General features: G+C 41.3%; 56 protein-coding genes and 3 pseudogenes (1 of these 59 running past the window's edge). 31 read left to right on the top strand and 28 right to left on the bottom strand.

The window, feature by feature from the left end; genetic code table 11:
- The 3 genes from V7K61_RS30705 to V7K61_RS30695 all read right to left on the bottom strand — a co-directional run.
- Positions 1 to 825, bottom strand: partial view of an NAD(P)(+) transhydrogenase (Re/Si-specific) subunit beta gene (locus V7K61_RS30705; RefSeq protein ID WP_335059478.1) — the 5' portion only. It extends 582 nt beyond the left edge of the window; the window shows 825 of its 1407 coding nt (coding positions 1–825); its start codon is at positions 823 to 825; its stop codon lies off the left edge, out of view.
- Positions 822 to 1115 carry an NAD(P) transhydrogenase subunit alpha gene (locus tag V7K61_RS30700; RefSeq protein ID WP_109009004.1) on the bottom strand — a complete coding sequence of 98 codons (294 nt, stop codon included), beginning with the start codon at positions 1113 to 1115 and terminating at the stop codon, positions 822 to 824. The genes V7K61_RS30705 and V7K61_RS30700 overlap by 4 nt, the downstream gene beginning before the upstream one ends.
- A gap of 119 nt (positions 1116 to 1234) precedes the next feature.
- Positions 1235 to 2407: a Re/Si-specific NAD(P)(+) transhydrogenase subunit alpha gene (locus V7K61_RS30695; protein WP_334839176.1), complete on the bottom strand. Its 1173-nt coding sequence runs from the start codon at positions 2405 to 2407 to the stop codon at positions 1235 to 1237.
- A gap of 768 nt (positions 2408 to 3175) precedes the next feature.
- On the opposite strand from V7K61_RS30695, the gene V7K61_RS30690 reads away from it, so the two are divergent.
- From V7K61_RS30690 to V7K61_RS30655, 8 genes and pseudogenes are all read left to right on the top strand, one after another.
- A complete protein-coding gene (locus tag V7K61_RS30690; RefSeq protein ID WP_292777794.1) occupies positions 3176 to 3688 on the top strand; it encodes a DUF2808 domain-containing protein in 513 nt (170 codons plus the stop codon).
- A 106-nt stretch (positions 3689 to 3794) separates the two neighbouring features.
- The gene (gene rpmH / locus V7K61_RS30685; protein ID WP_094350876.1) at positions 3795 to 3929 is read left to right on the top strand and encodes a 50S ribosomal protein L34; all 135 of its coding nucleotides are present in this window, start codon (positions 3795 to 3797) and stop codon (positions 3927 to 3929) included.
- A 25-nt stretch (positions 3930 to 3954) separates the two neighbouring features.
- Positions 3955 to 4377, top strand: coding sequence for a ribonuclease P protein component (gene rnpA / locus V7K61_RS30680; protein WP_099102485.1), 423 nt, complete (start codon positions 3955 to 3957; stop codon positions 4375 to 4377).
- On the top strand, positions 4364 to 4756 hold the full coding sequence (locus tag V7K61_RS30675) for a PH domain-containing protein (protein WP_335059476.1): 393 nt from the start codon (positions 4364 to 4366) through the stop codon (positions 4754 to 4756). Before rnpA ends, V7K61_RS30675 begins: the two co-directional genes overlap by 14 nt.
- 202 nt (positions 4757 to 4958) lie before the next feature.
- On the top strand, positions 4959 to 6110 hold the full coding sequence (yidC, locus tag V7K61_RS30670; RefSeq protein ID WP_335059474.1) for a membrane protein insertase YidC: 1152 nt from the start codon (positions 4959 to 4961) through the stop codon (positions 6108 to 6110).
- Positions 6107 to 6634, top strand: coding sequence for a Jag family protein (locus V7K61_RS30665; RefSeq protein WP_335059472.1), 528 nt, complete (start codon positions 6107 to 6109; stop codon positions 6632 to 6634). Before yidC ends, V7K61_RS30665 begins: the two co-directional genes overlap by 4 nt.
- A 154-nt stretch (positions 6635 to 6788) precedes the next feature.
- Positions 6789 to 7307 carry a YceD family protein gene (locus V7K61_RS30660; RefSeq protein WP_335059470.1) on the top strand — a complete coding sequence of 173 codons (519 nt, stop codon included), beginning with the start codon at positions 6789 to 6791 and terminating at the stop codon, positions 7305 to 7307.
- A gap of 145 nt (positions 7308 to 7452) precedes the next feature.
- Positions 7453 to 7584 (top strand): annotated as a pseudogene (locus tag V7K61_RS30655) (IS982 family transposase); the annotation flags it as partial.
- On the opposite strand, the gene V7K61_RS30650 reads toward V7K61_RS30655, so the two are convergent.
- From V7K61_RS30650 to V7K61_RS30640, 3 genes are all read right to left on the bottom strand, one after another.
- Positions 7574 to 8002 carry a putative toxin-antitoxin system toxin component, PIN family gene (locus V7K61_RS30650; protein ID WP_335059466.1) on the bottom strand — a complete coding sequence of 143 codons (429 nt, stop codon included), beginning with the start codon at positions 8000 to 8002 and terminating at the stop codon, positions 7574 to 7576. The pseudogene V7K61_RS30655 and the gene V7K61_RS30650 overlap by 11 nt on opposite strands.
- Complete coding sequence (locus tag V7K61_RS30645; protein ID WP_029637898.1) at positions 8002 to 8223, bottom strand: AbrB/MazE/SpoVT family DNA-binding domain-containing protein; 222 nt, start codon at positions 8221 to 8223, stop codon at positions 8002 to 8004. The genes V7K61_RS30650 and V7K61_RS30645 overlap by 1 nt, the downstream gene beginning before the upstream one ends.
- A gap of 73 nt (positions 8224 to 8296) precedes the next feature.
- The gene (locus V7K61_RS30640; RefSeq protein WP_335059464.1) at positions 8297 to 8440 is read right to left on the bottom strand and encodes a hypothetical protein; all 144 of its coding nucleotides are present in this window, start codon (positions 8438 to 8440) and stop codon (positions 8297 to 8299) included.
- Between the two features lie 240 nt (positions 8441 to 8680).
- Here V7K61_RS30640 and V7K61_RS30635 point away from each other — a divergent pair, with 240 nt between their 5' ends.
- Positions 8681 to 10744: a hypothetical protein gene (locus V7K61_RS30635; protein WP_335059462.1), complete on the top strand. Its 2064-nt coding sequence runs from the start codon at positions 8681 to 8683 to the stop codon at positions 10742 to 10744.
- A gap of 98 nt (positions 10745 to 10842) precedes the next feature.
- Complete coding sequence (locus tag V7K61_RS30630) at positions 10843 to 11580, top strand: type I restriction enzyme HsdR N-terminal domain-containing protein (RefSeq protein WP_335059460.1); 738 nt, start codon at positions 10843 to 10845, stop codon at positions 11578 to 11580.
- Between the two features lie 102 nt (positions 11581 to 11682).
- Here V7K61_RS30630 and V7K61_RS30625 read toward each other — a convergent pair whose 3' ends face one another.
- Complete coding sequence (locus V7K61_RS30625) at positions 11683 to 12051, bottom strand: type II toxin-antitoxin system HicB family antitoxin (RefSeq protein WP_335059458.1); 369 nt, start codon at positions 12049 to 12051, stop codon at positions 11683 to 11685.
- Between the two features lie 296 nt (positions 12052 to 12347).
- On the opposite strand from V7K61_RS30625, the gene V7K61_RS30620 reads away from it, so the two are divergent.
- From V7K61_RS30620 to V7K61_RS30610, 3 genes are all read left to right on the top strand, one after another.
- The gene (locus V7K61_RS30620) at positions 12348 to 13859 is read left to right on the top strand and encodes an AAA family ATPase (RefSeq protein WP_335059457.1); all 1512 of its coding nucleotides are present in this window, start codon (positions 12348 to 12350) and stop codon (positions 13857 to 13859) included.
- Positions 13860 to 14421: 562 nt separating this feature from the next.
- Positions 14422 to 14931 (top strand): SH3 domain-containing protein, encoded by a 510-nt coding sequence (locus V7K61_RS30615; RefSeq protein ID WP_335059455.1) that lies wholly within the window; start codon positions 14422 to 14424, stop codon positions 14929 to 14931.
- A gap of 240 nt (positions 14932 to 15171) precedes the next feature.
- Positions 15172 to 16593 carry a peptidoglycan-binding protein gene (locus V7K61_RS30610; protein ID WP_335059453.1) on the top strand — a complete coding sequence of 474 codons (1422 nt, stop codon included), beginning with the start codon at positions 15172 to 15174 and terminating at the stop codon, positions 16591 to 16593.
- A 146-nt stretch (positions 16594 to 16739) separates the two neighbouring features.
- Here the strand turns inward: V7K61_RS30610 and V7K61_RS30605 are convergent, their stop codons facing one another.
- Positions 16740 to 19766 (bottom strand): SMC family ATPase, encoded by a 3027-nt coding sequence (locus V7K61_RS30605; RefSeq protein ID WP_335059451.1) that lies wholly within the window; start codon positions 19764 to 19766, stop codon positions 16740 to 16742.
- Between the two features lie 356 nt (positions 19767 to 20122).
- On the bottom strand, positions 20123 to 20317 hold the full coding sequence (locus V7K61_RS30600) for a hypothetical protein (protein ID WP_335059449.1): 195 nt from the start codon (positions 20315 to 20317) through the stop codon (positions 20123 to 20125).
- 162 nt (positions 20318 to 20479) lie between these two features.
- On the opposite strand from V7K61_RS30600, the gene V7K61_RS30595 reads away from it, so the two are divergent.
- The 4 genes and pseudogenes from V7K61_RS30595 to V7K61_RS30580 all read left to right on the top strand — a co-directional run bounded on the left by V7K61_RS30595 (position 20480) and on the right by V7K61_RS30580 (position 28046).
- Complete coding sequence (locus V7K61_RS30595; protein ID WP_335059447.1) at positions 20480 to 22972, top strand: NACHT domain-containing NTPase; 2493 nt, start codon at positions 20480 to 20482, stop codon at positions 22970 to 22972.
- A gap of 423 nt (positions 22973 to 23395) precedes the next feature.
- Positions 23396 to 24115: a conjugal transfer protein TrbI gene (locus V7K61_RS30590; protein WP_335059445.1), complete on the top strand. Its 720-nt coding sequence runs from the start codon at positions 23396 to 23398 to the stop codon at positions 24113 to 24115.
- A gap of 1631 nt (positions 24116 to 25746) precedes the next feature.
- Positions 25747 to 26388: pseudogene (locus V7K61_RS30585) on the top strand (S-layer homology domain-containing protein); the annotation flags it as partial.
- 416 nt (positions 26389 to 26804) lie between these two features.
- Positions 26805 to 28046 carry an S-layer homology domain-containing protein gene (locus tag V7K61_RS30580; protein WP_335059444.1) on the top strand — a complete coding sequence of 414 codons (1242 nt, stop codon included), beginning with the start codon at positions 26805 to 26807 and terminating at the stop codon, positions 28044 to 28046.
- Positions 28047 to 28166: 120 nt separating this feature from the next.
- Here V7K61_RS30580 and V7K61_RS30575 read toward each other — a convergent pair whose 3' ends face one another.
- The gene (locus tag V7K61_RS30575) at positions 28167 to 29522 is read right to left on the bottom strand and encodes a GAF domain-containing sensor histidine kinase (protein WP_335059442.1); all 1356 of its coding nucleotides are present in this window, start codon (positions 29520 to 29522) and stop codon (positions 28167 to 28169) included.
- A gap of 287 nt (positions 29523 to 29809) precedes the next feature.
- Between V7K61_RS30575 and V7K61_RS30570 the strand changes: the two genes are divergently transcribed.
- Positions 29810 to 30127 carry a DUF3155 domain-containing protein gene (locus V7K61_RS30570; RefSeq protein WP_041566316.1) on the top strand — a complete coding sequence of 106 codons (318 nt, stop codon included), beginning with the start codon at positions 29810 to 29812 and terminating at the stop codon, positions 30125 to 30127.
- Between the two features lie 451 nt (positions 30128 to 30578).
- Here the strand turns inward: V7K61_RS30570 and V7K61_RS30565 are convergent, their stop codons facing one another.
- Together V7K61_RS30565 and V7K61_RS30560 are read right to left on the bottom strand one after the other, a co-directional pair.
- A complete protein-coding gene (locus V7K61_RS30565; RefSeq protein ID WP_335059440.1) occupies positions 30579 to 31109 on the bottom strand; it encodes a cofactor assembly of complex C subunit B in 531 nt (176 codons plus the stop codon).
- Positions 31110 to 31161: 52 nt separating this feature from the next.
- Positions 31162 to 31509, bottom strand: a complete 348-nt coding sequence (locus V7K61_RS30560; RefSeq protein WP_289798053.1) for a PadR family transcriptional regulator — start codon at positions 31507 to 31509, stop codon at positions 31162 to 31164.
- 670 nt (positions 31510 to 32179) lie between these two features.
- Here V7K61_RS30560 and V7K61_RS30555 point away from each other — a divergent pair.
- The 5 genes from V7K61_RS30555 to rpsN all read left to right on the top strand — a co-directional run bounded on the left by V7K61_RS30555 (position 32180) and on the right by rpsN (position 36911).
- Positions 32180 to 32758 (top strand): DUF3611 family protein, encoded by a 579-nt coding sequence (locus V7K61_RS30555; protein WP_292730500.1) that lies wholly within the window; start codon positions 32180 to 32182, stop codon positions 32756 to 32758.
- A 306-nt stretch (positions 32759 to 33064) separates the two neighbouring features.
- On the top strand, positions 33065 to 34345 hold the full coding sequence (serS, locus tag V7K61_RS30550; protein WP_335059437.1) for a serine--tRNA ligase: 1281 nt from the start codon (positions 33065 to 33067) through the stop codon (positions 34343 to 34345).
- Between the two features lie 212 nt (positions 34346 to 34557).
- A complete protein-coding gene (gene rseP / locus V7K61_RS30545; protein WP_335059435.1) occupies positions 34558 to 35658 on the top strand; it encodes an RIP metalloprotease RseP in 1101 nt (366 codons plus the stop codon).
- Positions 35634 to 36323: an endonuclease III gene (gene nth / locus V7K61_RS30540; protein WP_335059433.1), complete on the top strand. Its 690-nt coding sequence runs from the start codon at positions 35634 to 35636 to the stop codon at positions 36321 to 36323. The genes rseP and nth overlap by 25 nt, the downstream gene beginning before the upstream one ends.
- Before the next feature lie 285 nt (positions 36324 to 36608).
- Positions 36609 to 36911, top strand: a complete 303-nt coding sequence (gene rpsN, locus V7K61_RS30535) for a 30S ribosomal protein S14 (RefSeq protein ID WP_292724399.1) — start codon at positions 36609 to 36611, stop codon at positions 36909 to 36911.
- 77 nt (positions 36912 to 36988) lie between these two features.
- Here the strand turns inward: rpsN and V7K61_RS30530 are convergent, their stop codons facing one another.
- Complete coding sequence (locus V7K61_RS30530) at positions 36989 to 37318, bottom strand: hypothetical protein (RefSeq protein WP_012410384.1); 330 nt, start codon at positions 37316 to 37318, stop codon at positions 36989 to 36991.
- Between the two features lie 102 nt (positions 37319 to 37420).
- Between V7K61_RS30530 and aat the strand changes: the two genes are divergently transcribed.
- Entirely contained in the window at positions 37421 to 37996 is a 576-nt protein-coding gene (gene aat, locus V7K61_RS30525) for a leucyl/phenylalanyl-tRNA--protein transferase (RefSeq protein ID WP_335059431.1), read from the top strand.
- A gap of 77 nt (positions 37997 to 38073) precedes the next feature.
- On the opposite strand, the gene V7K61_RS30520 is transcribed toward aat, so the two are convergent.
- The 5 genes from V7K61_RS30520 to V7K61_RS30500 all read right to left on the bottom strand — a co-directional run bounded on the left by V7K61_RS30520 (position 38074) and on the right by V7K61_RS30500 (position 44116).
- Positions 38074 to 39441, bottom strand: a complete 1368-nt coding sequence (locus tag V7K61_RS30520; protein ID WP_335059429.1) for a diguanylate cyclase domain-containing protein — start codon at positions 39439 to 39441, stop codon at positions 38074 to 38076.
- Positions 39431 to 42094, bottom strand: coding sequence for a hybrid sensor histidine kinase/response regulator (locus V7K61_RS30515; RefSeq protein ID WP_335059427.1), 2664 nt, complete (start codon positions 42092 to 42094; stop codon positions 39431 to 39433). The genes V7K61_RS30520 and V7K61_RS30515 overlap by 11 nt, the downstream gene beginning before the upstream one ends.
- 9 nt (positions 42095 to 42103) lie before the next feature.
- A complete protein-coding gene (locus V7K61_RS30510; protein ID WP_335059425.1) occupies positions 42104 to 43081 on the bottom strand; it encodes an ABC transporter substrate-binding protein in 978 nt (325 codons plus the stop codon).
- Between the two features lie 522 nt (positions 43082 to 43603).
- Entirely contained in the window at positions 43604 to 43846 is a 243-nt protein-coding gene (locus V7K61_RS30505) for a hypothetical protein (RefSeq protein ID WP_335059423.1), read from the bottom strand.
- Entirely contained in the window at positions 43847 to 44116 is a 270-nt protein-coding gene (locus V7K61_RS30500; RefSeq protein WP_335059421.1) for a hypothetical protein, read from the bottom strand.
- A 173-nt stretch (positions 44117 to 44289) separates the two neighbouring features.
- On the opposite strand from V7K61_RS30500, the gene V7K61_RS30495 reads away from it, so the two are divergent.
- The 3 genes from V7K61_RS30495 to V7K61_RS30485 all read left to right on the top strand — a co-directional run bounded on the left by V7K61_RS30495 (position 44290) and on the right by V7K61_RS30485 (position 45615).
- On the top strand, positions 44290 to 44820 hold the full coding sequence (locus tag V7K61_RS30495) for a hypothetical protein (protein ID WP_335059419.1): 531 nt from the start codon (positions 44290 to 44292) through the stop codon (positions 44818 to 44820).
- Between the two features lie 122 nt (positions 44821 to 44942).
- Positions 44943 to 45257: a hypothetical protein gene (locus V7K61_RS30490; RefSeq protein ID WP_335059417.1), complete on the top strand. Its 315-nt coding sequence runs from the start codon at positions 44943 to 44945 to the stop codon at positions 45255 to 45257.
- A complete protein-coding gene (locus V7K61_RS30485; RefSeq protein WP_094350904.1) occupies positions 45247 to 45615 on the top strand; it encodes a pentapeptide repeat-containing protein in 369 nt (122 codons plus the stop codon). The genes V7K61_RS30490 and V7K61_RS30485 overlap by 11 nt, the downstream gene beginning before the upstream one ends.
- Positions 45616 to 45773: 158 nt before the next feature.
- Here V7K61_RS30485 and V7K61_RS30480 read toward each other — a convergent pair whose 3' ends face one another.
- Positions 45774 to 46781, bottom strand: a complete 1008-nt coding sequence (locus V7K61_RS30480; RefSeq protein ID WP_335059415.1) for a LysR substrate-binding domain-containing protein — start codon at positions 46779 to 46781, stop codon at positions 45774 to 45776.
- A 207-nt stretch (positions 46782 to 46988) separates the two neighbouring features.
- Here V7K61_RS30480 and V7K61_RS30475 point away from each other — a divergent pair, with 207 nt between their 5' ends.
- From V7K61_RS30475 to V7K61_RS30465, 3 genes are all read left to right on the top strand, one after another.
- Positions 46989 to 47699, top strand: a complete 711-nt coding sequence (locus V7K61_RS30475) for a cadmium resistance transporter (RefSeq protein WP_335059413.1) — start codon at positions 46989 to 46991, stop codon at positions 47697 to 47699.
- 80 nt (positions 47700 to 47779) lie between these two features.
- Positions 47780 to 48442 (top strand): hypothetical protein, encoded by a 663-nt coding sequence (locus V7K61_RS30470; RefSeq protein WP_335059411.1) that lies wholly within the window; start codon positions 47780 to 47782, stop codon positions 48440 to 48442.
- A 321-nt stretch (positions 48443 to 48763) separates the two neighbouring features.
- On the top strand, positions 48764 to 49192 hold the full coding sequence (locus V7K61_RS30465) for a YidH family protein (RefSeq protein WP_334899589.1): 429 nt from the start codon (positions 48764 to 48766) through the stop codon (positions 49190 to 49192).
- A 133-nt stretch (positions 49193 to 49325) separates the two neighbouring features.
- On the opposite strand, the gene V7K61_RS30460 is transcribed toward V7K61_RS30465, so the two are convergent.
- From V7K61_RS30460 to V7K61_RS30425, 8 genes and pseudogenes are all read right to left on the bottom strand, one after another.
- Positions 49326 to 50048, bottom strand: a complete 723-nt coding sequence (locus tag V7K61_RS30460) for a class I SAM-dependent methyltransferase (RefSeq protein ID WP_335059409.1) — start codon at positions 50046 to 50048, stop codon at positions 49326 to 49328.
- Positions 50049 to 50206: 158 nt separating this feature from the next.
- The gene (locus V7K61_RS30455; RefSeq protein ID WP_334876287.1) at positions 50207 to 50911 is read right to left on the bottom strand and encodes a mobilization protein; all 705 of its coding nucleotides are present in this window, start codon (positions 50909 to 50911) and stop codon (positions 50207 to 50209) included.
- Between the two features lie 259 nt (positions 50912 to 51170).
- Positions 51171 to 51887, bottom strand: a complete 717-nt coding sequence (locus V7K61_RS30450; protein WP_335059407.1) for a pirin family protein — start codon at positions 51885 to 51887, stop codon at positions 51171 to 51173.
- Positions 51888 to 52676: 789 nt separating this feature from the next.
- Positions 52677 to 53249: a DNA starvation/stationary phase protection protein Dps gene (gene dps / locus V7K61_RS30445; protein ID WP_335059405.1), complete on the bottom strand. Its 573-nt coding sequence runs from the start codon at positions 53247 to 53249 to the stop codon at positions 52677 to 52679.
- Positions 53250 to 53349: 100 nt separating this feature from the next.
- Entirely contained in the window at positions 53350 to 54417 is a 1068-nt protein-coding gene (locus V7K61_RS30440; RefSeq protein WP_335059403.1) for an aldo/keto reductase, read from the bottom strand.
- A 128-nt stretch (positions 54418 to 54545) separates the two neighbouring features.
- A complete protein-coding gene (locus V7K61_RS30435; RefSeq protein WP_335059401.1) occupies positions 54546 to 55070 on the bottom strand; it encodes a calcium-binding protein in 525 nt (174 codons plus the stop codon).
- Between the two features lie 461 nt (positions 55071 to 55531).
- Positions 55532 to 55681: pseudogene (locus tag V7K61_RS30430) on the bottom strand (IS4 family transposase); the annotation flags it as partial.
- Between the two features lie 125 nt (positions 55682 to 55806).
- On the bottom strand, positions 55807 to 56700 hold the full coding sequence (locus tag V7K61_RS30425) for a peptidoglycan-binding protein (RefSeq protein ID WP_335059399.1): 894 nt from the start codon (positions 56698 to 56700) through the stop codon (positions 55807 to 55809).
- A 525-nt stretch (positions 56701 to 57225) separates the two neighbouring features.
- On the opposite strand from V7K61_RS30425, the gene V7K61_RS30420 reads away from it, so the two are divergent.
- Positions 57226 to 57417 (top strand): hypothetical protein, encoded by a 192-nt coding sequence (locus V7K61_RS30420; protein WP_335059397.1) that lies wholly within the window; start codon positions 57226 to 57228, stop codon positions 57415 to 57417.
- A gap of 54 nt (positions 57418 to 57471) precedes the next feature.
- On the opposite strand, the gene V7K61_RS30415 is transcribed toward V7K61_RS30420, so the two are convergent.
- Positions 57472 to 57671 (bottom strand): hypothetical protein (locus V7K61_RS30415; RefSeq protein ID WP_335059395.1); only part of this gene is annotated, 200 nt, incomplete at its 5' end.

Below are 57671 nucleotides of genomic sequence, written 5' to 3'. Positions count from 1 at the left end.
ACCAAAAGCGCTGAACAGCACACTGAAGAGAGAGCGGTTCATTGCCTTACACATAATTTCGGTGAGGATTAAGCCAGATGCTCCTACCAAAGCACCAGCGATGATTAACATATTGTTCATCACCACGAATCCAGCAGCCGCCGCTGCCACACCTGACAAGGAGTTCAACAGCGAAATTACCACCGGCATATCGCCGCCACCAATGGGGATGACGAACATCACACCCAGCACTAAGGAAACAGCTACCACTCCCAAGAATATGGGTAAGCTATCTGGTGTAATGATTAAATAGACACTGCCTACCAAATAAGCACCCAGAAGCAACAAGTTAAATGGTTGCTGGAAAGGAAATGTAATCGGGGAACCGCTAATTAAACCTTGCAATTTGGCAAAGGCTAGAAAACTACCTGTGAAGGTAACGCCACCGATTAACACGTCCAACAGCATGGAAATGTTCACATCTATGGGTATGGGTGCGCCAGAATCCAATAATCGCCAGAATTCGGCAACAGCTACTAGTGCAGAAGCCGCACCGCCCAAACCGTTGAGTAAACCCACCATTTGAGGCATTTCGGTCATTTGGACTTTGTAGGCAACGATCGCACCAATTCCCGATCCAATCGCCAAGCCCAACAATATCATTTCGTAGTTCAACACATGCCGATCCAGCATTGTCGCCACAATTGCCAGCAGCATCCCCACAGATGCAATCACATTACCGTTTCGCGCTGTAGCTGGTGAACCCAGCTTTTTCAAACCAAAAATGAATAAGGATGCAGCGACTAAATATGTCAGCTGAATGCCAGTTGGTAAAAAGTCGCTCACGCCTTAATCTCCTTCTTCTTGAACATTTGCAGCATTCTATCTGTGACTAGAAAGCCACCTACAACGTTGACTGTAGCTAGTACTACAGCAATTAAACCAAGAATTACTGACACACTTGTTTCTCTAGCACCTGAGGCCACTATTGCCCCAAGTACCGAAATGCCAGAAATCGCGTTTGAGCCTGACATTAAGGGCGTGTGTAAAGTCGGTGGGATTTTATTGATGACTTCAAAGCCGATAAAAGATGCCAATACAAATACAAACAAAGCAGCAAGTAATGCCTCTGTCATGAAATCAAAACTCCTTGTGTAAATGGGTATGGGACGATTCAATTTTGGATTTTGAATTTTAAATTTTGGATTAAATTTCAATCTAAAATCTAAAATCTAAAATTCTTACTTCCCATTCCCTAATTAACCGCCGGTTGTTGAGTATTCGATGCTTGTAGTGCATCCCGCACTCGTTGATTGCGAATTTCACCTGCATGGGTAACGCAAGCTGCATCAACGATGTCGTCGCTAAAGTCCACCTGCAAAGCTTTGTCTTTAATTAGCAGTTGCATCAACGATGTTACGTTCTTGGCATACAATTGGCTGGCGTGAATTGGCATTGATGATGGGAGATTGATCGGGCCGATAATTGTTACACCGTTCCACACAATATCTTTGCCGGGTTCGGTGCAGGCGCAGTTACCACCCTGATCGGCAGCCAAATCCACAATTACTGAACCTGGTTTCATTTGTGCCACCATTTCTTCTGTAACTAGCCGTGGTGCTTGTCTCCCAGGCACTTGAGCAGTAGTAATCACTACATCAGAATTCTTAACGTGTTCGGCGACAACTTCTTGGGTACGTTGTTTGCTAGCCTCAGAAATTTCCTTGGCGTAACCGCCAGCAGCAACGGTTTCTTCGTCTAATTTGACTTCAACGAATTTTGCCCCTAAGCTTTGCACTTCTTCTTTGACGGCGGGACGGATATCAAAGGCTTCTACCACTGCTCCCAAACGTCTGGCGGTAGCGATCGCTTGCAATCCAGCGACACCAGCACCCATAATAAATACTTTCGCTGGAGCGATCGTACCTGCGGCTGTGGTTAACATTGGGAAGTATTTCGGTAATGCAGCTGCGGCAATTAATACTGCTTTGTAACCTGCTAATGAAGCTTGCGAGGACAAAGCATCCATACTTTGCGCTCTGGTGGTACGGGGGATCATCTCCATACTCAAAGCGGTGACTTTCCGATTTGCCAATTGCTGCGCTACAACAGGATTCCCTAAAGGATTGAGGAAGCTGACTAAAACAGCCCCTTCCTTTAACAAGTCAATTTCTGAGCGTCCATCTTCTCGTTCTTGCGGTGGACTGACTTTCAACAGAATATCTGTTTCGCCCCATAATTTGGCAGTATCGCTGATGATTGTGGCTCCTGCGGCTTCATAGTCAGGATCGCTGAAAAAAGATCGCTCTCCTGCACCTGCTTCTACCCAAACTTCCAAACCTTGTTTTACCAATCGGGCAACGATGTCAGGAATTAATGCCACACGACGTTCACAAACTTCAATTTCTTTAGCAACTGCTATTCTCATGAAATCTCCTGAAGATAAATACTTAATCTCTGCCAAGTAAGTGATTGTCCAGATGATGCGTGTCCCGCACTCATAGTACTTAGGCAGGAACATCAGTCATGAATTTTACTTGTAGATTGAACCTTGAATCTTTCCTCTCCCACTCTTAGCTCTCCAGGCAAAGCGTTACTTTGCCGTTCGCAGATGTCATATTTTCAGATAGTTGCAAACAGGGTTACGTATTGCACATCCTAAATTGATTCCCAAATTTTGCATCTTTATCTTTAGCTTGTTTTCGGGATTGAAAAATTTTGGTATTCCTTTCTTATAGAGTAATATTGACCGAATTTTGAAAGCTTGATAATTTCCCAATCAAATTTTAATGATTACGACTTCGATTCCAATCCAACTTATTTTAATCAATTTAGCCCAACTTAACTGGCGATCGCTGATGACATGGATCAATTTTTATAACAAAATTCTCAAATTTAGATACACTTATACATATTTGGAAACACAATCCAACCCCCAACTGTGTTTATATCTAGTTCAAATTTGACTAACTTAGTAATCAAATCAGGGCTATATAAGGGTAATGAAGTCAATTCAATATCAGTTATTTTTAACACTAAGTAATTTTACTGTTGCCTAAAATTCAGATAGAATGACACTTTTTTTGGAAATTAAACGTCCATTGTCAGGAAGCCAGTAGTAAAGTTTAGTAAAGAATACTAACACACAGTCATTTTTTAGATAACAGATTTATATTTTGGTAGAGGAAGCCCGATTATGCGACGTTTACTTTCTGCTTTAGCCGTGACTAGCTTTTTGGTTACTGGATTACCAGCCTTGACTTTGGCGCAAAGCTTACCTGGATTTACGCTGTTTAGCGGCGTCAAATCCGAAAACCAGCTGCCCTTTAGGTTAGATTTTGGTGGACAAGCTAACGGTTGGGATCGATACATATTAAGGATTCCAGCCAAAAGAATGAAATTGGCAGTTGGTCAATTTGCCATTACCTACCCTGATTATTACAAAGGAACTTTTGACCAGAAAAAAATTGAAGTCCGAGTTAAAGGGAAAGCAGTTCCGCTGTCTGAGGTGAAATGGGACAAAGAAGGTAAACTGATTAATATTTTTCCTCAAGAGCCAGTACCAGCAGGTAGTGCAGTCGAGGTAGTGTTATCTAACGTGAAAAACCCATCCTTCGGCGGAGTTTACTATTTTAACTGTCAAGTGCTCTCCCCTGGCGATGTGCCACTACTGCGCTACATGGGAACATGGATTTTGAGCATTAATTAAGAATAGGGAGTAGGGATATAACCAATCGGCGATTCCCAATTCCCTAAAAAAGTGATAAAATTAGAGATTGTGAGTTTTTATAAAAATCACCTAAGAGGAGAAGAGTATGAAAAGAACACTGGGCGGTACTAGCCGTAAGAGAAAAAGAACCTCTGGTTTTCGCGCCAGGATGCGGACACCAGACGGCAGAAACGTAATTAGCGCCAGAAGAAGAAAGGGCCGTCACCGTCTGGCTGTTTAGGGCATATCAAGCTAAAAGAGCATCTGTGGCTTTGCCCAAAACAAATCGGCTAAAATCCCGAAAGGATTTCCAGGCAGTTTTCCGAGAAGGAATTCGGCGTCATGGCTCTTATTTAACATTGAGAGCCTTAAAGCCCTTATGTTCAACCAAACCTTCTTTGGACACTGCCACTCAAACTACACAAGCAACTGACTCAAAGCTCCTTGCCAGCACGCGGATTGGCATTTCGATTAGCACAAAAGTCAGCAAAAGGGCAGTGGTTCGCAACCGAATTAAACGGCAAATTACTGCTGCTTTATATAACCTGCTGCCAAAATTATCACCAGGATGGCGGCTAGTCTTCATTGTCAAACCTACAGCAGCAGAATCTAAGTGCGTAAGCCCACAATTTCTGCAAGAATTAGAGCAGTTGTTGGCACAAGCTGAGGTGTTCGATGGGAATTCGTGAAGATGTTTATTATGAAGGTGGCCCCCATATTGGGGATTTAATTGTCAACCTGCTGATTGGGCTAACCATTGTCGGGCTACCATTAGCAGTCGGGGCAATTGTCAGGGCATTGTGGCTGCGTTTCCGCATCACCGATCGCCGAATTACTGTGATTGGAGGTTGGCAGGGACGCGATCGCACTGACGTAATTTACTCAGAAATTGTCAAAATCGTCAAAGTTCCCCGTGGCATTGGCTTTTGGGGAGATATGGCGATCACCCTAAAAAACGGCAGTCGTCTCGAATTGCGTGCAATTCCCAACTTTCGCGAAGTCTATGACTACATCAACGAAAGAATTGCTGCGAAAAACCCCGAATATATCGCCGCTGCCAACAAGTGATGAGGGAGCAGAGGAGCGGGGAGCAGGGAGATGAGGGAGATAAACAAAACTCCTAACTCAGCACGGGCTGAACGCCCCGCTACCGCTAACACCACTCAGCACTCAAAATGTGCGGCTATCCGTAGCGAAAGATAGTCGCCGACAAATCATGATTTAGATAAATTAGATTCAGTTTACAGTACCTCAGGTTGAATTCAGAATAATGGATTTTGGTATCGGCTTTCTCTCGAACAACGTGATGCTGCCAATCATAGATTTTTTCTATGGTATAGTGCCTAGCTACGGATTAGCGATCGTTGCTTTGACCTTGATAGTCCGCTTCGCGCTCTATCCCCTGAGTGCTGGCTCAATTCGCAATATGCGGAAAATGCGAATTGTACAACCTCTGATGCAGAAGCGGATGGCAGAAATCAAAGAGCGCTATAAGGATGAACCGCAAAAACAGCAGGAGGAAATGGTCAATGTCCAAAAAGAATTTGGCAACCCCTTGGCAGGCTGTTTTCCATTACTAGTACAAATGCCAGTTTTGTTAGCACTGTTTGCTACTTTGCGGGGTTCACCTTTTGCAAGTGCTAACTACAGCGTTAACCTGCAAATTCTTCCCGCAGAACAAATCGAACAAATTCAACCACAAGCCTTTGCCACTGCTCCTCAAAATATTTACGTTGCAGATGGAGAACACGTTAAAGTAGCTGCCATTCTTCCTAGCGGAAGTAAATTAGCGGTGGGAGAACAAACCAAGATACAGTATCAGACTGTTGAAGGTAAGCCATTTCAGCTACTCTTAGCAGAACACCCAGAAAATAAGCTGATTCCTGATTGGAAAATTACCAAGGGTGAAGATAGGATAAAAATTGATGCCGAGGGCAATGTAGAAGCCTTGCAACCGGGAGATGTCACCATTCAAGGAACAATTCCTGGATTAGCAGCAGAAAAAGGCTTTCTATTTATTGATGCTTTAGGCAGGGTTGGCGCACAAGATCCAGATGGCACAATCCACTGGGATATCGTCGCCATGATCGTCTTCTTTGGGATCAGCCTTTATGTTAGCCAAATGCTTTCTGGGCAAAATTCCAGCGGTGGCAATCCGCAGCAGGATACGGTTAACAAAATCACCCCCGTCATCTTTTCTGGGATGTTCTTGTTTTTCCCCCTACCAGCTGGAGTGCTGATGTATATGGTGATTGGTAATATTTTCCAAACCGCCCAAACTTATCTTCTCTCCCGCGAACCTCTACCAGAAGAACTGCAAAAAATCGTAGAAACCCAGGAGAAAGAAGCAGCAGTCACCGAACAAAAAGCATTACCATTTGAACCAAAAAGTCCTAAGAAAAAGGCAACAGGGGGATCATGAGCGACATTCCGATGCAGCGAGGTCAGCAGTGGTTAAAAAGCCTGCTGGAACTCACTGGAATACCTGCTGAGATTCAGGGTCATTTAGAAACTACCCAATCTCAAGACGGCGATTCTCCAGAACCAGATAACTACTGGTTGACTATTGACCAAACTAATTTGACATCAGAACAAATCCAGGTGTTAATTGGTGCTGATGGTTCTGTGTTAGATGCGATTCAGTATCTAGCAAATTCGGTTCTAAACCTTAGCCAACCCCCGGAAGAACAAGCCTCTTACACCATTGAGTTAAATGGCTACCGGGTCAAAAGAGAAGCCGAAATTCGCGCATTAGCAGAAGCAGCAGCCGATGAAGTGCGCTTTTCTGGTAGAGAAGTGGAAATCAAATCTCTTAGTTCTGCCGAACGGCGTCAAGTTCATACCTTCTTGAAGGAATTTGGAGATTTAGAAACCTTCAGTCGCGGTAAAGAGCCACATCGTCATCTGGTTGTCTGTCCAGCTTCGTTGGAAGGAGTTGGGAGTTAGGAGTTAGGAGTTATGAGTTTGGAGTTAATTGAAAACTCATAACCATATATAATTTCAAAATTTCTCTTGTTCTTAAGGGATAAAATAAAGATTCAGTATCAGTATAATTGCTGGTAATCGAGATAAATTTTAGTGAGGATGTCTCACAAATCCTATGGACGCAATTTATATTCCGCAGCTAACTCAAGCCCCGGAGCGGACAGAGGAAGTTCAGGTTAATGAATTTCTGCCTGGTCTGGAAACTTTGACACCAGTTCGCGGTCACGTGCGCGTGCAGCATCATGGTAATTACTTGCAAGTGTCTAGTCAGGCAGAAACAATTATTACTTGTACCTGCAACCGCTGTTTGCAGCAATACAATCGACGTTTAGGGATTGATACGAAAGAAATCATCTGGTTAGACGAAACTGCAAATCAGGCAAATGACTTGCCCTTAGAAAGGGAAGTAGTTATGGAAGAGTTGCTGGAAAGTTTACCGCCCGATGGTTATTTTTATCCCAACGAATGGCTGTATGAGCAGATGTGGTTGGCAGTACCACAACGGCAACTGTGCAGTAGGAATTGCCCAGGTATTCCCGTAAGTAGTACAGTTGAGAGTTCTGATAGTCCTGAAACTCCAGTTGATAACCGTTGGGCTTCTCTGGAAGCACTGAAAAAACAACTTCCGGGATAATAGCTTATTGCTTATGCCTAAAATTCTGTGATTTCCCGCCCGTGCGTAGTTTACCAACCTAGGCATCGCTTTCGGGGATATTAACTCGACAGAGACAGCATGGGTGGTAAATATATGAGGCTTGTAAGATGCGATCGCAAAGTTTATGTCTACTATTGTATCTCCGCTCAACATTACACAAATATTCTGTGATGTAGATGACTTCTGTAAGCAGTGGGAAAACTTATGGCAACAAATACCACTTTTACAAGGCATCACCGGAAAAATTAGGGTGACTGACCATCAATAACATTTAGAAAATCTTCAGCCGTGATAATCGGGCAAGAAAAATTATCTTTTAGACTGAGTAAATCGCGATCGCCCGTCACGAGATAATCAGCCTCACTGGCCACAGCCAAAAGTAAAAAAGGCACATCAAACGGATCGCGACATTCAGGAATTACAGGCAAGCGGCCGGGCATCGCTACAGCTTCACAAAAGAGTATGTAATCCGATAGTAAATCTTCTTGCTCAGTTGGCGTGAGCTTAAACTTTGGATAAGCCAGCACTCGGATTAACTCAGTTGTTGTCGCTTTAGAAACCAGCGGAGTGAAGAGATCGTCCTGCCATGCCAAACGAAGCCTAGATACTCTGCCCCCAAATATCAGCGCCGAGATGATGATATTAGTATCAATTACCACCCGTGGACAAACCATTACGATTGACGCGCCCAAGCCACCGCATCAGCCACATCCTGCTCACTCAGCCCTAAATCCGCGAGCTTAGATCGAACTGCATCAGCCCGCTGAATTTTTACAGGAGTCAGAATAATTTGCCCCCCCTCCACCTTTACCTCAAAATACTCAGCTTCACCGATTTCACGAGTAATACTTTTAGGCAGCGTTAGTTGATTTTTAGAAGTTAACTTGGCGAGCATGACTTGCCTCCTAGCCTTTGCTATCAAATGTAAGGATTCCTTACTTGAGTATATACATCCTACCTTACTAAATCTAAACCCCAATCATAGAAACAGCTTTTCTGACAAACGTGTAACTACTGACCCAAAGTATTGTAAGTCCGTTGGCGACGCGATGGCGATCGCACTTCATCAATTCCAACTTATCAATTGCGTAGGCGTAGCCCGTCGTAGACATCGCTACAACCCGCATAATGGCGTTGGCTGATTAAACCTGCTTATGCTTGCAGCGTGATGACCACTTGCAGGTACAATCTGCCCAATTAATGCAGGTGGCTGCTTACTCGTTACCAAGTGGTAAAAGGGTTATCGGAGTCAAGTTAGGTGGTGCTGTAACAATAACAATTTTGTTAGTTTTTCTCTCATAGTGGGCATACTGCAAGTATCAAGTAAATAGCATCGAAACAGGGAAAACACTATGTTGACTACACTGCCGCAAGAAGAAATTACATTATTGAAGCAAAATTTAAGACGTGAAATCAGTAAATTATCAGGTGCAGCAGAGAATAATATACCTAAGTATATTTGCATCAATAACCTGAATTTAAAGCTAGAAAGATTAGAAGAAATCGAGAAAATCCTTAGTATAGATAAATATAAAATTGTTTTTATAGGTACTATTGGTAAAGGAAAAACTACAGCCATCTGTCATCTTTTTAACTTAATTAGCAACTTCAACGTTTCCAAGACAAAAAAAGGCAAAACTACAAATGTAATCGAAACTAAAGAGTTACTCTCAACGGGTGCAGGCAGAACGACTATATGTGAAGTAATTATTAAGGCATCTGAAAAAACTTACATAGAGATAGAGCCTTATACAGTTGATGAAATGGAAAATCTTATTTCTGATTTCTGCGATTCTATTGCTAATAAAGATAATATCCAGTCAGACGATAAAATAATCATTTCTACAGAAATTGAGAGAGCTATTAGGAATGTTACAGAGAAAATAATCATTTCCGAAGAAATTGAGAGAGCTATTAGAAATGTTACAGAACTTAAAATAACTTCTAAAACAGTCAATGATGGTGACAAAAAGCTAAGAACTGATCCAGCGAAGGAGTTATTTAATGAATCAGGAGTAGAATTACTGAAAAAGACTGCATTGAATAATGCAAATATAGAAGCTAGAACTACTACTAAAATTGAGTTTGATAACCAGAAAAATGAGCAAGAATGGATAAAAAATACCTTTGCCGCCATCAATAATGTTGAGTTAAAGGAGTTTGCTATTCCAAGGAAAATATATCTTTATCTGAGCGATGATATTTTATCTGGTTCCAACTTGTCTCAGTTCGATTCAGTTGTTGATACGAAAGGACTTGATGAGAACGCAATTCGTAAAGACTTGCAGAAATATATTGATAGCCAGGATACCATCTGTCTCTTTGTAACTACCTTTAATGATGCTCCTGAAGCTAATATTATGAAATTAATAGGTTATCATCTTACATCTAAATCAAAAGACTTTCATCATAGATTTGTAACTTTGGTATTACCTCATAAAAATGAACCTAAAAGGGTGAATGGATGTGATGATGATTATGATATAGGAATTCAAATCAGACAAGACGAAGTTCAAGCGACATTCAAAAATTTAAATTTAGACTTTTTCCAACAAAACATCTTGTTCTATGATTCCTTAAGATACTATCGTGATGATGATGATGTAGTTAAGCTAAATGAAGGCTACGAAGAACACGTACAGGCAGATAAAAATGAATTTATCGAAGCTATAGCGGGTGTAGTAGAACGTAGGCGAAATATTTTATTAGATGAAATCAAGGCTATCAAAGAAAGCTCGGCGAAAATCAAAAATAGTGGTGCTTTAACGGAATCAGAAATCAAGGCAATTGAAAATGCCATCAAGAAGATAAAGGATTTACGGTATTTGAGTAAAAGAATGTCTGGTTTTCTCTTTGAAACTTTTATTGATGAATATGTTAATAAATACTATCGCAAGGTTCATCCAGCATGGAATACTAAACACGCTATCCATAGAAATTTTGGTTACTATGAGCCAAGAGATATAGATATATATTACGATGCGAAAGTTGTTGCTGAGGGAATAGATGAAGATAAAATGCTGAAAAAATTTACCAAAGAAGCAAAACAGGAATTAGAATATATCCTCAATGAGCTTACATCTGCGAATGAATCTTTAAAGACATTTATCCCTGAATTAGTCAAAGAATTTTACGGATTATATGACGAATTTATAGACGAATTAGGCACAGAAGTTGAAGAAGAAGTTACGAGAAAACTAAAACCTCGAAGCGAAGATTCTGATTTTTGGAAGGCTCTAATTGCTGAAAAAGGTAAGGAAAAGAAGAAAGGGGAAAATTATACAGATAATGTATGTCTGATATTTACGCGAGAACTGGAAAAAGAAACAAACTTAAATACATTCTTAAAAAGTAAAGCTGAATATTATTGGGAGAGATTAGTTATTAAAATACTAGGCTTTTTTGGGGAAAAATAGACAATTTATCAATTGCACATTTAATACACAGTTTAGGGCGCAATATAATTGTGTCCCTAAAGCTATTTTATCCACCATTAGTTGCTATCAAAAGATATATGACTGATTTACAACAAGAAATAACCATAAAACTCATCAAATATTCAAAAGATTATCAAGAATATACAAAATGTTTGATTAGGGGAATACAAATTCCAATTAATGCAAGACCAGAGGAGTTAGTTAGACAAATATTTATTCATTTTTTTATTAAAGAAAGTGGGCTGTTTCCAGATATCATTAATATCGAAGTTGAGGTAAATAATCATGATCTGGAAATATCCAAAAAGCAAAAAAATGATAATTTTAAACCACATCAGTCTCCTTTGATAATTGTGGAAATAAAACGAGAAGACGCGAATTTAAAAAATCATTATAATCAGATTGAAAGGTATCTAACAAAAGCTGGTTGCGATATTGGTATTTTATATAATTATCATGAAATTATCGCCTTTACTAGAAAAGATGATAACTTTGAAATTAATCATCTCAAAAGTCTTACAGACATACAGACATTAATTTTAGAAAGCAATAATAAGAATAATGATGATTTATTAGAATTTCAAAAAGCTCAAAACGGAAATTTTGATAGCTTTGCTTCTCTGATTAGCAAATATGGTAAATATACAACTAATAAAGTAGTTTTTAAACTTAAACAACAGCAATCCGAAATAGAAGGATATTTCTTCAATATGCAAGGAAATAAAGTGTACTATGATGTATGTGGTAAGTATTCCCAACAACAGCAAAATTTTGATTACCAATATTTTGAAAAACTAATTTCTATCACGTATTGAGAAATGTCGTTCTCGTAAGCCAGATTCTCATAAGTAAATGGGTGACTCCTGCCACTCATAAACCTACTCTTTGGTTAGTTCCTCAAACTGTGCGATCGCACTTTAGTATTTCTTCGTTGCACGGGGCGTTGCATCCCTGCTATTTATATCTAATTCGCGCTCAGTACGGAGTTCCTGAGCAAGAGTTGCAAACTCATCATCTCCTTCAAACATCCCAATAAAATCTGTCCAAGGATTATTGGCAACTTCTAGCGTCAGTACTTCAATATTTGCCAGTCTTACTCTAACTTGCTCTTGTACAGCCGCGATGCCTTCTCTTGTCAGAGACGCTACGCGAACGGCAACCCCAAAGGGGAACGCATCCGAACGGGTTTCAGCTTCGGCTACACAATCAGGCAACTCTGGCACTGACGCGATAAAATGCCCCTCGGATGCCTGTTCAACCAGAACATGAAGAGACAGCCTATTCAAACTTGTGACTCTTTGAAGATTCATAGACAGCGATACTAGATTCACTTTCCCCATAATTATGCCTTAATCAAAACTCAAATACCTGATGCAAATAGGCATTGAGCCGAGATATGAACGAAAAAGGTAATTCAGAAATGTTTACGTCTAAGTGTATTATAAAAATCTTGATTTTTCGTTAGTCCACGGAGGCGGTCACTGAGCTTGTCGAAGTGTGGACTTTGTTTGTATAGCAGTGAATTCTATTCGCCTAATATTTTGCTGAACAATGAGAGAATAACTAATAACCACAGCTACTTATGAACTTCCGTGAAGAGTTTAAACTGCTGCTACGTGCCCGCTACCCTTTAATTTATATTCCCACATACGAAGAGGAGCGGGTAGAAGCAGCTATCCGGGAAGAAGCCACCAACCAGGGTAATCGCCCAGTCTATACGTGGGATTTTGTCGATGGCTACCAAGGAAACCCCAATGATGTTGGGTTTGGGCGACGTAACCCGTTGCAAGCCTTAGAATTCATCGAAAAATTACCAGCTTCCGCACCTGCTGTATTGATTCTCCGAGATTATCATCGCTTTTTAGATGATGTAGCGATCGCACGCAAACTCCGCAATCTGTCCAGGCTTCTCAAGTCGCAACCAAAAAATATTGTCCTACTGTCGCCGCGCATCGCCATTCCTGACGACTTAACGGAAGTGCTGACAGTTGTCGAGTTTCCCTTACCCGCCGCCCCAGAAATTAAAACTGAGGTAGAACGCTTACTGCAAAGTACTAGTAACTCACTTTCTGGCAAAGTTCTAGATGACTTAGTGCGCTCTTGTCAAGGACTTTCAATGGAAAGGATTCGCCGGGTTTTGGCAAAAGCGATCGCAACCCACGGTGAATTGCAACCAGAAGACGTGGATCTGGTTTTGGAAGAAAAGCGCCAAACTATCCGCCAAACCCAAATCTTGGACTTCTACCCTGCCACTGAGCAAATATCTGATATTGGCGGACTGGATAATTTGAAAGACTGGCTGATTCGTCGGGGAGGCTCATTTACTGATAAGGCGCGACAGTACGGATTACCGCACCCCCGTGGTTTAATGTTGGTGGGTATTCAGGGAACAGGTAAATCGTTAACAGCAAAAGCGATCGCTCATCACTGGCATTTACCGCTGCTACGTTTGGATGTGGGAAGGTTATTTGGTGGTTTGGTGGGTGAATCAGAATCTCGCACTCGTCAAATGATCCAAGTAGCTGAAGCCCTCGCTCCCTGTATTTTGTGGATTGATGAAATAGATAAAGCCTTTGCCGGAGTTGGTAGCAAAGGTGATGCCGGAACAGCTAGCCGTGTGTTTGGTACTTTTATTAATTGGCTAGCCGAAAAAAGCTCACCCGTGTTTGTCGTCGCCACCGCCAACGACATTCAAGCTTTACCGCCAGAAATGCTCCGCAAGGGGCGATTTGACGAAATTTTCTTTGTGGGTTTGCCTACTCAAGAAGAAAGAAAAGCAATTTATGATGTTCATTTATCCCGACTGCGCCCCCATAACTTGAAAAGTTATGACATTGAGAGGCTAGCTTATGAAACGCCTGATTTTTCTGGGGCCGAGATTGAGCAAACTTTAATTGAAGCGATGCATATTGGATTTAGCCAAAATCGCGACTTTGCTACCGACGACATTTTAGAAGCAGCTAGTCAGATCATACCCTTAGCACGAACTGCCGTAGAGCAAATTCAGCAACTCCAAGAATGGGCTGCTGCTGGGAGAGCGCGTTTAGCATCTAAACACAATCCTTTGAGCGAACGCCTCCGGCGCACTACGTGAACCCAAAAAAAATGTAGAGACGTAGCACTCCTACGTCTCTACAAAGGTTTTGGATAACGCATATTTAATTTCACCAGATGTCTATTCAGCATAGCTACAATAATCAGTTAGTCAAAAGTCAATAGTTAATGATGAATTATTATGGACTATTGATTCTTATAAGCTGTTACGCATTTAAGTTGCACATCAACTGGTGAGGTTGTCCTAAGTCAATTGTCCTTTGTCCTTGGTAAACACAAATGACTAATGACTAATGACTAATGACGGTCTACACGAAAAATAGTGCAATATGTAGGCGCGTTAGCTTACTGATGGGTTACTTGCTTTTCTACTCGTAATACCAATTTGAAAAATGATTGCGACAGATGGAAAACTGAAACACTTATCCAATGGATGTTTCACAATCCAAAATCTAAAATCGTTCGACTGAGCGTAGCCGAAGTCTAAAATCCAAAATGGTATAACCCTTGAGAGCCAGTTAAACAGCACTCTCCTCAATGGGGAAAATACGCAGATGACTGGCTCACCTTCACCCTTAACTCTTGATAATTAGGTTTTAATTATGTTGTCTGGCTTAACAAAGTTTATACTGGGGTTTTTCTTGGCGATCGCTGTGCTAATAGGTGGCGGTGGTGCAATTGCACTCTATTTTATGAATCGCACCGGCATAGCTCCTGCTAAACCCATTTATTCCAATGATAGTCCTTCGGTGAAAGCTCAAGCCCCTAAAAAAACTGAGCCTGGAGGAGGTAAGCCCGCTCTTACACCTGGGACATCTACTCAATCGTCTCCAAGCTCAACCTCTACTCCCACAGAATCACCAAAGCCTACCCCATCATCACAACCATTACCAGCAGGAGCTTACCGAGGGCGTGTTAGTTGGGCTGAAGGCTTGAGTTTGCGATCGCAACCAAATCAAGAAGCTGAAAAGATTGGTGGGGTTGGTTTTAATCAAAAAATTATTATTTTGTCAGAAAGCGAGGATAAAGCTTGGCAAAAGATCCGTTTGGAAGGTAGCGAACAAGAAGGTTGGGTGAAAGCAGGTAATACTGAAAAAGTTGATGAACAATAGGTATAAGGCATGGGGCATTAGGAGTGCAGAGTGCTGAGTTAAGAGTTAAGAGTTAGGAGTTTTTACCCCCTTGTCCTCTTGTCTCCCTATCTCCTTCATCCCCCTCATCTCCCTCATCTCCCTCATCTCCCTCATCTCCCTACTCCCCAGGACACTTACTTGTAAAGAATCATACGAAAAGTAATTATTACACATAGTAAGTGGTATACTTTTTTATAGTCATTAACTTGAAAAAAGCAAGTGAAAACAGGGGTAGCTAGCCATTTAATCAAGCTTGCCTCAGTCTACGAGGCATCCGAAAGCATCAAGGTTGTTCCTATCGTAGTTAATTTTAAATTTTTAAATTGGAAAAAGTTATCGACTGGTGCTGCAATGCGTTTTTTGTCTGTGGCTCTAATTACGGGGCTTCTGAATGTTGCTGGAGAAGCTTTAGCACTTCAAAAAATAGGAAGTAATGGGCCTGATGTTAGCAGTAGCCAGAGATGTTTAAAAAAGTTAGGCTATTTTAACGGCCCAGTGACAGGTAAGTTTGCTAGCTTGACTCAAAATGCTACGATCAAATTCCAGCAAGCCAATAGAATATCGGCTGATGGAATTGTGGGTATTAGTACTCAACGAGCCTTGCAACGAGCGTGTCAAAGTAGAAGTTCTAATAGAAATATCGGTAGCACATCGCGAGCGCCAGTTGGTCAATATCCTACTCTTTCTCAAGGTCAAACTGGTGCAGGCGTCACAAGATTACAACAGCGTCTACGGCAGTTAGGCTACTTTAATACTAATCCCACTGGGAATTTTGGACGAATTACTAAAGATGCTGTAATTGCATTCCAGCGAAGTTATCGCATAACTGCTAACGGAATTGTCAATCGACAAACTTGGAACGCACTAATGGGTTCCTCTCCGACTCCAGGAAGATCGAGTCTTTCCACTCAACAAGTCAGAGAACTCCAAGTGCGTTTGCGGCAGCTAGGTTATTTAAATGCTGATGCCACTGGGAATGTTGGCCCAATGACTAGAGAAGCTGTGATTGCATTCCAGCGAAATAATGGACTACCTGTTGATGGCATTGCTAATGCCCAAGTTTTAGACTCAGTGCGTAGAGTCTCCACTGGTGGCATTCAACAACCAGGTAGAAATTATCTCACTGTAGGCGATCGCGGAGAAAATGTCAGATTAGTTCAAGAGCGTTTGGCGCAGTTGGGTTTCTCTAATACTAATCCTGATGGACTTTTCAACGATTACACCAGACAATCTGTGATTGCATTCCAGCAACATTCTCGAATTAACTCTACTGGAAATGTAGATTGGCAAACTTGGGAAGCATTGGGGTTGAATGGTTCAACTGGGGGGAATTATACTGAGAACAATGGTTATGTATTAGCTGACACTAACCGCTATGCCTTACCTCCTGCCAATGACAATGTAGTACCTGTTACCAATGGCAATACATTAGTTGCTAATAATCCTTACAGAGTAATAATTCCAATTTCTAATAATGATACTCTGAGCAAAGTGCAACAATATATACCCAACGCTGTCGCGGAGCAATCCAATTTAGGGGATTATGTGAATGCTGGAGCATTTAGCGATCGCGCCCAAGCAGAAACGCTAACGAAAAAGCTCCGCTCATTAGGTCTGGATGCACGGGTAAAATACAATTGAAGAAGAATACAGAATACAGAATTCAGAATTCAGAATCAATTAGGAGGGAATTTAGCCCATTTATCCGCCAGTCACAAAGAATTCATTCTGTTAGCGGTAGCGGGGCGTTTAGCCCATTCTGGCTCCTGACTCCTGAATTCTTCCTGTTAAATTGACAAGCTCAACTGTGAACCTTCTTGAGTTTTATTGACTTCAATCCTGGCTTGGAAGGCTTCTTTGAGGTGGGGCATGTGAGTGACAGTGAGGATGCAGGCGAAATCGGAGGAGATCGCATTAATCGCGGCAATTAAGCGATCGCATCCTTCAGCATCCTGTGTACCAAAACCTTCATCCACAATCAACAATTGCAACGCCGCCCCCGCCCGTTGCGCTAATAATTTCGCCAAAGCCAAACGAATGGCAAAGTTAATTCTAAATGCTTCCCCACCAGAGTAAGTTTCATAAGCTCGTGTTCCTCTAGAATCGGCGATTAAAATATCTAAGGTGTCTATCAGCTTGGCATTTTTCTTGGTTGATTTAGCACTACGCCCAGCTTTTTGAGTAATAAATTGTACGTGAAACTGATTTCCACTCAACCGCGAAAGTAGTTGATTTGTCTCGGCTTCCAGTTGCGGCAACACATTCTCAATCATCAGTGCTTGGATACCATTTTTACCAAAAGCTTGCGCTAATTCCTGATAAACCCGATATTCCTGCTTGCAAGCTTGTAATTGCTGTTGTTGTTGGTCATACTGAATTTGTAGCGTTTCCAGTTGATGCGCCAGCTGTTCTAAACGCCCCAACTTTGTAATTTGCTCATCAAGTTGCTGTCTACGTATTGCTAACTGCTGCTCTAAAGCTTGAATTTGGACAGATGGGTTAGCTGTTGCTTGTAGTTGCTGAATAATGCTTTCGATTTGTCCGCCGAGTTTTTGCCGCTCCGTTACTCTGTCGCTTCTAGACTCCTCTAACTCTTGTAACCTTGTCTGGAGTTGCGGATACTGCTGCTGGGCTGATAGCAGTTGTTGATACCGCAAATGCCAAGATTGAGCTTTCTTTGCAGCCATACGCAGATTGTTGTGCTGCTCGGAACTGTAGCCAATTTCAGTAATGTGACGCTCAAGAGCCGCGATTTGTTTAGCACATTCAGAATCAATCTGATCCTGCTGGATTCTGGCTTGTAATTGGGCAATTTGGGATTGTAATTCTGGTTTTCGGGCTAATAGTTGCGCTTGTCGCTTAGTTGCATCCTTAATTTGCCCTTGTTTAATTTCTGCCCAGCGCCACCGCTCAACTTCGCTCCGCGCCAGGGCGTGGTCTTGTTCATTATAATTAACTTGTTGCAGATATTGTTCTAGTTGCCGGAGTTCCGCTTGTTTATCGGGAGCGTAATCACCAGCTTGGAGCGATCGCTCTAAATGCTGTTTTTCAGCAGCAATTTGTTGTAACTGTTGTTGCACATCAGTTGTCGCTTCTAACTGGGCTGCCAACTGTCCCCGTTGTTCGCGTAAACCGTCGTAGCCTGCCAATTGTTGGGATATATCACGATATTCCTGCCTAAGTACCTGAATTTCTCGGTCAGATACAGCCATTTGTTCCCGCACTACCCAAAACTGCCCTTGAGTATCCTCCAACTCACTTTGGGTTTTTTCTACCACCCGACTCCAGTGATGTTCATCCAGTGGACGCTCACATAATGGACAAAGTGCTTCAGGATTTTGGAGCATCTGCAATTTCTGCTCTAATTCTCCCAGCAGTTTTTCATAATCCCGTTGATGAGCTTGCAGACGTTCGATAAAATGCCGCCTTTCTTGCCCTTTTTCTTGAACTCGTTGCAGATAAACCCGCTTTTTCTCCAGTTCCTCAATCTGAATTGCCACATCCATCACCGCTTGTTGTAGTTGCGGTTGGCGGCCGTGCTGGCGTTGCAATTGGTTCTCAGTACTTTGGAGTTGTTCGAGTCGCGCTACTAAACCAGCATGAGTGCGATCGAGTTGACTTTGTAAAGTCGCTCGTTGTTGCAACAAGGGAGTCACTTGCATTTGCAATTGATCTAAACGAGCAACATGGTGACGGGCTGCGGTTAGCTGTGACAAAGCAGCTTCAACTTCACCTGATTTAGTCAGAGTTTGTTGAATATCTCGCTCTTGTTGCTGCAAAGCTTCTAGCTGCGCTTGGGCTTGTTGTAGTTGCCGTTCGATTTCGTGAATTTGTTTGGTAAGCTGTTGTTGCTTTTGTTGGCGATTCTGTTGGGCGCGGGTGTGTTCTTCAAATTTGACAGCAAAAGCTTCTTCTTGAGATTGTAAACTTTGATATTGGGCGTATCCAGCTTTAATCTCAGCTTCTTGGTGTAATATTTTTTCTAAATCTGATAGCTGAGAGCCAATAGCTGATTGTTCTTGTTGGAGGCGATCGCAATCTTGGGTAAGATTTTGGTATTGCTGCTTCACAAAATTGAGTTGCTGTTCCCAATTTTGGCGCTGGTGCTGGACAACTTGCAAACTTTGTAACTGAATATTATCAAAAGCTTGTACCTGTTGCAGTTGGTTGAGTTCAGCTTCTAACTCCACTCTTTGCGCTTGGGTAATTTCGCGTTGTTGCAGCTGAATTTTTATCGACTCCAAAGAACGCTCTAACTCTACTGCCCTTGCTTTAAATTGACGAGAAGATTCTTTTGCCCGTTCTTCCAAATCATCATATTGATTGAGTTTCAACAACTCCGCTAAAATTTCTTTGCGTTCTGTGGGACGCTTGAGCATGAATTCATCTGCACGACCTTGACGTAAGTAGGCAGAATTAATAAATGTATCGTAATCAAGCTTGATGTGTTCTAAAATCAAATCTTGGGTTGCTCTTACCCCTTTGCCAGTGAGTGAGCGAAACCCAGATGGTATTTCTATTTGAAATTCAAGGACGCTAGTACCTCCCCGAATTCGGGTACGAATCACCCGATATTTTTGCTGGTTACTTTGGAAAGTAAAATCAACCCGAACTTCTTTTGCACCAGAATAAATGACATCATCTTCAACAGTGGCACGGCTTTCACCCCAAATTGCCCAAGTGATTGCTTCTAAAAGAGAAGATTTACCCGCACCATTGGAACCACAAATACAAGCCGTATGCAAACCGCCAAAATCTAAAGTTGCATCACGGTAACTGAGAAAGTTTTTGAGGATAAGTTGTACTGGGATCATTCAGGCTATAGCGCCACATCTACTTTTAATAATTAACAGTACAGATGCACTGTTTGTTAGTTTAGCTATCTAGATATCAGGTTTCTAGTCTTGAAGACATCAAATTTACAAAAATTTACAATTATTATGAGTGAATTTTTCTTGTTGCATGAAAAAGTTTTACTGTCTTCGGAGAAAAATGAAACTCCCCAGGAGGCTTTTGTTATTTCTTTCTGTTGACTGAGAGGAAAACATTCTTTTTTGATTTGTGAGAATTGAAAGTTACAGATCCCTGACTTCGTAAAACTTGTCCGGGATCTTGTCTCTTACGAATTATTTAGGATTTTTATTGGCTAGTTGCGTAGGCGTAGCCCGTCTTAGACATCGCGATCGCTTGACCTTGACCGAGGTATCAACAATCCAATGTATGTACCGACAGCAAATTTGGTTAAATCTAGAAATGGAGGGCGACTCTTTTCGTCGATAACTGCAAGAGTGAGAGAACCAATCACCATAATCAGCGTTACAATAGCTAGCACTTCATCTCTTAAAGGAAATTTCTTGGATAACATTGATCCACTCCTAAATCGTTTGAATCACTACATCCATACTTTGACAGGTGAGTGTTTGTTCTAGGCTTAAATACAGGTTGGTGATATGAGTGAGTTGTGTATGCGATGAGCATGAATTACCAAATTGGCAGTTAGAATCAGCAAAAGTGTAATGGTTAGCTTATGTTCGGGCGATCGCTTTCCTGTTCTCCAGAAGGTATCCAAAAAGCAAAAAAAGCTTTAATTCGTTATTCCTTAACTCAAAAGGCATTAGCTGAAGAGTTAGAAGTAACTCGCCAGCCGATCGGAAAATTCTTTACAGGTAAAACTGTTGACCGCAATCTTTTTGTCCAGATTTGCGACAGACTAAACCTAGAGTGGGAAGAAATAGTTGCTGAACCAGTTAGTGAAGAAGAGGTCAATCAAGACAACAGCATTGATATTGATGCGATCGTGCAAGAGGTACGGGAAAAGATAAAACCCCTCATTCAAGAGCGCTGCGGCACAATGCGGGTGCTAGATATGACTCAACCCATAGGATTGAATGACATTTACACCAGCGTCAATATATTAGAGAAAATTACTGGGCTACAACGGTTAGAAATTGATGAATTATTGCAACAGTGTACTAGCGAAGATTTTGACCGCTTTGGACTAAACAGAATCACTACAAAACGAGTGCTAGGACTCGAAGCGGTTGAGAAATATCTCAAGCTGATGATTTTAGGAAAGCCAGGAGCAGGTAAAACCACATTTTTGAAGTATTTAGCAATTCAGTGTATAGAGGGTGAGTTTCAAAGTAATCGTGTGCCAATTTTTATCACGCTCAAAGATTTTGCTGAAGCTGCAAATAAACCGGGATTACTAGAATACATTTGTCAGCTATTCTCTAGTTGCAGAATAGTCACTACTCAAGTAAGTGATTTATTTAAGCACGGTAGGGTATTGGTTTTGCTTGATGGACTAGATGAAGTAAGAGAAGAGGACAGCAGCAGAGTTAGACATCAAATTCGGGAAGCTTCTGACAATTTTTATCTATCTGAAGAATTTAAAAAAGACTTACTAAAATACTCTAAAGAATTTAAAAAAGATTTAAGTAAAGACCAAAGCATTCGCAATACGCCATTTTCTGGTGGATTGCTAAAATGGCTATGTAAAAAATTTCCTCAAAAGTTTTATACAAACTATTTTGTAACTACTTGCCGTATTGCAGCGAACGAATATACTTTTGAGAAGTTCACAGAAGTGGAAGTTGCTGATTTTGAGGATAACCAAATTTCCAATTTTGCCAATAACTGGTTTAAAGATAAAGCTGTAAAAACAGAGACTTTTCTCAAACGTCTCGAAGAAAATAACCGCATCAAACAACTTGCTGCAAGTCCACTTCTCCTGACGTTGCTTTGTTTAACATTTGAAGAGTCAGGAGATTTTCCTGCAAATCGTTCTGAGTTATATAAAGAAGGATTGGATGCTTTATTGAAAAAATGGGATGCAAAGCGGGGAATCCAACGTGACCATATTTACAAAAAGCTATCAGTCCAACGCAAAGAAGATTTACTCAGCAAAATGGCTCTGACCACGTTTGAGCGCGGTGACTATTTCTTCAAGCAGAAAGTAGCAGAGCAATACATTACAGAATACATTCGCAATTTACCAGATGCCAATACTGACGAAGAAGCATTGCAACTTGACAGTGAGCAAGTTTTGCGTTCAATTGAACATCATCATGGACTAGTTGTAGCAAGGGCAAAAGGGATTTACTCATTTTCTCACCTGACATTTCATGAGTATTTCACAGCTAGAGAATTTGTGGTTGTGAGACAGTCATCAGAGGAAGCGCTGCAAAATCTTGTTAGCCATATTACTGAGAAACGCTGGCGGGAAGTCTTTTTGCTGGCGGTTGGGATGTCTCCAAGTGCAGATCGGTTATTGCTGTTGATGAAAGAGAAAATTGATTTTATGGTGGCTGACGATCAGAATTTGCAGAAGTTTCTTCTGTGGGTAAGAAAAAAATCTCTTTCCGTTAAGTTTTCTTACAAACCAGCAGCACTAAGGGCCTTTTACCTCTCCTTCTACCTCTCCCTCCCCCTTGACCTCGACATCTCCCGATTCCTCTCCCGATTCCTCTGCCTCGATCTCGACCTCGACCTCGACCTCTCCCGATTCCTTTCCCTCGACCTCGACCTCTCCCGAACCCTCGACCTCTCCTTTGATCTCTCTCGATCCCTCGACCTCTGCCTCTGCCTCTGCCTCGACCTCTCCTTTAATCTCTCCCGAACCCTCGACCTCGACCTCAACCTCTGCCTCTGCCTCTGCCTCTGCCTCTGCCTCGACCTCTCCCGAACCCTCGACCTCGACCCAGAACTCAAGAATTTGCTGCAAAAACTTTGGGAACAACTACCAAACAGACAAAATCGGCAAGAATCTGAGAAATGGTGGTTAGCTAATGGGAAGGCTTGGTGTAAAGAATTAAGAGAAGCAATGATTAAATATCGTAATATAGGTTATGATTGGCAGTTCAGTAAGGAGCAAAAGGAATTGCTTCAGCAGTATTATGATGCCAATAAATTACTGGTAAATTACCTAAATAGTGATTGTTATGTCAGCCGGGAAGTACGACAACAAATAGAAGATACTTTGTTATTACCGATCGCAGAGATTAAACAGCGTCAGTAGCAATTTTAAATACACACATAGCAAATACTAAATCATTCGTTAATAAAGCAAAAATATTCTCCAATTTCTAGCAAATAAATCTATAATGAAACTATAGAGTTCGCAGTCAGCCTATTCGCCTCTATTCAATGGCTGAAGATATGTGGACATAAATAATAAAACAGCATTGTGGAACAAAATAATACTCATTTTGCGTCTTAATGAGTGTCTCGCTTCTAATTTTAGTAACGCACATTAGCACGATACAAATTCTGAACAGCGATGTCTACGACGGTCTACGCCCACGCGATCGCAAAGACTTCCCATCATAATAAGTACTTTTATCTTCGGAATACGTCTATAGACAGGTTTCAAAACAGTCAGAAACAAACTCAGTGAATCCTCGTCATTAAATACATCACATACACAAAGGATAACCCTCTTATGACTCGCCTACATCAATGGAAATATGGAACTGCTGCATTTATGGCAATGGCCGTTACTACAAGCGCCATTAGCCCCCTATTCAGCTTTGCTCCTGCTAATGCTCAATACAACATTGGGCAAAACAGAAATGGACAATACGGAAACGCTACCATTCCTTCTGGAGTTGCTCTTCCAGTCACCTACGAAAAAGAGACAATTACTATTGCTCCTGGGGAAAGTAAATCTCTAACCTTGAGAATAGCCAACGACATTATCGACAGAAATAGAAACGTCTTAATTCCTGCTGGTACTAAAGTACATGGGCGGCTAGAATCTGTTGACTTAGATAGTTATTCAAGAGATACAAGAGATGATGATAATCAAGGAAAAGGTGTAAAGTTTGTCGCTCAAGAATTAGAATTTTCTAACGGTCAGCGTCAGTCGATTAATGCAACTTCTCGGACATACACCACAACTGAAAGAGTTTCACAGAAGCCTAACACAACTCAGGTTTTAACTGACGCAGCTATTGGTGGGGGTGCTGGTCTTTTAGGTTCATTAATTACTGGTAATCGCAGAATTGACGATTTAAAACCTGTTATTGGTGCGGCTGCGGGTGCGGGTGCTAGCGTGCTGTTGCGGAAAAAAGAAGGAAATGCATTTGTCCTCAGACCTGCACAGGATTTAAGGCTTACACTGGATTCTAACTTGAATTTAGTACCAAGATCGCGCTACTAAATTTAACTTCATTCAAGTTGTGAATTTAATCATCCCTTATATGCGATCGCCACTTTAACTAGAGTGTGCGATCGCCTTTATTTTTAACCATAAAAACTTCTATTGAATAGCAACTATTACATCTCTATATCGTCTTAATCAGTATCAATATTTATTGTAATACTTATTTAAAAATTGCCTCTATTGTATTCTGTATCTAAAAGAGTATTCAAAATTATGGAATATCCTGATACTTTTATTAAATAGTAGCGATCGAGGAGCTTTTTCTTGTGGTAATTCAAGGTTTCGGTTTAAGCACATATCTTGCAATTCCCGTAGTATTAAGTCTTTTGGTTCCGGGAGACAATATAAAAGTATCTTTAGTTGAAAACGTCCGTCAAGTATCCACTAATAAGGAAGTTAGCCTATCTAGCCGTGAGCTAATCAGCGCGAATTCAACACCGAAAACATACTATGTTAGTGGTAATGGAAACGACAATAATAGCGGACTTTCTACTTCATCTGCCTTTAAAACAATTCAAAAGGCAGCAGACCTTACCAACCCTGGCGATACAGTATTGATAATGAATGGAGTATACACAAATACAGGCAAAGCTGGGAGTGTAGTAAGTATTAAACGTTCTGGAACTGCAAATGCATGGATTAGGTATAAAGCATATCCTGGGCATTTCCCAAAAATTCAGCACAATACATGGAATGGTATCGCGATTTCACATAAAGCTTCATATATCGAGATCAACGGGCTAGAGGTTATAGGAAACAATGCCAATATCACCCTTGATTATGCGATGAAAGAGAAGACTAACAAAGTAAACCCACTGACAAATGGAAACTGTATAAGCGTTGATGGACGAACTAATGGTCATGTTCATCACATCCGTATTCTGAACAACAAAGTGCATGACTGTGGAGGAGCAGGTATTTCAGCGATTCAAGCAGACTATGTGACAATAGATAATAATGTAGTATTTAATAATGCCTGGTACAGTGTTTATGGTTGCAGTGGCATTTCAATGTTGAATAATTGGAATTCTGACAACAACCAGGGATACAAGATGTTTGTTACCAACAACAAGACCTACAACAATCGTATGTATATCCCTTGGATTGCAGTTGGAAAGATCACAGACGGTAATGGCATTATTATCGATAGTACAAGAAATCAAGACGCCTCAAAATTGGGTGCATATAAAGGACGTACTTTAGTTAAAAACAATCTTGCATTTAATAACGGTGGATCGGGTATTCATGCCTTTTTAAGCGACCATGTTGATATTGTAAATAACACAGCTTTTTTAAATAATCAGAGTCCCGAACTTAATGGTGGGCAAATATTTGCTCATACCTCATCCGATGTCAGAATTTTAAGGAACATTCTCTATGCTTTCCCTGGAAAAAATATTAATAATAACACTAAAAATGAAAACGTTGTTTATGATTACAATATCTATCTCAATAGTTCTAGGATCAGTGTCAAGGGGCCTCACGATATTGTTGCAGACTCAGAGTTTTTAAGTAAGCATCCCACTCTCGAAAAAATCTCTGACGATTGGAAATCACAATTAGATAAACAAAATCCGCCAACGCGAACATCTATAGAGGCTAATTCGGCAGGTTTTGTTTGCGATCCAGTGAATTATCCTTTGCAAGACAAACTCATCCAAGTGGGATGCTCCCCGCTATCTTTAGCTCAAACTGCTTTTTCTGATGTTTTATCTAACTATTGGGCGGCACAATTTATTCAACAATTGTCTCAGCAAGGTGTAATTGCCGGATTTCCTGATGGTAGCTTCCGCCCAGAAGAACCAGTGACACGCGCTCAATTTGCCGCAATGGTTGACAAAGCTTTCCAAAAAGCCCAACAACGGACAGCAATCAATTTTGCTGATGTACCTAGCAACTATTGGGCATCCAGTGCGATTCAGCAAGCTTATACCATTGGTTTCTTATCTGGTTATCCTGGAAATCGCTTTGAACCTAATCAAGCTATCCCCCGCGAACAGGTTTTAGTTGCCCTCGCTAACGGTCTGAAATATAGTCCTAGTGGCAATACCGAAAGCACTCTAAAATACTTCAACGATGCCCCTAACATCGCTAGCTATGCCCGTAGCCCAATCGCAGCCGCAACTGAAAAGCAAATTGTGGTGAATTATCCGAACGTGAAGTTACTGAATCCAACCGCAACTGCCACTCGCGCCCAAGTAGCAGCTTTTATCTACCAAGCATTGGTTAGTTCTAATCAAGCCTCAGCCATTAACTCGCCTTATGTCGTGTTAAAACTTAGCAATTAACTCGCCCTATACAATGGTTGTCGGGTCTACTACTTCAACACCTGTATCAGTCACAATTAGAATCTGTTGATTTAGATAGTTATTTAATAGGCGATCGCTACTTTAACTAGAGTGTGCGATCGCCTTCACTTTTAACCATAAACTTTTCTATTTAGCAGCAACTATTATATCTCTGTATCGTCTCACTGAGTATCTATATTTTTGGAAATTTGCTAATAGATAATAATGTGATTACATTACTTCTATTAGCTAGTTCGTTTGGCATAGACGTTTTAATGATGACTGTATGACTAAAGTAATGGTTTTTACCAAAAGCAGAAAAATTAGGAACCTTATACTTTAGTCAATGTCTAACTAATTAACAGTAAAAAAAATAATTGTACCGGACTAAAAAAATAATGTTTAACTTAAATCGTTGGCAATCTAGAACAGCTGCACTCATGGCTTTGAGCGTTACAGTCGGTACTGTAGCACCTTTCATTACAGCTTCACCATCTTTAGCTCAAACTACTTTTTCTGATGTTTCATCTAACTATTGGGCGGCACAATTTATTCAACAATTGTCACAGCGAGGTGTAATTGCCGGATTTCCTGATGGTAGTTTCCGCCCAGAAGAACCGGTGACACGCGCTCAATTTGCTGCGATGGTCAACAAAGCTTTCCAAAAAGCACAGCAACGGCAGCCAATCAGTTTTGCTGATGTACCTAGCAACTATTGGGCATCCAGTGCGATTCAGCAAGCTTATACCATTGGTTTCTTATCAGGATATCCTGGAAATCGCTTTGAGCCTAATCAAGCTATTCCCCGCGAACAGGTTTTGGTTGCCCTCGCTAACGGTTTGGAATATAGTCCTAGTGGCAATACTGAAAGTACTCTGCAATACTTCAACGATGCCTCTAGCATTGCTAGCTATGCCCGTAGCCCGATCGCAGCAGCAACTGAAAAGAAAATTGTCGTCAACTATCCGAATGTGAACTTCCTGAATCCAACTGCAACCGCCACTCGCGCCCAGGTAGCAGCTTTTATCTATCAAGCATTGGTTAGTTCTAATCAAGCCTCAGCAATTAACTCACCTTATGTTGTGGCTGTCGGATCTACTACTCCAACACCTACATCAGTGACAATTGCCCAAGGGACTGCTATTCCTGTGAAGTATGATAAGGCAGAAAAAATTCTCGTTACAAAGGATGAAACATCGCCCTTGACATTGACAGTATCCCAAAACGTGGTTACGCAAGACGGAACTGTAGTAATTCCTGCTGGTAGTCAAGTTGTTGGTCAACTAAAACCTGCTACAGGCGGTTCTCAATTCGTTGCCGAGAAACTAGTTTTGACCAGTGGTCAAGAGTATCAGCTGAACGCTACTTCTGACGTTATTACCAAAACTGAAACCGTCAAGAAGGGTACTAGTCTTGGTTCAATTATCAAGAATACTGTATTGGGCGCAGGTGCGGCAACTGCGGTATCTGCTGTCACTGGCGATCGCGCCATTGCCACAGAAGAAGTCTTGGGTGGTGCTGGTATCGGTGCGTTGGTTGGTCTGTTCTTGGGCAAGAGTAGTGTTGACTTAATCGCCATTGACCCAAATACCGATTTACAAATGACCATCAATCAAAACTTGTTGGTTTCACTAAGATAGTCATTGGTCATTAGTCATTGGTCATTAGTCATTAGTATTTACAAAGGACAAATGACCAACTCTCAATTTCAGTTATTAGCCATTAGTCTTTACAAATGACAAATGACAAAGAACAAATGACTAATTTTGAACTTCCGGCAACCAAATAATAAATGTAGTCCCCGGTGCATTGGGTGAAGTTAATTTAGAGTTGATTGCAGGGCTGAAAACCTCGATTTCGCCCTGCATTTGCTCTATTAATTGTTTAGCGATCGCTAACCCCAAACCTGTGCCCGGAATTTCTGTTTGCGCTTGTACTCCGCGATAATGCCGTTCTCCAAGATGTTCTAAATCTTGGGGTGGAATGCCGGGGCCGTTATCACTAATAACTATTCCCTGAAAATGAGCTTTTTCTTGTCCCGCCTGAATCAAAATTTTGCCCCCAGTGGGAGTGTATTTCAAAGCATTATCAATAATGTTAGTTAACACCTCTCGTAGTGCTTTGACGTTGGCACGTACTAAGGATGAATTCTGTTTAATTTCAGTTATTAGTTTTAGGTTTCGCTCTTGGGCGATCGCTTTGGCTGATATTAATAATGGTTCTAATATATCTGCTAGGGAGCAGTCAACTGCTTTATCTCCCGTTCCCGGCAATAATAGCGGCGGTTTAGCGTCTTTTTGGATAGTTGCTTCTACAAATACTCCATCTTCCGGTAGATGTAGTGGTGCTAAATCTGCCTCTGTAAAGTCAATTACTTGCTCAAATTGTTGTAGTAATTCTTGAAGGCGATCGCTTTCTCGGACAATACTATTTGCCACATCTCTGTTAGCATCTGCTGGTCGTAGTCGTTTCAATAGCAGTTTGCCAAAAGTCCGTAACGCCGTTAATGGGTTACGAAACTGATGCAATAGATTATCCAGCAAATCCCGCTGTTTTTCTTGAACAATTTGTTGCTCGCGTAACTGTTGCTCAAACCATGCTCGCCGCTGATCTAAAATACAAGCGATCGCTAATGTTTGAGCTATCCGTTGAATTTGATTTTGCTCGTGTTCATTCCATACCCGATCTTTCCTACCTGTCACTAGTAACCCCATCATCACACCCTCATAAATCAGAGGTAAAACAATTTGGTTGCCACTAAGTAGGTATTCCTCTTTAAAATCGGGTTGAGACGCATTTGGTATCTCAGACTCCCGTGACGAAGTTGGAGATTCTGAAGCTGCTGTCAATAACCTTCCCTGATGATTGGGTAATATAAACGCATTTCCAAGTTGAAGTTGCTTGTATGCCGTCGCTTCAATAGTTTCCTCTCCTGGCAGCAATAATGCTGTTTCCGGGTAAATCACCACAGGAATCAGTTTGGCATCGCCAGAAGGAGTATCTACCAATTCTTGTGTTAGGTACACAATACTTAAAGTTGCTCCCAGCCCTTGGGTTAGCAGCGCTATTTGCTCTCGACACAGAGCAAGAAAATCAGAACTGGCAGACATTAACATTTTTTAGCTCTTGCTCAAGATTATAGATTTTGAGGCATGATGTAAGAGAGGATACTTAATTTTTACCTCACTCATTTCATAAAGCTTAACTAAAATTTTCTTAGAGATGGTTTCTACTAGGGGATTATATTCTTACGTGATTTTATTTTCTCGATGTTTCAAAGATATTAACTTTCTTGTATTAAAAGGTTAAAAACTATTGATATTCTGAACTAGAACCTATATAATGACGACGGATTTTGTAGCTATCACTACAATCTATAAGCTTGAAAGAGGAGGACAATAGATTGGCAAGGAGACGCAAAAGGAAGAGTCGTCGTCGTCAGGAAGGACGGCGCATTTTGGAACACGTGCCTCAATATAGCATCGAAAGTGGCGAAGAAAAGCCTGTAACAGCAGCTAGAAGATTCATTCAAGCTGAAGGAATTTTGCCACCAGCGTTGCTACTTGTAAAGCGAAATGAACACACTACAGATCGTTATTTCTGGGCAGAAAAGGGACTGTTTGGTGCTCAATACGTAGAGGAAAACCATTTCTTGTTTCCTAGTTTGAGGGTGTTAGAACCTTCACCAGGTCAAGAACCTCTTGCTTTAGCTAGTCGGTAAACCATAGATGGTCATCTTGAGCATTGAATGTGGCTCCTGACTATTATTAACTGGCAAAATTGCTAAGTTTATGCAAAATTTAATTTTTTTTTAGTTTGTAGCTGATTTGCCAGTAAATCTAGTCCAGGTAGTTGGAAAGTGAACCTGTTTCAAACCACGCTAGATTGCATGGGTTGATACTAATTTGATGATGCAGAAGGGAGTGGATATAGAGCCAAGCGCGTCTAAAAAGAAGAGTGAAGTTGCGCTCTTATGCCGTAGATGGTTAAAGTTTGCTCTGTCAATGAATTTAAGTTAATGAATTTAAATTTTTTCCCCACGACCAAAGTCGTGGGGAAAACTGACAAAGCAGCAGTCTTGATTTTCTCCTGACTACTTTCCATTGCCTGCATAGTAGGTTAGGTCAGAAGTCTGCATATCATAGTTAAGAGATGGTCGCAAAAATCAACAATTATTTCCCAGGCTTGAGCTGTAGAGTCCTCTGTAACTCACTGAGTTCATCTCGATGGGCGACTACAGTTATCTTACTTGAGGAGGTTTGTTCGCTCTGAGTTGTTTCTACTTTGAGCGACACCTTCTCAAGTCTTCCAGATTTTTTCCAATAAAATAGACCACTTAAAGGCGACAGCAGTACCATCGCCAGAACAAGGGTACTGAGGTTAGGAAAAAGCAGGTATGTAACTAGAGATAGACAAACAATCCCAGTCGCTGCCAGTAAAGTTAGAAATATAGCTAAGAACCAGCTGGGACGAACATTACCTTCAAAAATTACCTGATTTTGTTCTCGGTCTACCGCTGCCACTCGGTAAGACCGCGATCGAAAGTACTCTTTTAATTGAGACATTAAAACAGCTTCATCTTGCTCAGATACCAGTTGCGCCATTTCTATGCGGTCTTTAGTCGAGGCACGAATAAAGAAAAACAGCCCAACCGATAACAACAAGGTTAGCAGGAACGTAGATGGCAGAATAGCAGTATCCATAACTAATTGTTAGTGTTTGACTGGAGGAGACTTATTCATTATCAATGATTCGTTACTTTTTCCTCCCGTTGATGTAGTCAAGCCATTGAAAAGCTAAATCCTGAGCTTGAACTTGCCATTCGGGAGAAACTTGGTACATCCGCCTGGGGCGCCCCCGTCCTTCGAGTTTCTTCCAATATCCAGTGATTGCCTTTTGGTCTTCCAGAAATTTGATTGCACTGTAAAGTACGGTATCTGAAAGCCGATAGACGGGATACTCAGTTTCTAATTGCTCAATCAACTCGGTTCCGTAGGATTCACCTTGTAATAAAACAGACAGTATGTAACAAACTGCTAGTTCCTGACAAAGGTAAGTTGGCGGAGGATTCTCAAAAAATTGATATATATCCTCAAGTTTCATGGTTAGGTGAATGGCTAAAAAAAATGCATTAGGGTAAATTCTGTAATCCTTGTAGTCAGTATACAGTGCTACTACTACGCGAGTAATACATAATAAAGCTACTTAGACTAGATATCCATTGCGTAAACATCAAACAGTTACCCACGCCTGTGAAGTTGTGGGGCGAGTTTGCGAGTTTTAAGGGCACAAAACAATGTACCCCCACTCAAGCTCGATACGGTGTGGTGAGGAGCGAACAGACAGTGAGAGAGTCACTATCTTGGTGTTAACTGATGCCGAGCTGCTTAGAACTGCTTAAGCAATAAAATGCCATCGAAGAAATTTTACAGGTAAAATGCTGTTTTGTCTGTAAAACTTAATAAACACTTTTTTTTACAGTGATTTTCCCAATGCAAATTCTAAAAGCTTAAGCTAAGGGATATATCTGGGATCGAGCTGCTATGTCAGTGGACACACTTAAGCAGTAACCATTTCTGATTTCCTCGATCGCAGAATTTCTTGTCTTATTTGGCAAGTGTGATAGTAAATTTATCAAAGAAGGCGCTAAACACGAGGAGAAAGAAGACAGGAGAGGGGAGACGTAGGGAAAGAACTCTCCGTGTCCTCGCCATCCCTTCGTCCTCTCATCCTCGCCTTCTTTTATCAAGCACCCAGCATATTAGCGATCGCTATGTCACAAACTCCCGATGCCCCATCATCTTCCTCAACTCTTAGGGCAATTGCCCAAACTTTTCGCCTTACAGGTTGGATTAGCTTCTGGATTCAGCTAGTACTAGGCGTTGTTTCTAGCATAATTGTGCTGCTGTTCGCCATCTTTAATCAAAGAACTGGCAGTCCTAGTAATAATCCTGGGACTGGCTTTGGTGTATTTTTAGCAATTTGTGGACTGGTTGTTTTGGGTGGGGGGATTTATTTAGCTTACCGTTACACTAGGATTGGCAAGCAATTGGAATCCTCCAATCCCAGTAACCGCCCTCGGAAAAGCGAGACTGTGCAAGTATTACGCTTAGGGGTGTGGGTGAATTTAGGGGGAACGCTAGTGACTCTTTTGGGGGCGCAAGCGATCGTTGGCACACTGGTAGCACGATCCATATCACCACAAGCGATAACTACCCAATTTTTTGACCCTACCCGGATTATTAGCGGTCTAGATATGCTTGTAGTACAGGCAAACACCAACACCGTCTCAGCCCACTTTGCAGGGCTGGTGGCATCACTTTGGTTACTCAATCGCATTAACCGACCTTAGAAAAGGGAGTCGGAAGAAAAGGTAATAGTCAAAAATCAGCAATTCTTTTGACTTCTTTTCTCCTCTTTTCAGAGGTTGTATGGCAATAATTCAAATATGTTGATTGTACTTTTCCGAAACTATTAAATTACAGTGTGAAGACTAATACCAGTTACTTATATTAGTACCCATCTAAAGAGTGATATTAGAACCGTTATAAGGGTGAATTAATCTTTATATGGTTGCTTTTCTGCTCATACGAGGGCAAAATCAGTATATGCTGATGTGTTGGCAGGTAGATAATAGGCTAAAAACTGAGAAAAATCTGTGCTGGATATCAAGCAAATACGGGAAAATCCGCAATTAGTTCAAGAGCGATTGAATAGTCGTAGTGGTAAATACGACATCGAACCGATATTACTGTTAGATCGGCAACAACGGGAACTTGAGGGGACACGTAGTCAACTCCAAGCCCGGAGCAACGAAATTGGTAAAATTGTCGGACAGAAGATTAAATCTGGGAGCAATCCTCAAGACCCAGAAATTCAAGCTTTGCGGGATGAAGGTAACTCTGTAAAAGCGACATTGAGTCAACTGGAACCCCAAGAAAAAGACCTCAAAGCTGAAATTGCTCAACTTGTGTTGGCACTTCCCAACTTACCAAGCGACTCTACACCCCTTGGTAAGAATGAGGAAGATAACGTAGAAGTGCGCCGTTGGGGTGATGAGTACATTCCCCAAAATCCGAATATTGTCCCTCACTGGGAAATTGGCGAAAAGCTAGGTATTCTCAATGTTGAACGAGCTGTAAAAGTTGCCCAAAGTCGCTTTGTGACATTGATAGGCGCTGGTGCGGCATTGGAGAGGGCATTAATTCAATTTATGCTGAGTCTCCATACTCAGGCTGGGTATGTAGAAGTCAGCCCACCGCTGTTAGTGAATACCGAGTCTTTGACAGCGACTGGTCAGTTACCCAAGTTTGCGGAAGAAAGCTTTAAATGCGCTGATGATGACTTGTGGCTGATTCCGACGGCGGAAGTTCCAGTTACAAATCTCTATCGGGGTGAAATTCTCGCTGCTGAAGATTTGCCTATTTACCACTGTGCTTTTACTCCCTGTTTTCGCCGCGAAGCTGGTAGCTATGGGCGCGATATGCGGGGATTAATTCGCCTCCATCAATTTAACAAGGTGGAAATGGTGAAATTTGTCGAACCCAGTACGTCTTTTGATGAATTGGAGAAATTGGTAGGGAATGCAGAAGCAATTTTACAGGCATTGAAGTTGCCTTACCGAGTAGTAAATTTAAGTACTGGAGATTTGGGATTTTCCGCTACCAAAACTTATGATTTAGAGGTTTGGTTGCCCTCTTCTAGCAAATACCGCGAAATTTCTAGCTGTTCCAATACTATAGATTTTCAGGCGCGACGGGCTGATATTCGCTTCAAAGAGGCGGGTAAGAAAGGAACTCAGTTCGTACACACCCTCAACGGTTCGGGTTTGGCTGTAGGACGGACGATGGCAGCAATTTTGGAAAATTATCAACAATCTGATGGAACGGTGAAGATACCAGAAGTATTGCAACCTTACTTGGGACGTGAAGTTTTGTAATTTGTCATTGGTCATTAGTATTAGATGTAGGTTGGGTGGAGCGGAGCGCAACCCAACAGATATCAGGATGTTGGGTTACGCAAAGCCTCCACCCAACCTACAATTTGTTTTGCAACTAACTGTTTTGCCCAATGCTCAATGACCAATGCCCAATACCCAATGCCCAATTAGAATGGAGATAACTATAGCTTAATATCTTCACAATTTACTCTATGTCAGTTTTAGCAGCGATCGCAGTCTTGGCTGTTTTGATCTTGGTACACGAGTTGGGGCATTTTGTTGCAGCACGTTCTCAAGGCATTCTCGTTAACCGTTTTTCTTTGGGTTTTGGCCCAGTTCTTTTGAAGTACCAAGGTTCACAAACCGAATATGCTGTCCGCGCCTTTCCCTTGGGCGGTTTTGTGGGCTTTCCCGATGATGACCCCGATAGCGATGTTCCACCCAATGACCCAAATCTGCTGCGTAACCGTCCAGTTTTAGACCGGGCGATAGTTATCAGTGCCGGAGTAATTGCCAATTTAATATTTGCCTACTTGGTGTTGGCTCTACAATTGGGTATTGTCGGCATTCCCAAGGAATTAACTTATCAAGCTGGTGTGATTGTACAGCCTGTTAATCAAGAATCTGTTGCCTATCAAGCAGGAATTCGGGAAGGAGATATTATTCTGGCTGTTAACGGTCAAGAACTCCCGGCTTCTGATAAATCAACTCCTTTGCTGACAAAAGAAATTCAAACTCATCCCAATCAGCAAATAGAACTGAAAATTCTGCGTGAAAAACAACAACAAACCCTGAAATTAACGCCAAAATTGGGAGCCGATGGCAAAGGTGTAGTTGGTGTGGCACTTAGTCCAAATGCTACAGCAATTTATCGCCGTCCTAATAGTCCTTTTGAAATTTTCGGTCTTGCTGCTAACAGATTTCAACAATTATTTGTTGGGACACTCAGTGGTTTTGGTCAGTTAATTACCAACTTTCAACAAACTGCTGGACAAGTTTCTGGGCCAGTTAATATTGTCAAAATCGGTGCAAAATTAGCTGAGGACAATACCGTAAACTTGTTGTCTTTTGCGGCAATTATCAGCATTAACTTGGCTATTATCAACATTTTGCCTTTACCCGCTTTGGATGGCGGACAACTCGCTTTTCTGCTGATTGAAGGTTTACGCGGTAAGCCTGTACCCGCCCGGATTCAAGAAGGTGTAATGCAAACCGGTTTGGTGTTACTCTTAGGGTTAGGAATTTTTCTGATAGTCAAAGAAACTACTCAATTAACTAGTCAATTGGAGTGGGTACAAAAATTGTTTCAGTGAGCATTACCCGCAAATCGTTATCTAAAAAGCAACGGGCGCTAGAAATTTTAGCTCGTCTGAAGCGTCTTTATCCAGATGCTACTTGCTCTTTAAACTACTCAACACCAGTACAATTGTTGGTGGCAACTATTCTCTCCGCTCAATGTACTGATGAGCGAGTGAATAAGGTAACACCAGCTTTATTTGGTAAGTTTCCTGATGCTGCAAGTTTAGCGATCGCTGACTTGGTAGAATTAGAAAGTTTAGTGCGTTCAACCGGATTTTATCGCAACAAAGCCAAGAACATTCAAGCCGCCTGTCGGATGATTGTTACTGAGTTTAACTCTGTTGTCCCCAACCAGATGGAACAGTTGTTAAAGCTTCCTGGTGTGGCGCGGAAGACGGCAAATGTCGTTCTGGGTCATGGTTATGGTATTAATGCTGGCGTGACGGTAGATACTCACGTCAAGCGCCTCAGTGAGCGTTTAGGTTTAACTGAAGCAAAAGACCCCGTTCGCATTGAGCAAGATTTAATGGGTTTATTGCCTCAGCCTGATTGGGAAAATTGGTCAATTCGGCTGATTTATCACGGTCGTGCTATTTGTAAAGCCCGCTCTCCCGTCTGCGTTGCTTGTGAGCTTGCCGATTTATGTCCTGCTGCAAATCAGCCAGTGGTTATAGGATAAGCGACCAAATAATTACTAATTCGTAATTCGTAATTCGTAATTGAAGAAAGTAAAGAGCAACCACTGAAATCTTTGATTTCAGTGGTTAACAATCAGTGGAGGGTTCAGAGCAAGCACCGATTGCAACTACGAATTACGTTAGCGTAGCGGTAGCGTTCGCGCAGCGTCTCGTAGAGAGGAACGAGCGTCATTATCAATTACGAATTATGTTGACACAAGTAACCCCAGAATTGATGGAGAGACTGTAGAATGGAAAACGGTGTCTTTAAATAAGTTAGAGAATATATGGCTAAAAAGAGCTTGATTGAGCGCGAGAAAAAGCGCACTAGGTTGATAGAAAAGTATGCTGACAAGCGGGAAGCTCTTTTGGAAGAGTTCAGAAGTGCAGCATCTCCTTTGGATAAGCTAGAAATCCACCGGAAGATTCAACAGCTACCCCGGAATAGTGCGCCCACCCGCCACCGCAATCGTTGCTGGTTGACTGGTCGTTCTAGAGGTGTTTACCGCGATTTTGGGTTGTCTCGGAACGTACTGCGAGAATGGGCGCATGAAGGTCTTTTACCTGGAGTTGTTAAGTCTAGTTGGTAGTCAAGAGTCATTAGTCATTAGTCATTAGTCATTGGTAAAGAACAAATGACAAAGGACAAATGACAAATGACAAAATATTATTGACCACAACACTTATCAATTCCCAGACTTTCTAAGAGTAGATCGCTGACGGCGTTGGCGATCGCAAACTCTCCGTAGAAGCTATTGGAAAAATCATAGGACTGCATCTCTGTGACAATGGCAATTACCAGAGAACCAAGGTCATTTTCTCCTTCCATCCGTTGACGCACAAAAATCTGTGCGGCTCGTTGGGCAATATTTTGGTTGACTGCTTCGGGAATAAATTCTGTATCTAGCCACCGTTGTAAGCGTTCTCGTAACCATTCACCTTCGAGTAGGGGGTTTTCGGGCGGTGGTAGGGTGATGGGTGGAATTGGTTGAGTCATTTTTTTTAAACGCAGAGGGACGCGGAGGGAAACGCAGAGGAACGCTAAGGTTGACTGTTAGCATCAAATTGCGTTTCTCTAGTGTTTTTTTATTATTTATTTATGCAATATGATATCGCCGCTATTGTTGAGGGCTATGCACAAGGCTATTTTCTCATGGCTGATGAACGCGATCGCCTGAGTTGGTACGGAAGTCGCGATCGGACTTTGATTCCTTTGGATGAACGGTTTCGCTACCCCAAGTCTTTGCAGCGCGTTCTGAATCAAGAACGGTTTACTGTGGCGATTAATCAAGACTTTCAGGCTGTGGTGGCTGGCTGTGCTGACAGAGAGACAACCTGGATTTCACCGGAATTACGAGAGATTTATTCGCTACTTTACCAGAATGGTTATGCTTATAGTTTTGAAACTTGGCAGGGTGACGAATTAGCCGGGGGAATTTTAGGGATTGTGATTGGTGGGGCTTTTATTGGCGAGTCGATGTTTTACCGCATTCCTGAAGGCTCAAAGGTGGCGATGGTTAAGTTGGTGGAAAGATTGCGTCAGAGGAAATTTGTGTTTTTTGATGCCCAAATGATGAATCCCCATTTGGAAAGGTTTGGCGCTTATCGGGTTGGGAATAAAGAATATCAATCTTTACTTCAGCAAGCGTTGCAATGTGCTTGTAAGTTAGTCTAATTTGATAAAAAAGCCTCGGATGTGATTGTTACTGATGTAGTAATGGCGGGAATGAAGGTATTGCCATAAAAAATGTTTTAATCATTACAATAGCGATCGCGCCCATTTTGTTTGGCATGGTACAGTGCTTTATCTGCTGAGGCAATGAGTGTATCTGGCTTGATGTTCCAAATAGGTAGGCGAGAGGTAATTCCTAAACTGACGGTGATGATATTCTTGACATCAGACTGTACATGGGGAATAGCCAGAGCATGAATTGCTTGCTGAATACTTTGCGCAACTTTAATCGCTCCCTCTAAGTCAGTATTAGGCAAGAGTACCAAAAATTCTTCTCCACCGTAACGCGCCACTAAATCGGCAGGACGATTAATTATCTTTTGCACTGTTTGCGCTATCCTCACTAGACAATCATCGCCTGCAAGATGACCATAGTAATCGTTGTAAAGTTTGAATTTATCAACGTCAAACATAATCAGTGACAGGGGTTGTTGTTCTCGTGCAAGGCGTTTCCACTCTGCTTTTAGTCGCGCATCAAAGCAACGACGGTTAGCCACTTGAGTCAAGCCATCTAAATTTGCCAGTTGTTCTAGTTTCTGATTGGCATCTTGGAGAGCCAATTCAATTTGTTTACGTCCAGTAATGTCGCGTATGGTAATAGCAAAACCATCACCTAGTTTGACTGCGACAAAGTGATACCAGCAAGAATTGCCTAATGGATGGTAAAAATCCCGTTTTAAAGCTTCCCCCGTTTCAACAAGATTAACGAAGTGATTAAAGAGTTCTGGTTCTAAATAGGCTAAGAGTTTTTTGAGTACTAATTTGCCAATCATCTCTTCACATTTGCTTCCGAAGGCTCTAGCAATGACAGGATTGATAACTAAGCAACGGAAATCTTCGATGTCCCCGGTTGTAGAGTTGCGGACAGCTTGCATAGCGGCAATACCATCTAGCGAACTATTCAAAATACTGGCTAGCATTGCCCTAGACTGATACAGTATCTCTTCTGTTTCCCTACGCTTAATATTTTCTTGTTCTAGAAGCCGTTGCTGGCGTTGAATGGTTAACTGATTTTCTAGGCGCGCTACAACTTCTTCCATCTGAAAGGGTTTGGTGATGTAATCTATTCCCCCTGACTCAAAGGCTATCACTTTATCGATAACATCATCTAAAGCACTAATAAAAATAACAGGAATGGTGCGCAGAACTTCATCTGCTTTCAGAATTCTACAAACTTGATAGCCATCCATTTCTGGCATCTTGATATCTAAAAGAATGATATCTGGTTGTTTCGCCTTTACTGTTTTTAGTGCCATCCGCCCACTTGTGACGCTGCGAACAGTGTAGCCGAGTTTGACCAGAAAATCACTTAATAAATGTAAATTCTTGGGACTGTCGTCTACTAAGAGAATATTACCTTTATTTTCTTTATCAGAATCAAGATTCATTGCTTCTCAGGGGTTCGGCTAAATCAACCAATTCCTCAAATTCAAATTGACGAGCAAGTTTTGTTAAAGATTGAATTAAAAATGTTTCTGTTTTGGGAATATCTCTAATTAATTCTATGACACGATTAGTATTTGCTTCTAAAGCAGCTTTATAGAATTGATTAATCCATTCTTGAGACATACAAATTAGAGCGTTGGATGTTAAAGAATTTTTTTCTATATATTCCAAGTTTGAATAATTATTTTCAGCAAATATATATTTGACACCAAGATGTTTGGCTAGTGTGTCAAAAATTGTATGTTCTGCAAAAGGTTTGCGGAGAAAGTCATCACACCCGGCTGAAAGGACGATCGCTTTTTCTTCTTCTAAAACACTTGCCGTCAGAGCAATTATAGCTGTAGCATTCCCCTTTGTAGTGGACTTGATATATTTTGTAGCTTCGTAACCGTCCATAACAGGCATTCGCATATCCATCCAAATCAGGTGTGGTTCCCATTCATTCCAAATAGCGATCGCTTCTTTGCCATTACTAGCTTCTTTCATCTCAAACCCTAACGGTTGTAAAAGTTTAATTAATAACTTGCGATTAATAGGTTTATCATCTACTATTAATAGTTTATATATAGGTTGTCCTGGTGCAAGTTCTAATACTTTTGGATGTACTTCTAAAGTATTTATATTGGTTGGTTGACCTAATTTTGCTTGAATATAAAATTGAAAAGTTGTGCCGACTCCTAATTTACTTTCAACATAAATATCCCCTCCCATTAACTGAATAAACTTGTGACTAATTGCTAAACCTAAACCCGTTCCTTCTTGGGATTCTTTTCCAGCTTGTGCTTGAGAAAAAGCATTAAATAGTTTGGGCAATTCTGCGGCTGCAATCCCCACTCCTGTATCACAGACTTGAAAATCAAGGGTTAAAATATCTGTAATTTCTTCACTAATATTATTTACTGTTAAACTAACTGTTCCTTTTTGAGTAAACTTAATGGCATTACCAATCAAATTAATTAATACTTGCCGGAGTTTTAACTCATCTGTGCAAATATAACATGGAACATTTTCACTACGTTGAAATATTAAATTTAAGCCTTGATTACTTGCCTGTAAATGTAGCATATCTTCTAAGTCATCTAGCAAGCGATACAGGTCAAAGTCTCTAGGGTTAAGAGTAGTTTGACCTGCTTCTATTTTTGATAAATCGAGAATATTATTGATGAGTGTTAGTAAATAATCACCACTGTGATAAATGATCCCGGCATTTTCATAATGCTCGGTAGGTAAGTTGTTAGCACGTAACATTAATTGAGAAAAACCTAGAACAGCATTGAGTGGCGATCGCAACTCATGACTCATATTCGCAATAAATAAACTTTTAGCTTGATTTGCTACTTCGGCTTTCTCTTTAGCAATGGCTAATTCTGCTGTTCTTTCTTGTACCCGTTGTTCCAAAGTTTCCAAAGATGTTTGTAACTGAAGTGCCATGTTGTTAAACGATTTTGCCAGTTGACCTATTTCGTCTTTTGATTTATTTTTGGCGCGGATATCTAAGTTACCTGCGGTAAACTGGAAAACTATATTGGTAAGGTGAATTATTGGCTTTGTTAGCAGTTGCCCAATGACAAAAGCAATGATTGTCACTACTCCAGCGATAAATGCAAATAGAAAAATTGTGTTACGAATTTGATTTTCTACAGGTGCTAGGGCAACGACAAGGGGTCGTGCAAACAACACAGACCAAGGTTTATATTGCAAACGAGCGATCGCAATTAGATTAACCTGATTACCTGTTGCTTCCAAGGATGCAATTAAATACGACTGTTTATTATCCAATGCTTGTTTAAGCTTTAACTCATTAGTTGCCAATTCTTTGAGAGAAGAATTAGGCAAACGACCTTCCAATTGCAGTTGAGTTACAATATCGTCAGGCAGAGGCACAATTGATTTAAAAAGCAGTTCTGGTGCAGTACTATGTGCCAGATAAATATTATTGTCATCTAAAAGAATCGCAAAAGATTTAGCCCCAGCCCGTTCGGTTTGTCGAGTTACTAACTGCTGAACAACAGTCGCATTATATGAAACACGCAATATACCTAATATATCTCCCTTGGCATTGCGAACCGGACTACTAAAAAAGAGGGTAATAAGATCGGGAATTGTCGGCGATCGCTTCATACTAGAAACAAAGCATAAACCAGTTTGTAGCGGGTTTTTAAAATAATCTTGAACTGATTCATCTTTGCCAATATTTAGTGTACGTGTATCTAATACATTTTTACCGTTTAAGTCGAGCAAAGCATAGGAGAGAATATTGAGCATATCTTTGCGACTGAGACGGATTAATGTTTCTGTTGCCAATTGCATTTCCGGGCTGCCTTCTCGCTGTTTTGGAGTTAGGCTGAGGTAGCGTGCCAAACCTGGTAAAATCGCCTCTACGCGCACGGCATTGAGATTTCCATCAATAAAGGCATCTATTCTGTTAGCGGTTTCGTTAGCCGCCGCAGATAGGGCTTGTCGAGCGTTGTCAGTTAGTGCTTTTTCGGTTGTCTGTTTGTTGACAAATGCCAATAACAGCAACGGAATCAAAGCAACAACGAGAAACGAGGCGATTAACTTTGTACGGATGCCGCCCAAAAAGGAGTGCTGCATAACTTCAAACTAGGGGGGATTCAAGAAGGAAGAATTAAATAAACTTTTTAGTTCAGGAATACGCGTCATGTTTCCAGAGCGAATAAAAAAGTCTGCATATATTTTGGCAGTTTTATAAATGGAGTTAGGGTTGCTAGATTGAAAATATTTTTGATTTTCACTTAAATCACTTAGGTTAATTCCATCTAGAGAGAGAGTATCGATCGGAATTTTTAATGCTTTGCTGACGATCGCTTTTCCTTCCTCAACATTTGCTTCCCAGTAGGTCGAGGCTTGCAGCCATCCTCGCACAAATGCCCGAATGTCTTCGGGGCGATCGCGGATTGTCTCACCGCGAAAGATAATTAAATCTAAAATCAAGCCAGGGGTTTGCTTGCTAGTAAATAGGATATTTCCCCCTAATTTCATCGCTTCAGAGAGATAGGGTTCCCAAGTCTGTCCGGCTTGAATCGTATTATTTTTCAGGCGTTGAGGAATTTCTGAAGCCTCTAATTGAACTAAGTTCACATCATCACTGGTTAAATTGGCAGTTTTCAACATTTCAGTCACGAAAACTTCGCTAAAACCACCTAGATTTGCACCCAGCTTTTTCCCTTTTAAATCAGCAACGGTTTTAATTTTTGATTGGGCGACTACTACATCTGCTCCTATTGATTCATCTATAACGATCGCGCCTTGTATATCTGGATTTGTAGCACTCAAGATGATAAAATTCCCCAAAGATGATGTAATCCCATCATACTTACCTGCATTGAAGTTTGCTTGTATCAATTGGGTGTATTGTTTATGAATTAGTTCCACATCTACCCCTTGGGCTTTGAAGAATCCTTTTTCTTGAGCAATGATGCCTGGAAGCTCTCCAACAAAAGATGCAAATGCCACTTTCAATGGAGGGCGTTTTACTTCAGTTGGTGCTGAAGTATTACAAGCAATTAGTAAACAGGCGGTAATGAGGAAAATGCTAATGTATCTGAGTAGTTTAAGCATAGAATTTTTGATTTTTTTAATTATATTAATCAAAAATTCTGCTAAACAAACTAATTGTTAAAATTGAAATTGCCGTGTAAATTTCGTCAGTGATATTATGTCCGGGTAATTAGTTATGATTTCCACAATCATTGCACCCCACCCCCTCCCCGGCTGCGGGGCTACGGTGTACACACAAGTCTGAAATAGCTTATTAAGCAAGGTTTTACCCCACCCTAACCCTCCCCTTATAAAGGGGAGGGAACTAGATTTCTTGTTTCCCCCCAAAATATCGGGGGGATTAAGGGGGGTAATTCGACTTGTGTGTACACCGTAGGCCTGCGGGGAGGGGAGACAAAGCGTAGCTTTGGCGGGGTGAGGTTCTTGAGGTTTAATAAGTAACCAAGCGGACATGATGTGATTGTATTAAACGAGTTTTGGTTGTTGAAATTGCTTCAAAATTTAGAAATTCTAACCGCAAGGGCGGCTTGAGAATTTCATTCACAGGTATTGAGCCGCCCCAACAAGGTATTATGGTTCAAATCAATGAAAAAGCCTGTAATTGCAAAGAGAGCGATCGCTCTTTTCCACTGTTATATTAGTCTTTAAATAATCCCCTAATACTTTGCGGGTTTGGAGATCCAGGGTATTGGCATCTGCCAAATTTTGCAGATCGAGCCGTTGAAATTTCTGTCTGGCTCGGATTGCTTGTACCAGTGCATCTAAGCGTTGATTGGAATTAAAACTCCCATTGGAAGCAGATGCGTGCGATCGCCCGTACCTCACTCAGTGATGCTTGTCGAGCAGTGTAGAGTGTTGTGAACCTAACAACCGTCCGGCTTGTTGTTGGTTGAAAAGTAGGCGATCGCGAATCGTGCGCAGGTGTTCGGGTTCATCTTGTGATTCCCAGTATTGGATAATGTGCGATCGCCCATGCCACAATATCCCGTTCGTGAAGTGTCTTCTAGAGTAATACCAATTTGAAAAAAGGATACGATAGATCATTTGTAGAGACGCGATGAATCGCGTCTTTACCCAAGGATGTGTTGCAATCATTAATTGAATTGGTATTAGCGTCTCGCAGAGAAGGTGGGGACTTCCGCGACACGTTAAATCCGCCAAATTTATCAAAGCAATTTCGTCTTTGTCTAACCATCGCTAACCTTGACCCGGAAAACATGGCAGATTAGTTGAATAAGTACCAAAAGTCTGATAGGAAAACCATACTAATGAGAATTTGGACTACTACTGCTGTGCTAGCTGCTTTTTGGCTAATATCTGGGGTCATCGGTTCTAAGCCAATCAACGCTACTTCTGTTTTGGTAGAAAATGCCATATCGTCTCCGGCGCCAACGAATGCAAAACAAATTACTGTCAGTAACACCGAGTTTGGTCTGAAGAGAGTTGATTCCAAAGGAAACGTTACCATTTTCCAGACAACAAGAGTGCCGCTTCAGGAAGGAAACACCTACGGGTGGCGGATTAAACTCAAAAACTACCAAGGTGAAGTGAAATGGCGTGAGGTCTTGTTTTTACCAAAACCTCCAGAAACTTGGGGTACAGATAATGGTGAAGATTTCTCAATATCAGCAGACGGAAAGACATCTGTAACACGGCGCGCACAGTCGGCTCCAGAAGGTATAATTGAGAATTTTTGGACAATCGCCCCTGGCGATCCAGTTGGTAAGCATAGAATAGAAGTCTATGTTGATAACCGTTTGATCGGTACTTTCCAGTTTGAAGTTATTCCAGTTAAGTAGAGATGAAGGGCATTGGGCATTAGTCATTTGTCTGTCATTCTCCCCTGCTTCTTCTTTTCCCTTTAGCCTGAAGCTGAGGAGTATCTTAGAAATAGAACCTTAATTCTTGTTAGGTGGCGATCGTGAATACAGAGGAATTCCTGCGATTGATCGAAAAGCAGCGCCCATGTCCTCAGACACTACCAAAAGGGCTACAAGCAATGTGGTATGACAACAAAGGTGATTGGAGCAAGGCTCATGAAATAGTTGCAAATGCCAGTGATGCTGATAGTGCCTGGGTTCATGCTTATCTGCACCGCAAAGAAGGCGATTTGAACAATGCCCATTTTTGGTATCAACGCAGTGGTCAGCCAGAATTTTCAGGAGAACTAAGCCAAGAATGGGAACAAATAACTTCTGTATTGCTAAAGAAGGTCAACGTGACGCATGAATGCTGAAGAATTAAAAAGGCGTTTTGCCGCAGGAGAAAGATATTTTCCAGCCGTCAACTTAAGTAGTAACAAGCTGATTGGAGCCGATTTACCTGGAATTAATTTATGGGGATCTGACTTGAGTGGAGTTAACTTAGCTAAAGCTAAACTCTGGGGAGCAGATTTGAGTAGTACTAATTTAGCCAAAGCGAATTTGACCAGAGCTAATTTGAGCGGTGCTAATCTGAATGAAGCAAATCTCCGGGGAGCAAAACTCAACTATGCCAAGTTGTATGGAGCGAATCTAACTGGCGCTTACTATGATGAAAGTACGCGCTTTTCTAGAGGTTTTGACCCCATCAGTAGAAATATGCGGAAGGTATAGGGATTGGGGGCAGGGAGCAGGGGAGCAGGGAGCAGGGAGCAGGGGAGCAGGGGAGCAGGGGAGCAGGGGAGCAGGGGAGCAGTTGCAGTATAAGTTTTATCCCCTCTGCCCCTCTACCCCTCTGCCCCTCTGCTCCCCTGCTCCCTGCCCAATCCCCTTTAAATAACTGATAAATGTTGATGTGAACCATCTAACACAGACGATATCAACATTTGTTCAAAGACTTTGGAAAGAGCAGTTTGAAAACGCTGACGGTGTTTGATTTTGAAAAAAGGTCGAACTATTTCTGCGTAGGCGTAGTCCACCGTTCGCGTAGCGTCTCGTAGAGAAGGTATTGCACCGTTGCCTTCTCTATTATCAATAACTCGAATTGCCCGCAGGGTTCCAAGCTGGATTTCTTTTTTTACCATCAACTCAGAAATTCCAGTTGCACCTACGCCATTTTCAATCGCGGCTTTTGCCATCTCACCACTGGTGAACACTAAAATTACATTCAGTTCGCTGAGGTTGATCCCCCAATTTTGCAACGCTTCCTCAAACCTTTGCTGTGTCCCAGATTCCCGCACTCGCATCACCCACGGAGTCTGAGTTAGTTGGCTTAAATCAACTTCTCCCCACTCAAACCAAGGGTGTTTTTGACCAACCACAATTTGTAAGCGATCGCTAGCTACTATTTCATAGTCTAAAGTATTCTGAAGCGCTGGCTTCACATCTCCTTCCACCAAACCTAAATCAAACTGTCCCATCGCTGTACCGACACAAATCGTTTCTGCATTGGCAAGAGTACAGTCAATCTGGATACCAGGATATTGGCTCTTAAACTCACTAATCTTACTTGGTAGCCAGTAGTTACCAATTGTCAGACTCGACCCTAATTTCAATTCACCCCGTTGCAGATTGTTCAATTCTCGCAATCCCCTTTCTGTCAAGGAAACTTGATCGAGAATTTTCTGCGCTTCCACTTGCAGTAATTTACCCGCCTCAGCAATCTCGATATGGCGACCAATCCGATGGAATAGTTTCACACCGTATTCTTGCTCTAAGTTGTGGATTGCTGCACTGACGGCAGGTTGTGTAATATAAAGCTCCTCTGCTGCGCGAGTAAAGTGTAAGTTGTGCGCCACAGCCAGAAATATTTTTAGCTGCTCAAGCGTCATTCCTGCCATTTATCGTATCCCTAAGACTTGATGTCAAAATTTTAATCACTTTCATTTATCATTTTGACAAATAAAAGCATTTGATTCTATCGGTTAATTTGACTAAAGTATAAATCAAGGCTTCGGCACGGACTCAAACGGCCAAGTAGAGAGCAAGGGGAAATAAGCAATGCCCAATGCCCCAAGCCCAAGCATGAAAATAAGGACATCAACGAAATGAGCGATTTAGGAACTGCCATTACCACAGGGATTACCGCATTCACTGCCACCAACATTGATGATATTGTCATACTGACGTTACTTTTTTCACAAATAACTAAAACGTTTCGCAGTCGTCACATCCTTGCTGGTCAGTATCTCGGTTTTGCAGCATTGATCGTTGCTAGTCTTCCTGGTTTCTTCGGTGGACTAATCATACCGCAGGACTGGATTAGACTACTTGGTTTTATGCCAATAATCATTGGTATGAGCAGTTTACTAAAACGCGAAGAGGATTCACCAGAGGAAGCCGAAGAAGAAACCGAGCCATCTTGTCCCTCTATAGTTAGTAGTTTTATCTCTCCGCAAACTTGCAATGTTGCTGCGATCGCCTTTGCTAATGGAAGTGATAATATCAGCGTCTACGTGCCTCTGTTTGCCAACTCAGAATTAGATAGTCTGCTGGTAATACTAGGTGTATTTTTTACAATGGTGGGTGTATGGTGTTATACCGCTTACAAGTTAACCTACTTGCCTGCGATCGCTAACTTCTTAACTGAAAATGGCAATACTTTTGTGCCTTGTATCTTGATTGGTTTGGGCGTGTTTATTGTCACAGAAAATGTTACTTGGACTCTTTTATCTGTAGTTTCTAGTTATATATTCTCATTAGTTTTAGGTTTCAATACTCAGCAGTCGAGTGAAGAACAAGAAAAATTAAGTGTCTAATCAAGAGGTGCATCATCAATTTTCTGAGCCAAATGAATTCTAAACTGGAAAATATCTTACCCATCAACAGGAATCAAAACATGAAAATCTGGAAATCTCTGCTAATTGTCTTAATGATTGTCTCTAGTTTCGCTTTTGCTCAACCTTCTTTTGCTGATAGACCAAAATTTAGCAAAAACCCTGATTACATCGAAGTCACCAAAGCTCTTAAGCAACTCTCTCAGACAAAAGACGCACAAACTCAAGTTGAAGGTCTGACACCAGAAGAAATTAAAAAAAGAACTGAGGAATTAACACTACAAAAATATGCTTTAGAGACGGGAATCAATTGGGGTCAATGCAACAACCAAACAGGTAATACCATAGCGGTATACGGTAAAAGACCAAATGATGAAGACAATGAAGATGCCGTATACGAGAATGGTCTATATTTTCTAGCTGATGGTCAATCCACAAAAAATAACTGGGATTGTGATGGCATCTATCTACCGAGTGATGTCCAGGTAGAAAATTTCACTTCTAGTCCTAATGGGCAAGGTGAAGAATTGACAGGAGCCGCTGCTCTAAAGATCCTTGATGGAACTCAGTTGGTAATTAAGAGGAATCCCGATACTGCTGCGATTGAATTGAATGTCCCAACTGTAAAAGTTATTAACAGCAAAGAGGCTAACTGGTTTATCCCAGATATATCGCAGGATCTCATAAATACACGAGTTCCTAATGCGCCTAGCAATCAGTCTTGAAATAGAACTGCATAGTCTATTTTTGAATGATTGTTCTGAATTTAAATAGGGTAACAGCCAAAATCAGAGAAAAACAGGACAAACACTGGTGAAACATCTCTCTGATCTTGGCTATTTTTTTTTGAATTTATCTATCCTCAATTTTAGGCTTGTTTTATTTTCATATCTGCATTAAAATAAATTTTGGAAAAAATGTACAATCACAACAAACATATTTCAGTAGCGCAACTATTGCGCTGGGTGCGGGTCATCTGGAAAGATATTTCCTACTACCTTCGCATTTTTTTGATAAGAGCCGCTTTGGGGATAAGGGTGTTATTGATGCAGTTAAAATTGAAACCTACAGAAGAAGAAAAAGATAAAAAAAAGCCAGGACGACTGAATCCATCCAGAATCCGAGATCACTTGGCAAATGAGCGTACCTACCTCGCTTGGATGCGGACAGGGATCGCTCTTTTAGGTTTTGGTGTGGTCATCGTGCGTTTGCGTGCCTTCCAAGTACCTTTGATACCCCGTCCTGGTAACGGCTGGAAGTTAGGTTTAGTTTTCTCGCTAGTGGGTTTAATTACGGTGTGGCTTTCAACGTCACACTATTTTGCTGTGCGTCGTGATATCGAAGAAGATACTTACGAACCAACAGACCGATGGGTATTGCTGTTCAGTCTCGCTGTGATGATTCTCGGAACTGGGGTAATCTATTTTGTTTTTACAACTTCTTTAGATCCAATGAGTCCACTTATCCCTGAGTAATACATCAGAATTCAGAATTCAGAATTTAGAATGGGCTGCGCCCCGCTGCGCTAACAGGAGTAAAACACGCTTTACAGCTTGGTAACAGACTTAGCTTGTATACATCACCAATTTGAAATCTGCTGTAAGATTTTTAAAATCGGATCTTATACACCTCAAATAATTCCCCTGATTTATGCGTTACGACTTTAGCACCAGCGGTCTTAATCGTTTTTTCCCACTTAGTCAAAGGCTCTAAAAACACCTCAGCCCCTAAATAGGTTTCCAGAACTGCCCAATCTTCTGCTAAGGGCTGTTCTGGGTTGAGAACATCAAACACAAAATGTCCACCTGGTTTTAACACCCGTTTGACTTCTGCTAGTACAGCATCCCAATATTCGAGGGGAAAATAGCAGCTAAATCCGGTGGCGATCGCTAAATCAAATTGCTCTGATGGATAGTTTAACTGATGAGCTGCTCCCAACTCAACCCCTTTGAACAGCTTAGAATTCAACTGTGGCCCGCGAGAATTCAGGGTATCGCGTGCCACGTTACTGATTTCTTGTCCATGAAAAAATGCTTGCCAATCCCGCCAAGGATAGATTAAAAAGCTGATCCCACACCCAATATCTATACAGTGTTGATTTTTTTGAGGTTTAGCAATTTCCCAGAAAGGGGAAGCAATTCTTCCTGAGAAACTTCCAGAAATCCACTCGCGGAATATCGGCATCGCTTGTATTTCTGCTGGGAGTTCAAAGGTTTCACGTTGATACTCTCGGTTAAAGCGATAGGCTATTTGGGCTAATCTTTCGTCCCAGTTGCTTGATTTGGGTGAACTAAAGAGATTTTGGAACTGAGAATCGGACTTTTTAGACATTTAGGTTTTTGCTACTCTTTCTAAAGATTGTAGTCAAATTTGCCAAGCGATCGCCTACAGAGCGCGGGTACGCCATCGCACCTCCTGCTAAGGTTTGTCCGAAGTCATTGGTAGTAATGACAAATGACCAATGACTTCGGACAAATGACTAATGACTACTACTCAACCTTTTCATACCAGATACCTACTTTCTCAAAAGCACCATAAGCAAGCTTCAGAAAATTCACTATTCTCTGTTTCCCAATTATCCCAAATTCTTTATACTCTCTAGCCTCTGCAAAAGTCAGGCGATTTTGGTCAATTATGTTTCTTTCTCTGTATGCTAACTTCGGAAAATCTATAACTTTTATCTGATATTTATTTACTATGTTCTGATAGTTGGAGTCTGAGTCTAGATGCTCCCAATCATCACACAGCCCTAAATTCCTCACCAGAATATGAGGGATTTTATCACCGTAAGTATTCACTGACTGAGCAAACAGGTTGATGCTGTCGTATCCTCCTGTAGATACAAACCATTTGCAAAACATCACTCCCTGCGAACTTCCTAGTTCAAGTAATTGATTAGATTCAATCCATCCTTGTACTGCTCTATGCGATTGTGCGGCTAAATTCACAATTACTGGCTTCTCTATCGCCCACTCAAATATTCTATCTGCCTTATTTGCCTGTCGTTCATTCTCACTAAACACAGCATATTTACATATCTCCTTATATACCCCTGCGACATCTGGATTCGATCTATCTGTCTCCACTGGTACAAATGGGATTCTCTTATCCAAACAATACTGAATCATTGTCCTGGCAAAGAGAGATTTTCCTACCCCGCCTTTTTCACCATCCACAAAATGAATCGTCGGCATTACAGCCACCTCTAATAGTTATTAAAGTCTGATATATCTTTCCCAAACTAAGAACTTTTTGGCCATTGCCCCCAAGTATTTTGGTGGTTTTATGAGAAAGTATAACGGTGATTTGGATATATTCCAACAGTCTCATTTTACACAGGCAAAGTCCGTCTGCGCGGACTAAGACAAAACAAGGGGCTTAAGCCCCTTGTTATAACCTGCGAAAGCAGGTTTTGTTTAGATGCGGTTTCTAACCGCTCTTTTAGCTGCGATATTAGCCTAAATCGAAAAGCAAGATTTCGCCGCCGATGTTGGTGCTAATTTCTAGCTGTTCTTCGCCGTTGATTTGTACACCATCACCGGCTCTAAGTTCTTCACCATTTAAGTTGACTATACCTTGCGCTACTTGTAACCAGGCATAGCGATCGCTTTTGACTTGATGATTAACAACATCACCTGACTCTAAAACAGATGTGTATAAATCAACATCTTGGTAAATTGTCACAGCACCATCGCGCCCATCTTTAGCAGCGATTAAGCGGAGTTTGCCGCGCTTTTCTTCTAGAGGAAAAGCTTTTTGTTCATATCTTGGTGCTAACCCTTCGCGATCGGGAAGAATCCAGATTTGTAGTAAATGTAGTGGTTCTGTTGGTGAAGGATTAAATTCACTGTGGCTGATTCCAGTTCCAGCGCTCATAATCTGGGCATCACCAGGGCGAATCACCGAGCCAGTACCCAAGCTATCTTTATGCTCTACAGCACCTTCTAAGACATAAGTGAGGATTTCCATGTCACGATGACTGTGGGTAGGGAATCCAGCACCGGGGGCGATGCGATCGTCGTTAATTACCCGCAGAGAGCGAAATCCCATGCGGTTGGGATCGTAAAAACTACCGAAGGAAAATGTGTGATAACTATCGAGCCAGCCCATTTTTGCATGACCACGGGCATTGCGATCGTGAATTAAGTGGGTAATTGTATTTTGAGACATAAATTTACCTCGTTGTTAATTGTTTTTAGAAGAATTTAGAATTCAAAGTTTAGAATTCTGGTTGATTAGACCTAATTTGTAACTATTTAAATAGTAAAGTATATACATATCAAATGAAAAGTACGCACTTAAAAGTGGCGTACTTACCAAAAAGATACTGTGAAATTTGACAGATATTTTGAATTGAATAAAATAAAGTCTTGGAAAACTAAATGACTGCAATTTTAATTTTTGCACAACAAGATTAGCTGCTAGGCCGTGTTTAGACACATATTAAAAATCCGATGAGGTAACGTGAATTCGACGGCTCATATAATGTCTGTCTAATTAGCCGAATCAATGCCCTCACCCAATACAGTTCAGTTAAGGCTAAAAGTCTTTGCCAAAGTCAATTTTTTAACGAACCGCAAAGGACGCATTCGCGCAGCGTCTCGTCAGAGAAGGACGCAAAGAGAAGAAAGAAATGCTTAACCCAAGCGTATTGTGCCCTCACCCTAAATCCCTCTCCCACAAGGAGAGGGACTTTGAATTTAGTTCCCATTCTCCCAATATTGGGAGAAGGGGTTAGGGGATGAGGGCGAATTTTGCATTTGTGCAAGAGTTCTAATAACCTTTGCCTAGTTTTAGAACGTAAAAGTGCCCCTTTCCGAGTCGGAGAGAGACACTTTTTGAACTTTAGTTCTAGGTAGAGAATTTTGTAGAACTCACATTAAGATACCGTTGTCATAGGGTTCGTTAAACTTTAGTCTAATGCACCCTATTAGTAAATTAAGTGTCTCTCAAAAGTGGTTACTTTACACCAGCAGGGATCTTTTGAGTTTTAGTAGTACCCGCTTTACCATTCTCTGCTTTAATTTCTGCTACTTGCAGATGAGCTTCTAAGAACCAGAGTCGTTTGTCAATGGTGCGAGAAACTTCGGTGTAAAGATCGGCGGTATCAGCATCGCCTAAGTCATCAGTTTTAGCGATCGCTTCTCTAATGTGTTTAGCATAGATTCCAAAGCGGTCTGACAAAGCTGTTACATGGTCTTTACCATCCAAAATATCTAAGGGATATTCTGGCAAAATTGAATTACTAGCTGCGGCGCGGGCTGTTCCGAAAGCGTATCCGCCTAAAGCTGTGACGCGTTCAGCAATCAAATCGATGAACTCTTCTAATTCCCCAGCAATTTCATCAAATAATAAGTGTAGCTGATAGAAGTCAGTTCCTTTTACATTCCAGTGCGCTTGCTTTGCTTGGGTTTTTAGATCCGAAGTAGCTGCCAAGCTTTGGTTGAGAAGTACCACGATTTGCACTCGCGCTTCAGCGGGAATGTCAATACGAGTAGGGTACAAACGTGATGTAATGGTGTTGTCGCTCATAGTTCTACGTTAATGCCTTTTGCATCTAACTTTACAGATTTTAGTTGCCTGTGCGAAACTCTCTGACGACAGATTATATTAATGGCTGAATGTGTTACTGTTAATGACTATTGGTCAAAATCCGATGGTTTTCTATGGTATTAAATGTACCACCAAAAAGGCGATCGCGAATATCATCATTCTGCAAAAAGTCATGGGGAAAACCCAGTTCAATTTGACTGACTTCATCTAACCGTTGCAGATGTTCTGGCGAGAGGCTGATATCAAGGGAAGCTAAGTTATCTTGAAACTGCGTTAATTTACGTGCCCCAACAATCGGAATAATCACACCACTTTGAGCGTGTAACCAAGCTAATGCTACTTGTGAAGGTGTATGGCCAATTTCTGCGGCAACTTGACTAACAACTTTAGCGATCGCTAAATTCCGTTCTGAAATAGTTCCAAACATTGCATTTGCGAATCGTCCTTGTTCATCACCTGCTTGAAGAGGCTGATTATACTTACCTGTCAGCACACCACCACCCAAAGGCGACCACGGGGTTACTGCTAAATCAAAAGCTTTAGCCATTGGTAGCAAATCTCGTTCTGGTGTCCGCTGAATCAAACTATACTCAATTTGCAGAGCAACAAACTGCGTCCATCCTTGGAATTGGGCGATGGTATTAGCTTGGGAAACAATCCAGGCAGGTGTATCAGAAATGCCGATGTAAAGTACTTTACCTTGACGTACTACATCATCAAGCGATCGCAAGACTTCTTCAATCGGTGTTGTGAAATCCCAAGCGTGCAACCAGAATAAATCAATGTAATCGGTATTCAGCCGTTTCAGACTACCTTCTAAAGACTGAATTAAATTCTTGCGATGGTTTCCACTGGCGTTAGGGTCGCCCTTCTTGTCTGTCATCCGCAAGGGAAAGGAATATTTTGTCGCAACTACAAAGCGTTCCCGTTCTTTAGCAATTAACTCGCCAACAATTTTTTCACTGCTACCATCGGTATAACCGTTGGCGGTGTCAATGAAATTTCCCCCTGCTTCTGCATAGCTATCAAAGATTTTCCGACTTTCGTCAACAGATGCACCCCAGCCCCAATCTTCACCAAAGGTCATGGTTCCCAAGGAGAGTTCAGAGACTCTTAATCCGCTTTTGCCCAAGAGTTTGTATCTCATGAATATTTTTCTATAACTAGGTTTTTAAATTTACGAAACTCGGCTTCTGAGTTTTTTGATGTCTGCTAATGGTGCCATAGTCCATCTAGCTACGACACCCGACCCTACAATCTAAAATCCAAAATTTTCTAGGCAATTACTTCGATAATTTGAGGACCTTTAACGCCGTTTATTCTAGCAATTTCGACGGAGCCAAATTGCGAACCGCTACCATCTTTGTCGAAGAATACAATCGAGCTACTGGTGTCAACTCTAAAGCGTTGATTAGGGTTGGTGAAAGCACTACCGAGAGTTAATTGAGAACGTTGTAATTGCCCTACTACAAGTCCACCTCCGAATCCAGATGCAGAAACTTGGATTTTATCACCTTGAGATGCGTTTAAGTCATTGATAATATCGCCACCCTCTAAAGCACTGTTGTAACGGAAGATATCAGATCCTGCTCCACCAGCTAAGGTATCTCTACCCAATCCGCCAATTAGAATATCATTACCATCTCTACCATCAAGGTTGTCATCACCCGGACCACCGTTGAGAGTATTGACTCCAGCATTCCCTGTTAAGCGGTCATTTCCATTCAGTCCATTGATTACATCGTTGCCAACAGTAGCGTTAAGAACATCGTTTAGAGAGGTTCCAGTGATATTAGCCATACTTGTTTATTCGGTAATTGGTGTTTTAAGATACAAAGTCTGACAATTAAGGATATACTTACATATCGCAAGCATCCAGTATTTTCTTGTGCCAATGTGTGTACGAAAAAAGACTATATATCAAACAGGAATCAATACACAAGGTTCTTTTGTTAAAAAGTAAGAATGCTAATTATTTTTTGTGGTGAGAGTAATTTATATAGAAACATTTTATAGTCCTTGTTTGGAAACTATGATCGTAGGACTTTCATGCTGTACAAATGCATCGTGATGTTTATCGGTAATCCCAAACAACCAACCTTTAACGTTTGTTAACGCTGTTTGCCAGCAACAAACAACAATATCGCTTAGTCAATACCTTAGCCAATTTACGAGGGTTCAATGCCTGTAGAAACGGGATGAATACGCCCTAAAGAAGTAAGCTTGGCAAAAATCTGGGTTAATAAAATAGGCTCAGGCATACCACCAGCGCCTGTCCAACGGGAGATTCCTAACATCGTTATTCTCCCATTCATTGCTAGCATCGCCATTATTATCTGGTTCAACTGACGCATCGTCGTAGCATTTATCTGGGGTAATAGGCATTGTAAGAGTGATAGGATATCGAACATGGGCGAATTGTAGCGTTTGAGTTGTCGTTGTGGTAGACAATAACTCTACTACAGAGCGCCCTATCTCTTCACCCTCTTCTTTTGGCTAAGGTATTGAATTAACTATTACTTTATCCTGAAAACCTTTACAGTAAATCATCCCCAGGAATCACGGTGGTGTAGAAAGCATATTTGTTATTAGCGACATAACGGCGGTCTTGTTTAACGATCGCCATAAACTCTCTATGTCCTTCACGAGTACGTCCCACTAAACAACCCGCGCTAGCAAGGCGAATATCATTTCGGGGAAAATCAAAGCCGTAGTGTTGATTCACATAGAAATTATCACCTGTATCGAGCTTGTCACCAGTCCGTTTAAAATCTTGGTTGAAATCTCTACAAACAGTGATATCTCCAACTTGCACTAATGCTTCGTGAGGTTCTGCTGTGCCATGTGTGCCAACAGCCCAAGCTTTATATTGCCCAAACTGAATCCTAGCTGCTCCTTTGGGATTCATTGGATTGTAAGTGTAGTATTTACCTGGCTCTGTAGTAGCTTCCCAGTGGTCTACTATTTTGGGAACACCATTTACTACTTCAATCACAATCCGCCGATCGTTAAATTGATTGGGTATATCACTGTTGAGAGTCCAGTCTCCATTCATACCCTCTACATAAACAATGTTGTATTCTTTGGGATTGGTAAATACCTGATAACCTTTGGCTAGCATATATTTCACAATCTTACTAGCGATGTCATTGCCTAGTTTTAAGGGGGGTTTAGGAAGATCGTCTATTTTGGTTTCAATTAGTTTCTTAGCTGTGACTGCTCCTAAAAAGCCACTCTCTTCAGTCTTTATTAATTCTTGAAATTTTTTGATAGATATCACAGAAACAGGGCCAAATTTACCATCGGCTGGAGGTTCCAGCAAACCTAAGCCGATTAACAATATCTGAATCTGACGAGATAAGTCTGCATCTTGTGCGATCGCATCAAATGACCATTTCTCATCTTTTCCCAAGAAATCTTGTAGTTTCATTATGCACCTGCTTTCATTTACTGAGTTCTAAGTATAAACATCATTTTAAAAATTGATGTCGTCTAAAACTATACTCTAAGCTGAAATATGATGTCATCTGGAGTCTGCGATATCTACGACGAGCTACACACAGGTTATCCCTGTTCGTTTTTCTGCCAATCCTACCTCTATATTTTGTCTACCCCAGCCAAATACCGTTTCTGCCTGCCTTGCGCAACCCTTCAAATATTTCAATGTCATCTGTGCCTGAAAACTCCGACGTTCCACTCCATTCATTTTCATGCTGCCAACCGCAAGTCTTCTATAGGAATCTGGTTTGATTTCTGAAAAAAATTAAGTATTTGTAGGGTGCGTTATGACTTTAGTCTAACGCACCAAACCCTTGAAAATGGTGCGTTACGCTTCGCGATAACACACCCTACGTGTTGTTCAAAAATCAAATAGTAATCCTATATTTGCGATGATGCTATTGATAGGCTTAAGTATGTTGAATATTGGGAAAACAAAGTTCAGGAATTGGATGCTGTGTTAAAAAAGGTATCCGCAGCAAACCTAGACGGCTTTCGAGATGATATAGACCTGTACACGGAAATTCGCCAATACTTACCACGGCTTGCGAACATTCTCAAAGATATGAATACTCTAACTCCAGATATGCACAGCAAATCAGACTTTGAGATATTGCTGAATGCGATCGCACAGCGTTTAGATGAGTAAAAATAACCTATTGGTTGGGTTTAGAGATAGAGCAATGTCTTCGATGGGCTAGACCTACGCCCTTTTAACTCGACAATTTATATTCTGAGGTGCAAGCTTTAAGTTCAGAAGTAGAATGATGAGGATAAAAGACGCAACTTCGAGGATAAAAGATGCAACTGCGAGGATAAAAGGCGCAACTTCGAGGGTTAAAGGTGCAACTTCGAGGATAAAAGGTGCAATTGCGAGGATAAAAGGCGCAACTTCGAGGGTTA

It is taken from the genome of Nostoc sp. (genome assembly GCF_036918015.1).
Classification (GTDB): domain Bacteria; phylum Cyanobacteriota; class Cyanobacteriia; order Cyanobacteriales; family Nostocaceae; genus Nostoc.
This window is presented reverse-complemented; position numbering and strand designations above follow the sequence as displayed.

Bases quoted from the DNA above. Each gene is read 5' to 3' on its own strand.
- V7K61_RS30700 (WP_109009004.1), bottom strand. From the start codon at position 1,115: ATGACAGAGGCATTACTTGCTGCTTTGTTTGTATTTGTATTGGCATCT.
- V7K61_RS30695 (WP_334839176.1), bottom strand. From the start codon at position 2,407: ATGAGAATAGCAGTTGCTAAAGAAATTGAAGTTTGTGAACGTCGTGTG.
- V7K61_RS30690 (WP_292777794.1), top strand. From the start codon at position 3,176: ATGCGACGTTTACTTTCTGCTTTAGCCGTGACTAGCTTTTTGGTTACT.
- rpmH (WP_094350876.1), top strand. From the start codon at position 3,795: ATGAAAAGAACACTGGGCGGTACTAGCCGTAAGAGAAAAAGAACCTCT.
- V7K61_RS30675 (WP_335059476.1), top strand. From the start codon at position 4,364: ATGGGAATTCGTGAAGATGTTTATTATGAAGGTGGCCCCCATATTGGG.
- yidC (WP_335059474.1), top strand. From the start codon at position 4,959: ATGGATTTTGGTATCGGCTTTCTCTCGAACAACGTGATGCTGCCAATC.
- V7K61_RS30665 (WP_335059472.1), top strand. From the start codon at position 6,107: ATGAGCGACATTCCGATGCAGCGAGGTCAGCAGTGGTTAAAAAGCCTG.
- V7K61_RS30660 (WP_335059470.1), top strand. From the start codon at position 6,789: ATGGACGCAATTTATATTCCGCAGCTAACTCAAGCCCCGGAGCGGACA.
- V7K61_RS30650 (WP_335059466.1), bottom strand. From the start codon at position 8,002: ATGGTTTGTCCACGGGTGGTAATTGATACTAATATCATCATCTCGGCG.
- V7K61_RS30645 (WP_029637898.1), bottom strand. From the start codon at position 8,223: ATGCTCGCCAAGTTAACTTCTAAAAATCAACTAACGCTGCCTAAAAGT.
- V7K61_RS30640 (WP_335059464.1), bottom strand. From the start codon at position 8,440: ATGTCTACGACGGGCTACGCCTACGCAATTGATAAGTTGGAATTGATG.
- V7K61_RS30635 (WP_335059462.1), top strand. From the start codon at position 8,681: ATGTTGACTACACTGCCGCAAGAAGAAATTACATTATTGAAGCAAAAT.
- V7K61_RS30630 (WP_335059460.1), top strand. From the start codon at position 10,843: ATGACTGATTTACAACAAGAAATAACCATAAAACTCATCAAATATTCA.
- V7K61_RS30620 (WP_335059457.1), top strand. From the start codon at position 12,348: ATGAACTTCCGTGAAGAGTTTAAACTGCTGCTACGTGCCCGCTACCCT.
- V7K61_RS30615 (WP_335059455.1), top strand. From the start codon at position 14,422: ATGTTGTCTGGCTTAACAAAGTTTATACTGGGGTTTTTCTTGGCGATC.
- V7K61_RS30605 (WP_335059451.1), bottom strand. From the start codon at position 19,766: ATGATCCCAGTACAACTTATCCTCAAAAACTTTCTCAGTTACCGTGAT.
- V7K61_RS30600 (WP_335059449.1), bottom strand. From the start codon at position 20,317: ATGTTATCCAAGAAATTTCCTTTAAGAGATGAAGTGCTAGCTATTGTA.
- V7K61_RS30595 (WP_335059447.1), top strand. From the start codon at position 20,480: ATGTTCGGGCGATCGCTTTCCTGTTCTCCAGAAGGTATCCAAAAAGCA.
- V7K61_RS30590 (WP_335059445.1), top strand. From the start codon at position 23,396: ATGACTCGCCTACATCAATGGAAATATGGAACTGCTGCATTTATGGCA.
- V7K61_RS30580 (WP_335059444.1), top strand. From the start codon at position 26,805: ATGTTTAACTTAAATCGTTGGCAATCTAGAACAGCTGCACTCATGGCT.
- V7K61_RS30575 (WP_335059442.1), bottom strand. From the start codon at position 29,522: ATGTTAATGTCTGCCAGTTCTGATTTTCTTGCTCTGTGTCGAGAGCAA.
- V7K61_RS30565 (WP_335059440.1), bottom strand. From the start codon at position 31,109: ATGGATACTGCTATTCTGCCATCTACGTTCCTGCTAACCTTGTTGTTA.
- V7K61_RS30560 (WP_289798053.1), bottom strand. From the start codon at position 31,509: ATGAAACTTGAGGATATATATCAATTTTTTGAGAATCCTCCGCCAACT.
- V7K61_RS30555 (WP_292730500.1), top strand. From the start codon at position 32,180: ATGTCACAAACTCCCGATGCCCCATCATCTTCCTCAACTCTTAGGGCA.
- rseP (WP_335059435.1), top strand. From the start codon at position 34,558: ATGTCAGTTTTAGCAGCGATCGCAGTCTTGGCTGTTTTGATCTTGGTA.
- rpsN (WP_292724399.1), top strand. From the start codon at position 36,609: ATGGCTAAAAAGAGCTTGATTGAGCGCGAGAAAAAGCGCACTAGGTTG.
- V7K61_RS30530 (WP_012410384.1), bottom strand. From the start codon at position 37,318: ATGACTCAACCAATTCCACCCATCACCCTACCACCGCCCGAAAACCCC.
- aat (WP_335059431.1), top strand. From the start codon at position 37,421: ATGCAATATGATATCGCCGCTATTGTTGAGGGCTATGCACAAGGCTAT.
- V7K61_RS30520 (WP_335059429.1), bottom strand. From the start codon at position 39,441: ATGAATCTTGATTCTGATAAAGAAAATAAAGGTAATATTCTCTTAGTA.
- V7K61_RS30515 (WP_335059427.1), bottom strand. From the start codon at position 42,094: ATGCAGCACTCCTTTTTGGGCGGCATCCGTACAAAGTTAATCGCCTCG.
- V7K61_RS30510 (WP_335059425.1), bottom strand. From the start codon at position 43,081: ATGCTTAAACTACTCAGATACATTAGCATTTTCCTCATTACCGCCTGT.
- V7K61_RS30500 (WP_335059421.1), bottom strand. From the start codon at position 44,116: ATGATTGCAACACATCCTTGGGTAAAGACGCGATTCATCGCGTCTCTA.
- V7K61_RS30495 (WP_335059419.1), top strand. From the start codon at position 44,290: ATGAGAATTTGGACTACTACTGCTGTGCTAGCTGCTTTTTGGCTAATA.
- V7K61_RS30485 (WP_094350904.1), top strand. From the start codon at position 45,247: ATGAATGCTGAAGAATTAAAAAGGCGTTTTGCCGCAGGAGAAAGATAT.
- V7K61_RS30480 (WP_335059415.1), bottom strand. From the start codon at position 46,781: ATGGCAGGAATGACGCTTGAGCAGCTAAAAATATTTCTGGCTGTGGCG.
- V7K61_RS30475 (WP_335059413.1), top strand. From the start codon at position 46,989: ATGAGCGATTTAGGAACTGCCATTACCACAGGGATTACCGCATTCACT.
- V7K61_RS30470 (WP_335059411.1), top strand. From the start codon at position 47,780: ATGAAAATCTGGAAATCTCTGCTAATTGTCTTAATGATTGTCTCTAGT.
- V7K61_RS30465 (WP_334899589.1), top strand. From the start codon at position 48,764: ATGCAGTTAAAATTGAAACCTACAGAAGAAGAAAAAGATAAAAAAAAG.
- V7K61_RS30460 (WP_335059409.1), bottom strand. From the start codon at position 50,048: ATGTCTAAAAAGTCCGATTCTCAGTTCCAAAATCTCTTTAGTTCACCC.
- V7K61_RS30455 (WP_334876287.1), bottom strand. From the start codon at position 50,911: ATGCCGACGATTCATTTTGTGGATGGTGAAAAAGGCGGGGTAGGAAAA.
- V7K61_RS30450 (WP_335059407.1), bottom strand. From the start codon at position 51,887: ATGTCTCAAAATACAATTACCCACTTAATTCACGATCGCAATGCCCGT.
- dps (WP_335059405.1), bottom strand. From the start codon at position 53,249: ATGAGCGACAACACCATTACATCACGTTTGTACCCTACTCGTATTGAC.
- V7K61_RS30440 (WP_335059403.1), bottom strand. From the start codon at position 54,417: ATGAGATACAAACTCTTGGGCAAAAGCGGATTAAGAGTCTCTGAACTC.
- V7K61_RS30435 (WP_335059401.1), bottom strand. From the start codon at position 55,070: ATGGCTAATATCACTGGAACCTCTCTAAACGATGTTCTTAACGCTACT.
- V7K61_RS30425 (WP_335059399.1), bottom strand. From the start codon at position 56,700: ATGAAACTACAAGATTTCTTGGGAAAAGATGAGAAATGGTCATTTGAT.